52 protein-coding genes and 1 riboswitch are annotated in these 57,671 nt (G+C 56.6%); of the genes, 31 read left to right on the forward strand and 21 right to left on the reverse strand.

The window, feature by feature from the left end:
• Positions 1-103: 103 nt before the first annotated feature.
• Positions 104-889, reverse strand: a complete 786-nt coding sequence (locus AB3X55_11025) for an SDR family NAD(P)-dependent oxidoreductase (GenBank protein ID MEX0504117.1) — start codon at positions 887-889, stop codon at positions 104-106.
• Between the two features lie 14 nt (positions 890-903).
• Positions 904-2,085 carry a mannonate dehydratase gene (gene uxuA / locus AB3X55_11030; protein MEX0504118.1) on the reverse strand — a complete coding sequence of 394 codons (1,182 nt, stop codon included), beginning with the start codon at positions 2,083-2,085 and terminating at the stop codon, positions 904-906.
• 160 nt (positions 2,086-2,245) lie between these two features.
• Between uxuA and AB3X55_11035 the strand changes: the two genes are divergently transcribed.
• Positions 2,246-3,163: an SMP-30/gluconolactonase/LRE family protein gene (locus AB3X55_11035; GenBank protein ID MEX0504119.1), complete on the forward strand. Its 918-nt coding sequence runs from the start codon at positions 2,246-2,248 to the stop codon at positions 3,161-3,163.
• Between the two features lie 13 nt (positions 3,164-3,176).
• Here AB3X55_11035 and clpB read toward each other — a convergent pair whose 3' ends face one another.
• Positions 3,177-5,828 (reverse strand): ATP-dependent chaperone ClpB, encoded by a 2,652-nt coding sequence (gene clpB, locus AB3X55_11040; GenBank protein MEX0504120.1) that lies wholly within the window; start codon positions 5,826-5,828, stop codon positions 3,177-3,179.
• Between the two features lie 281 nt (positions 5,829-6,109).
• On the opposite strand from clpB, the gene AB3X55_11045 reads away from it, so the two are divergent.
• Genes AB3X55_11045 through AB3X55_11055 form a run of 3 tightly spaced genes read left to right on the forward strand, consistent with a single transcriptional unit; the run spans position 6,110 to position 8,798 of the window.
• The gene (locus tag AB3X55_11045) at positions 6,110-7,429 is read left to right on the forward strand and encodes an MFS transporter (GenBank protein MEX0504121.1); all 1,320 of its coding nucleotides are present in this window, start codon (positions 6,110-6,112) and stop codon (positions 7,427-7,429) included.
• Positions 7,396-7,899: a hypothetical protein gene (locus tag AB3X55_11050; protein MEX0504122.1), complete on the forward strand. Its 504-nt coding sequence runs from the start codon at positions 7,396-7,398 to the stop codon at positions 7,897-7,899. Before AB3X55_11045 ends, AB3X55_11050 begins: the two co-directional genes overlap by 34 nt.
• On the forward strand, positions 7,896-8,798 hold the full coding sequence (locus tag AB3X55_11055) for a folate-binding protein YgfZ (GenBank protein ID MEX0504123.1): 903 nt from the start codon (positions 7,896-7,898) through the stop codon (positions 8,796-8,798). Before AB3X55_11050 ends, AB3X55_11055 begins: the two co-directional genes overlap by 4 nt.
• Positions 8,799-8,804: 6 nt before the next feature.
• Here the strand turns inward: AB3X55_11055 and AB3X55_11060 are convergent, their stop codons facing one another.
• Positions 8,805-9,002 (reverse strand): DUF1192 domain-containing protein, encoded by a 198-nt coding sequence (locus tag AB3X55_11060; GenBank protein ID MEX0504124.1) that lies wholly within the window; start codon positions 9,000-9,002, stop codon positions 8,805-8,807.
• A gap of 179 nt (positions 9,003-9,181) precedes the next feature.
• On the opposite strand from AB3X55_11060, the gene AB3X55_11065 reads away from it, so the two are divergent.
• The 4 genes from AB3X55_11065 (at position 9,182) to AB3X55_11080 (ending at position 11,674) form a co-directional block, all read left to right on the forward strand.
• Positions 9,182-9,745 carry a DUF1013 domain-containing protein gene (locus AB3X55_11065; GenBank protein ID MEX0504125.1) on the forward strand — a complete coding sequence of 188 codons (564 nt, stop codon included), beginning with the start codon at positions 9,182-9,184 and terminating at the stop codon, positions 9,743-9,745.
• 134 nt (positions 9,746-9,879) lie between these two features.
• Positions 9,880-10,080, forward strand: coding sequence for a YdcH family protein (locus AB3X55_11070; GenBank protein MEX0504126.1), 201 nt, complete (start codon positions 9,880-9,882; stop codon positions 10,078-10,080).
• A 20-nt stretch (positions 10,081-10,100) separates the two neighbouring features.
• The gene (gene purE, locus AB3X55_11075; GenBank protein ID MEX0504127.1) at positions 10,101-10,595 is read left to right on the forward strand and encodes a 5-(carboxyamino)imidazole ribonucleotide mutase; all 495 of its coding nucleotides are present in this window, start codon (positions 10,101-10,103) and stop codon (positions 10,593-10,595) included.
• On the forward strand, positions 10,592-11,674 hold the full coding sequence (locus AB3X55_11080) for a 5-(carboxyamino)imidazole ribonucleotide synthase (GenBank protein MEX0504128.1): 1,083 nt from the start codon (positions 10,592-10,594) through the stop codon (positions 11,672-11,674). Before purE ends, AB3X55_11080 begins: the two co-directional genes overlap by 4 nt.
• Here AB3X55_11080 and metA read toward each other — a convergent pair.
• The gene (gene metA, locus AB3X55_11085) at positions 11,647-12,600 is read right to left on the reverse strand and encodes a homoserine O-succinyltransferase (protein MEX0504129.1); all 954 of its coding nucleotides are present in this window, start codon (positions 12,598-12,600) and stop codon (positions 11,647-11,649) included. The two genes, AB3X55_11080 and metA, sit on opposite strands and share 28 nt — an antisense overlap.
• Before the next feature lie 156 nt (positions 12,601-12,756).
• The gene (locus AB3X55_11090; GenBank protein MEX0504130.1) at positions 12,757-13,437 is read right to left on the reverse strand and encodes a COQ9 family protein; all 681 of its coding nucleotides are present in this window, start codon (positions 13,435-13,437) and stop codon (positions 12,757-12,759) included.
• A 244-nt stretch (positions 13,438-13,681) separates the two neighbouring features.
• Here AB3X55_11090 and rpsU point away from each other — a divergent pair, with 244 nt between their 5' ends.
• From rpsU to AB3X55_11105, 3 genes are all read left to right on the forward strand, one after another.
• On the forward strand, positions 13,682-13,885 hold the full coding sequence (gene rpsU / locus AB3X55_11095; protein ID MEX0504131.1) for a 30S ribosomal protein S21: 204 nt from the start codon (positions 13,682-13,684) through the stop codon (positions 13,883-13,885).
• 266 nt (positions 13,886-14,151) lie between these two features.
• Positions 14,152-15,717, forward strand: coding sequence for a Re/Si-specific NAD(P)(+) transhydrogenase subunit alpha (locus tag AB3X55_11100; protein MEX0504132.1), 1,566 nt, complete (start codon positions 14,152-14,154; stop codon positions 15,715-15,717).
• 21 nt (positions 15,718-15,738) lie between these two features.
• On the forward strand, positions 15,739-17,115 hold the full coding sequence (locus AB3X55_11105) for an NAD(P)(+) transhydrogenase (Re/Si-specific) subunit beta (protein MEX0504133.1): 1,377 nt from the start codon (positions 15,739-15,741) through the stop codon (positions 17,113-17,115).
• 61 nt (positions 17,116-17,176) lie between these two features.
• Here AB3X55_11105 and AB3X55_11110 read toward each other — a convergent pair whose 3' ends face one another.
• A complete protein-coding gene (locus AB3X55_11110) occupies positions 17,177-18,574 on the reverse strand; it encodes an ABC1 kinase family protein (protein MEX0504134.1) in 1,398 nt (465 codons plus the stop codon).
• Positions 18,574-20,352, reverse strand: coding sequence for a M3 family oligoendopeptidase (locus AB3X55_11115; GenBank protein MEX0504135.1), 1,779 nt, complete (start codon positions 20,350-20,352; stop codon positions 18,574-18,576). Before AB3X55_11115 ends, AB3X55_11110 begins: the two co-directional genes overlap by 1 nt.
• A 146-nt stretch (positions 20,353-20,498) precedes the next feature.
• A riboswitch (glycine riboswitch) is annotated at positions 20,499-20,598 on the forward strand.
• Between the two features lie 179 nt (positions 20,599-20,777).
• Here AB3X55_11115 and gcvT point away from each other — a divergent pair.
• The 4 genes from gcvT (at position 20,778) to ggt (ending at position 26,950) form a co-directional block, all read left to right on the forward strand.
• The gene (gene gcvT, locus AB3X55_11120) at positions 20,778-21,872 is read left to right on the forward strand and encodes a glycine cleavage system aminomethyltransferase GcvT (protein MEX0504136.1); all 1,095 of its coding nucleotides are present in this window, start codon (positions 20,778-20,780) and stop codon (positions 21,870-21,872) included.
• A 26-nt stretch (positions 21,873-21,898) separates the two neighbouring features.
• Complete coding sequence (gene gcvH / locus AB3X55_11125) at positions 21,899-22,261, forward strand: glycine cleavage system protein GcvH (GenBank protein MEX0504137.1); 363 nt, start codon at positions 21,899-21,901, stop codon at positions 22,259-22,261.
• A gap of 109 nt (positions 22,262-22,370) precedes the next feature.
• The gene (gene gcvP / locus AB3X55_11130; GenBank protein ID MEX0504138.1) at positions 22,371-25,238 is read left to right on the forward strand and encodes an aminomethyl-transferring glycine dehydrogenase; all 2,868 of its coding nucleotides are present in this window, start codon (positions 22,371-22,373) and stop codon (positions 25,236-25,238) included.
• A 110-nt stretch (positions 25,239-25,348) separates the two neighbouring features.
• Positions 25,349-26,950 (forward strand): gamma-glutamyltransferase, encoded by a 1,602-nt coding sequence (gene ggt / locus AB3X55_11135; GenBank protein ID MEX0504139.1) that lies wholly within the window; start codon positions 25,349-25,351, stop codon positions 26,948-26,950.
• A gap of 14 nt (positions 26,951-26,964) precedes the next feature.
• Here ggt and AB3X55_11140 read toward each other — a convergent pair whose 3' ends face one another.
• Together AB3X55_11140 and AB3X55_11145 are read right to left on the reverse strand one after the other, a co-directional pair.
• Complete coding sequence (locus AB3X55_11140) at positions 26,965-27,189, reverse strand: hypothetical protein (GenBank protein ID MEX0504140.1); 225 nt, start codon at positions 27,187-27,189, stop codon at positions 26,965-26,967.
• A 53-nt stretch (positions 27,190-27,242) separates the two neighbouring features.
• Positions 27,243-30,212 carry an FAD-binding and (Fe-S)-binding domain-containing protein gene (locus AB3X55_11145; GenBank protein ID MEX0504141.1) on the reverse strand — a complete coding sequence of 990 codons (2,970 nt, stop codon included), beginning with the start codon at positions 30,210-30,212 and terminating at the stop codon, positions 27,243-27,245.
• Positions 30,213-30,355: 143 nt separating this feature from the next.
• Here AB3X55_11145 and AB3X55_11150 point away from each other — a divergent pair, with 143 nt between their 5' ends.
• The 7 genes from AB3X55_11150 to AB3X55_11180 all read left to right on the forward strand — a co-directional run bounded on the left by AB3X55_11150 (position 30,356) and on the right by AB3X55_11180 (position 37,690).
• Positions 30,356-31,543, forward strand: coding sequence for an alanine--glyoxylate aminotransferase family protein (locus AB3X55_11150; GenBank protein MEX0504142.1), 1,188 nt, complete (start codon positions 30,356-30,358; stop codon positions 31,541-31,543).
• A gap of 23 nt (positions 31,544-31,566) precedes the next feature.
• Positions 31,567-32,373, forward strand: a complete 807-nt coding sequence (locus tag AB3X55_11155; protein MEX0504143.1) for an enoyl-CoA hydratase — start codon at positions 31,567-31,569, stop codon at positions 32,371-32,373.
• A 119-nt stretch (positions 32,374-32,492) separates the two neighbouring features.
• Complete coding sequence (locus AB3X55_11160; GenBank protein ID MEX0504144.1) at positions 32,493-33,917, forward strand: aldehyde dehydrogenase family protein; 1,425 nt, start codon at positions 32,493-32,495, stop codon at positions 33,915-33,917.
• Between the two features lie 15 nt (positions 33,918-33,932).
• Complete coding sequence (locus AB3X55_11165; GenBank protein ID MEX0504145.1) at positions 33,933-34,850, forward strand: dihydrodipicolinate synthase family protein; 918 nt, start codon at positions 33,933-33,935, stop codon at positions 34,848-34,850.
• Positions 34,851-34,854: 4 nt separating this feature from the next.
• A complete protein-coding gene (locus tag AB3X55_11170) occupies positions 34,855-35,565 on the forward strand; it encodes a GntR family transcriptional regulator (protein MEX0504146.1) in 711 nt (236 codons plus the stop codon).
• The gene (locus AB3X55_11175; protein ID MEX0504147.1) at positions 35,562-36,566 is read left to right on the forward strand and encodes a 4-hydroxythreonine-4-phosphate dehydrogenase PdxA; all 1,005 of its coding nucleotides are present in this window, start codon (positions 35,562-35,564) and stop codon (positions 36,564-36,566) included. Before AB3X55_11170 ends, AB3X55_11175 begins: the two co-directional genes overlap by 4 nt.
• Positions 36,566-37,690, forward strand: coding sequence for a mandelate racemase/muconate lactonizing enzyme family protein (locus tag AB3X55_11180; GenBank protein ID MEX0504148.1), 1,125 nt, complete (start codon positions 36,566-36,568; stop codon positions 37,688-37,690). Before AB3X55_11175 ends, AB3X55_11180 begins: the two co-directional genes overlap by 1 nt.
• Positions 37,691-37,702: 12 nt before the next feature.
• On the opposite strand, the gene AB3X55_11185 is transcribed toward AB3X55_11180, so the two are convergent.
• The 6 genes from AB3X55_11185 to AB3X55_11210 all read right to left on the reverse strand — a co-directional run bounded on the left by AB3X55_11185 (position 37,703) and on the right by AB3X55_11210 (position 43,873).
• Positions 37,703-39,193: a tripartite tricarboxylate transporter permease gene (locus AB3X55_11185; GenBank protein MEX0504149.1), complete on the reverse strand. Its 1,491-nt coding sequence runs from the start codon at positions 39,191-39,193 to the stop codon at positions 37,703-37,705.
• Between the two features lie 12 nt (positions 39,194-39,205).
• Positions 39,206-39,664: a tripartite tricarboxylate transporter TctB family protein gene (locus AB3X55_11190; GenBank protein ID MEX0504150.1), complete on the reverse strand. Its 459-nt coding sequence runs from the start codon at positions 39,662-39,664 to the stop codon at positions 39,206-39,208.
• A gap of 74 nt (positions 39,665-39,738) precedes the next feature.
• A complete protein-coding gene (locus AB3X55_11195) occupies positions 39,739-40,713 on the reverse strand; it encodes a Bug family tripartite tricarboxylate transporter substrate binding protein (protein ID MEX0504151.1) in 975 nt (324 codons plus the stop codon).
• Positions 40,714-40,989: 276 nt separating this feature from the next.
• The gene (locus AB3X55_11200; GenBank protein MEX0504152.1) at positions 40,990-41,832 is read right to left on the reverse strand and encodes a sugar phosphate isomerase/epimerase family protein; all 843 of its coding nucleotides are present in this window, start codon (positions 41,830-41,832) and stop codon (positions 40,990-40,992) included.
• Positions 41,833-41,879: 47 nt separating this feature from the next.
• The gene (locus AB3X55_11205) at positions 41,880-42,692 is read right to left on the reverse strand and encodes an enoyl-CoA hydratase (GenBank protein MEX0504153.1); all 813 of its coding nucleotides are present in this window, start codon (positions 42,690-42,692) and stop codon (positions 41,880-41,882) included.
• Entirely contained in the window at positions 42,689-43,873 is a 1,185-nt protein-coding gene (locus AB3X55_11210; protein ID MEX0504154.1) for a CaiB/BaiF CoA transferase family protein, read from the reverse strand. The genes AB3X55_11205 and AB3X55_11210 overlap by 4 nt, the downstream gene beginning before the upstream one ends.
• A gap of 177 nt (positions 43,874-44,050) precedes the next feature.
• Between AB3X55_11210 and AB3X55_11215 the strand changes: the two genes are divergently transcribed.
• Entirely contained in the window at positions 44,051-45,547 is a 1,497-nt protein-coding gene (locus AB3X55_11215) for a sulfatase (GenBank protein ID MEX0504155.1), read from the forward strand.
• Between the two features lie 53 nt (positions 45,548-45,600).
• A complete protein-coding gene (locus AB3X55_11220) occupies positions 45,601-47,106 on the forward strand; it encodes a malonyl-CoA synthase (GenBank protein ID MEX0504156.1) in 1,506 nt (501 codons plus the stop codon).
• Between the two features lie 25 nt (positions 47,107-47,131).
• Here the strand turns inward: AB3X55_11220 and AB3X55_11225 are convergent, their stop codons facing one another.
• Both AB3X55_11225 and AB3X55_11230 read right to left on the reverse strand, forming a co-directional pair.
• Positions 47,132-48,037, reverse strand: a complete 906-nt coding sequence (locus AB3X55_11225; protein ID MEX0504157.1) for a DMT family transporter — start codon at positions 48,035-48,037, stop codon at positions 47,132-47,134.
• A gap of 29 nt (positions 48,038-48,066) precedes the next feature.
• Positions 48,067-49,239 carry an L-rhamnonate dehydratase gene (locus AB3X55_11230; GenBank protein MEX0504158.1) on the reverse strand — a complete coding sequence of 391 codons (1,173 nt, stop codon included), beginning with the start codon at positions 49,237-49,239 and terminating at the stop codon, positions 48,067-48,069.
• Positions 49,240-49,329: 90 nt separating this feature from the next.
• Between AB3X55_11230 and AB3X55_11235 the strand changes: the two genes are divergently transcribed.
• The 3 genes from AB3X55_11235 (at position 49,330) to AB3X55_11245 (ending at position 51,419) form a co-directional block, all read left to right on the forward strand.
• A complete protein-coding gene (locus tag AB3X55_11235; protein MEX0504159.1) occupies positions 49,330-49,758 on the forward strand; it encodes a hypothetical protein in 429 nt (142 codons plus the stop codon).
• A gap of 470 nt (positions 49,759-50,228) precedes the next feature.
• A complete protein-coding gene (locus tag AB3X55_11240) occupies positions 50,229-50,846 on the forward strand; it encodes a tyrosine-type recombinase/integrase (protein ID MEX0504160.1) in 618 nt (205 codons plus the stop codon).
• Between the two features lie 201 nt (positions 50,847-51,047).
• Positions 51,048-51,419 carry a hypothetical protein gene (locus tag AB3X55_11245; protein MEX0504161.1) on the forward strand — a complete coding sequence of 124 codons (372 nt, stop codon included), beginning with the start codon at positions 51,048-51,050 and terminating at the stop codon, positions 51,417-51,419.
• A gap of 489 nt (positions 51,420-51,908) precedes the next feature.
• Here AB3X55_11245 and AB3X55_11250 read toward each other — a convergent pair whose 3' ends face one another.
• A complete protein-coding gene (locus tag AB3X55_11250) occupies positions 51,909-52,490 on the reverse strand; it encodes a hypothetical protein (GenBank protein ID MEX0504162.1) in 582 nt (193 codons plus the stop codon).
• 217 nt (positions 52,491-52,707) lie between these two features.
• Between AB3X55_11250 and AB3X55_11255 the strand changes: the two genes are divergently transcribed.
• The 3 genes from AB3X55_11255 (at position 52,708) to AB3X55_11265 (ending at position 53,946) form a co-directional block, all read left to right on the forward strand.
• The gene (locus AB3X55_11255; protein ID MEX0504163.1) at positions 52,708-52,983 is read left to right on the forward strand and encodes a hypothetical protein; all 276 of its coding nucleotides are present in this window, start codon (positions 52,708-52,710) and stop codon (positions 52,981-52,983) included.
• 4 nt (positions 52,984-52,987) lie between these two features.
• A complete protein-coding gene (locus tag AB3X55_11260) occupies positions 52,988-53,404 on the forward strand; it encodes a hypothetical protein (GenBank protein ID MEX0504164.1) in 417 nt (138 codons plus the stop codon).
• A gap of 83 nt (positions 53,405-53,487) precedes the next feature.
• Positions 53,488-53,946, forward strand: coding sequence for a hypothetical protein (locus AB3X55_11265; protein ID MEX0504165.1), 459 nt, complete (start codon positions 53,488-53,490; stop codon positions 53,944-53,946).
• Here AB3X55_11265 and AB3X55_11270 read toward each other — a convergent pair whose 3' ends face one another.
• Entirely contained in the window at positions 53,947-54,546 is a 600-nt protein-coding gene (locus AB3X55_11270) for a tyrosine-type recombinase/integrase (GenBank protein ID MEX0504166.1), read from the reverse strand.
• A 177-nt stretch (positions 54,547-54,723) separates the two neighbouring features.
• On the opposite strand from AB3X55_11270, the gene AB3X55_11275 reads away from it, so the two are divergent.
• A complete protein-coding gene (locus AB3X55_11275) occupies positions 54,724-55,830 on the forward strand; it encodes a toxin-antitoxin system YwqK family antitoxin (protein ID MEX0504167.1) in 1,107 nt (368 codons plus the stop codon).
• 1,088 nt (positions 55,831-56,918) lie between these two features.
• Here the strand turns inward: AB3X55_11275 and AB3X55_11280 are convergent.
• The gene (locus AB3X55_11280) at positions 56,919-57,311 is read right to left on the reverse strand and encodes a hypothetical protein (GenBank protein MEX0504168.1); all 393 of its coding nucleotides are present in this window, start codon (positions 57,309-57,311) and stop codon (positions 56,919-56,921) included.
• Between the last annotated feature and the right edge of the window lie 360 nt (positions 57,312-57,671).

Below are 57,671 nucleotides of genomic sequence, written 5' to 3' on the forward strand. Positions count from 1 at the left end.
GACACCAGCAGTGCTGCACATAAACTGTTGATATTGCTGATGTTCAGGTCAGTGATGGTGCATACAAGACGTAATCACGTTCTGCGACCACGTTGCCCTTGGATCAGACGCCGAGCTGCGCTGTCAGCCCCCCGTCAATCAGCATGTCACCCCCGGTGACAAACCCCGCCGCATCGGAACACAGATAGGCGATCAAGGCGCTGGTCTCGGCCGGTGTGCCAACGCGCCCCACCGGATGCGAGGCGCCAAACTCGGCGATCATGTCGTCAATCGACTTGCCGTCGGTGGCGAGTTCCCGCGCCGAGAATTCCAGCAGCGGCGTCCTGACCGATCCCGGGCTGATCGAATTCACCCGGATCCCGTCCTTTGCGCAATCCACCGCCATCGCGCGGGTCAGCGCATGTATGCCCCCCTTTGTGGTGGCATAGGCAAGAACATTGTTCTGGTTGGCATGTCCCTGCACCGAGGACACATGGACAATCGATGCCGCGCCAGCCGCCTTCATCAGCGGATACAGGAAATGGGATGTCAGATAACAGGATCGCAGATTGACCGCAATCGTGCGGTCCCATGCTTGCGGACTGGTGTCCTCCACCGACCCGTAGCTCTGGATTGCCGCCGCATTGACAAGCGCATGCAGCCTGTCTGTCTCGCCGGCGATATGCTGTGACCAGTCCCTGACCGACGCTTCATCGGCGACATCGACGTGATGCACCGTGACCGGCAATTCCTCTGCCGTGGCCATAGTGGCGGCGGCGGCGTTCAGGTCGGGGTCGATCCCGGCAAGAAAGACGCGCGCCCCGCAACGCGCCAGATGCAGCGCCGCATCAAGACCGATGCCACTGGTTCCGGTAACCGCCGCCACCTTGCCCGAAAAATCGATATGCATTACCTGGTCCCCCTCTAGAACGCCGACAGTGACGCCACCGCGCGGGCCACCCCCCGCAATTCGGCAAGCCCCTTCAGCCGGCCAATGGCGGAATAGCCGGGATTGGTCTGTTTCCCGATATCGTCAAGCAGCAGATGGCCGTGATCAGGGCGCATCGGGATCAGCGAATCCGCACGGCCCTCGGCCCGCCGGCGCGCCTCTTCACCAAGCAGAACCGAAATCAACGCCACCATATCAACACCGCCATCAAGATGGTCATCCTCGAGAAAGGCACCGGACGGCTCGATGGTGACATTGCGCAGATGCACGAAATGGATCCGCGCGGCAAAGTCGCGGGCCATCGCGATCACGTCATTGTCAGGGCGCGAGCCGAGCGACCCGGCACACAGCGTGATGCCATTGGCGGGCGACGGCACAGCGTCAAACACTGCGCTGTAGTCGGCCGCGGTCGATACCACGCGCGGCAGGCCGAAAATCGAAAAGGGCGGATCATCCGGATGCAGGCAGACCCGTGCGCCACATGCCTCGGCGGCTGGCGCAACCTGTTCCAGAAAGGCAATCAGATTGGCCTGGAGTTCGGCCGGACCAACACCGTCATATTCGGCAATCGCGGCGCGGATATCCTCGCGCCCATGCGACAGTTCGGATCCGGGAAGCCCGGCGATGATGGTGCTTTCAAGCCGCTGCCGGTCGGCCTCGTCCATCGCCGCGTAACGGGATTCGGCAGCCGCGACGATGGCGGCATCATAATCCGCCTCGGCGCCGGCACGGCGCAGAATGAACAGGTCATAGGCGGCGAATTCCACCGGATCGAAGCGAAGCGCCAGCCCCCCGCGACGCGTCGGGTGGCGCAGCTCGGTGCGCGTCCAGTCGACAACCGGCATGAAATTATAGCAGATGACATCCATGCCGGCGGCGGCGAGGTTCTGCATGCTCTCGATCCAGGCATCCATATGGCGCTGTGCATGTTCATTCCCGAGCTTGATCGCCGGATGTACGGGAATGCTCTCGACAACGGACCAGACAAGCCCGGCCTGTTCGATCAACGACTTTCGCGCCGCGATGTCGTGGGGCTGCCAGACCGCGCCGGGCGGCATGTCATGAAGCGCTGTTACCACACCGTCGGCGCCGGCCTGCCTGATATGCGAACATGTCACCGGATCATCCGGCCCGAACCACCGCCATGTCTCAAGCATGTGTCTGTCCCTTCCAAAAAGATCACAGTGCGACAGGACCGGACGCAGATCAATCCGCTTGTGGGGCTGTCGCCAGCGCATGGCGGGCCTTCACACAGTTTAAGGTGGAAAACAGGCCGGCAAACACCCATGCTGAAACTGTCCCCATGCTGAAACTGTCATGTCGAAAGGGTTGGATATGGAACCGGTCTGTGTTGCCCCGACAGGGGATATCTGCGGCGAGGCGGCGACCTGGGACGCGGCGCGGCACCGGCTGTACTGGTGCGACATCAACCGGTTTCTGCTGCATGTCCATGATCCGGCAACCACCACGACCCGCACCCATCAGTTCGACCAGCCCGTTGTCGCGCTGTCGCTGACCAACAGGCCGGACCGGCTTCTTGTGGCGCTTGGCGGGCAGTTGTGCCTGTTCGACCCGGACAGCGGCGCGCGCGAGGATGTGACACCGGTCCTGCCGGACTGGCCCGACCTGCGCTACAATGACGGGCGCAGCGACCCGAACGGCAATTTCTGGATTGGCACGATGGGCAACAATGTCGGCCCCGATGGCGAGGCGCTGCCAGTGCGTGACGGCATGGGGGCGCTGTATCGCTATGACGGGGGACCGGCACCAGAGGCCATCGAGACCGGAATCGGTATTCCAAATACCGTCTGCTGGTCCCCGGATCATCGGTATTTCTATTTCGGTGACACGCTGAAGAACGAGATCCGTGTCTATCCCTATGATGCCGACAGCGGCCGGATCGGCGACGGACAGCCCTTTTTCGCCGGTTTTGGGCGCGGCCTTCCCGACGGGTCGGCGATGGATTCCGAGGGCTGTCTGTGGAACTGCCGCTATGGCGGTGGCTGTATCGTGCGGGTGGCACCGGATGGCGGCATCGACCGGGTGATCGACATGCCGGTGAAGAACATCACCACCTGCACCTTCGGCGGGGCGGATCTGACAACACTCTATGTCACCACAGCGGCAGCCGACAAAGCGCCGACGGACCGGCTGGCCGGCAGCCTGTTCGCCATCGAAACAGGCGTGCGGGGCCTGCCGGAACACAGCTTTGCCACCGCAGGACTGATAGGGTGAGCGTTTCCGGTCTCTATGCCCGGCCGGCCGCATCGGCGGCATTGTCCGTCAGCGCGCCCTTGGCCTGACCAGCTTCATCCGGCGAGGCAAACCCGAAGATCAGCGCGTCGCCTGACGGGTCGACCCGCACCTCGACAAGGTCGCCATCACCGAACCGCCCTTCAAGAAGCGCCTCGGCAAGCGGGTTCTGCACCGCGCTCTGGATCACCCGCTGCAGCGGGCGGGCACCGAATTGCGAATCATAGCCGCGCGCCGCCAGCCACGCCGCCGCCTCATCATCAAGCCGCAGCGTCACCCCGCGGTCGGCAAGGCGGGCCTGAAGGCGGGCGAACTGGATAGTGACGATCGCCCCCATATGATGCGGTGACAGCCGGTGGAACAGCAGCACCTCGTCAAGCCGGTTCAGGAATTCCGGCCGGAAGGTGGAATGCACATCCGCCATCACCTGGTCGCGCGCGGCCTCGCTGTCCTCGTCATCACCAAGCGCCAGCAGATGATCGGCCCCGATATTCGAGGTCAGCAGGATGATGGTGTTGGCGAAATCGACACGCCGTCCCTGCCCGTCGGTCAGGTGGCCTTCGTCGAGAACCTGCAACAGGATGTTGAAGATTTCAGGATGCGCCTTTTCGATTTCGTCGAACAGCACCACCTGATAGGGGCGGCGACGAACCGCCTCGGTCAGGCTTCCACCTTCCTCATAGCCGACATAGCCCGGCGGCGCGCCGATCAGCCGTGCCACGGAATGTTTTTCCATATATTCCGACATGTCGATCCGCAGCACCGCATCATCCCTGTCGAACAGGAAGGCGGCGAGCGCCTTTGCCATCTCGGTCTTGCCGACGCCCGTCGGCCCCAGCATCAGGAAACTTCCCATCGGCTGGTTCGGGTCGGACAGGCCGGCACGTGACCGGCGGGTGGCGTTGGCGACCGCGCTGACAGCCTCTTCCTGGCCAATGATACGCCGGCCGATCTCGGCCTCCATTGCCAGCAGTTTCTCGCGCTCTCCCTCCAGCATCTTGTCGACCGGGATGCCGGTCCAGCTGCTGATGACAGCGGCGATCTGGGCGGCGGTCACCTCTTCATCGACGATGTCGGATTCCGACACCGCCGCCTTGGCGGCGGCAAGTTCCTGTTCAATGGCCGGGATGCGTGAATAGGCAAGCTCAGCCGCCTCTTCAAGCCGGCCTTCACGCTGCGCCACCTCCAAACTGTGCCGGGCGGCCTCCTGGTCCTGTTGCAGTCGGCCAACCTCGGCCATCTGGGCCTGCACATCATCCCATTCCGCCGTCAGGGTGGCCGATTTGGCTTCCAGCGTTTCCAGCTCCTCGGCGATGGCGTCCAGCCGCTTCTGCGCCGTGGCCTGGCTTTCCTTCTGCAACGCCGCCTGTTCGATCTTCAGCTGGATGATGGCACGGTCGGTGGCATCCAGCTCGGCAGGCTTGCTGTCGGACTGGATTCGCAGATGACTTGCCGCTTCATCCATCACATCGATGGCCTTGTCGGGAAGAAAGCGTTCGGAAATATAGCGGTGCGACAGCTTTGCCGCCACGATCAGCGCGTCGTCGGTGATCCGCACACCGTGGTGGAGTTCATATTTTTCCTTCAGACCACGAAGGACGAAAATCGTGTCTTCAACCGTCGGTTCATCGACAAATACAGGCTGGAAACGCCGCGTCAGCGCCGCGTCCTTTTCAACATATTGCCGGTATTCATCCAATGTTGTTGCCCCGATACACCGCAATTCGCCGCGCGCCAGTGCCGGTTTCAGCAGGTTCGAGGCATCCATCGCGCCGTCACTCTTGCCGGCACCGACAAGCTGGTGCATCTCGTCGATGAACAGGATCACCTCGCCATCGCGCGCCTGAACCTCCTTCAGCACGGCTTTCAGCCGTTCCTCGAATTCGCCGCGATATTTCGCCCCGGCGACAAGCGCGCCCATATCGAGTGACAGCAACGACTTGTCGGCAAGTGCCTGCGGCACGTCCCCATTGACGATCCGCTGGGCCAGCCCCTCGGCGATGGCGGTCTTGCCGACGCCGGGCTGGCCGATCAGCACCGGATTGTTCTTTGTGCGGCGGGCCAGGATCTGGATTGTCCGACGCACTTCGGCCTCGCGACCGATTACCGGGTCCAGCTTGCCGCGCCGCGCCGCGTCGGTGACATCGGTGGTGAATTTCGCCAACGCCTCGTAACTGTCCTCGGCGGCGTCGCTGTCGGCGGTGCGGCCCTTTCGCATGTCGGTGATGGCGGTCACCACACGACCGGCATCAATGCCGGCCTGGCCCAGGATGCGGCCAATGTCGCCCTTGCTCCGCGCCATTGCCAGCAACAGCGCATCAACCGCCAGAAAACTGTCGCCAAGTTTCTTTGATTCACCTTCCGCCTGCTGCAGGACACGCGCCAGATCCATATCAAGCTGCAGCTGGTCAGCGCCACTGCCGGTCACCGCCGGAATGGCACCTATCGCCTTGTCGAGGGCGGCCTGCAACGCGCCAAGGTCGCCGCCGGCACGACCAATCAGACTGCGAACAGTGACATTGTCATCCGCCAGCAGCGCACGCAGAAGATGCATCGCGGTGATTTTCTGATGATTGGCGGCCAGCGCGTCATTCTGCGCGGCCATCAACGCATTGCGGACAAGGGCGGTAAATTTATCGGTCTGCATGGCACTCTCCTTACCGGCCATTCTCACGCCCGGTCATCCCCACGGCAGCACGAGGCAGCCGCACCAGTCCAGACATAAATGGCCGTTTCACCCTCCCGGCAGCACTGTCTTTCGACATTTTTTATGGAAGGGACATCTTGTATGTGATTTAGTTATGATCAGGAGAGCGCCCGTTCAAGAGGGAACATGTCGATTGGACGGACGTCTGGAACCGGGTAAAGTCCGGCGAAACCTCAATCGCCGCTTGCCGTGCGCCCCGGCGGCATGGTGAAATCCTGCCCATGACCGATACCCCCGTCAATCCGCGCATTACAGCGCCTGAGGCCAGCGGCGTTTTACCCACCTCGACGCTGGATTTCATGCGGGTGGAATGGCGGCTGCTTCTGTTCGGCATGGCGATGGCGTTCTGTTCCTCGCTTGGCCAGACCTTCTTCATCTCGCTGTTCTCTGCCGAGATCCGGGGAGAACTTGGCCTGAGCCACGGTGCCTTTGGCACCTATTACGCCATTGGCACAACCGCCAGCGCGATCAGCCTTTTGTGGCTTGGCAAGCTTGCCGACACAATGCGGGTCGAAAAACTGGCACGGCTGGTGATCTGTTGCCTGTGCGCCAGCGCACTGCTGTTCAGCCAGATCAATTCTGTGGCAACCCTGATCATCGGGCTGTATCTGCTGCGGCTGTTTGGCCAGGGCATGACATCGCATGTCTACACAACAGCCATCGCGCGCCGCTATGTTGTGGCACGGGGGCGCGCCCTGTCGCTGGCCCAGCTTGGACTCAATGTCGCCGAATCCATCGGCCCGGCGTCAATTGTCGCGCTTCTCGTCATCCATGACTGGCGCACGCTCTGGCTATGCCTGCCGCTGGCGCCGCTGATCGCGCTCGTCCCCTTTGTCCGGCGGCTGACGCAGCGCACGCGCTATCAGGATGGTGCCGGTCTGGAAGGTATCAGGGCCGCCGCCGGGATTGATGACCGGCAGGATGCCGATATCGTGACCATTGACGGGGTGGCCCACTGGCGGCGGCGCGCCGTCATCCGGGACCGCCGGTTCTGGCTTGGCCTTGTCGGGTTGACGATGGTGCCGGCATTCAGTGTGACAGGGCTGCTGTTTCACCAGATCTACCTTGCCGAGCTGGCCGGCGTGTCGCTTGGCACATGGGCCGCCAACTATGTGATCTATGCGGCCTGTGTTGTTGCCGGAACATTGATCTCGGGCCAGCTTGTCGACCGGTTCACCGGTCGCCGGGTGGCGGCGCATCTGGTGTTTCCGACAGCATTGGCATGTCTGTCGCTATGGCTTGTCGATGGCGGGCTTGGCGTGCTGCTGTTCTTCATCTTCTTCGGCCTTGCCTCTGGCATGCCAACCACCGCCATTGCCGCCACCATGGCCGAGATGTACGGCACCCGATATCTTGGCGAGGTCAAGGCCATATTTCTGCCGCTTGGAGTGTTTAGTTCAGCTCTGTCGCCGATGGTCATGGGGATGCTGATTGATTCCGGTTACGGCATGGCCACCCTGATGATGCTGAATATCGGGCTGGCACTGCTGGCCCAGGCCGGCGCGACATGGATGCTGACGAAACCACCCACGGGACAATGATGATGCTTCGCCTTCTGGTCGCTCTTTCCATATTGTTGTCCGGCACTGCGACAGCTATGGCGGACATGTTCTGGGGCGGGACATGGTTTACCTGCGAGTTTGCGAAAAGCCAGGCACCACCTCATGATTCATGCGCCATGTTCGATGATGAGGGATTTCGCTTTTCGGATGGCCGCTTTACCTATGTCCGTATCACCGAGTCCGACGAGACAGCCTGCCGGGGTGAAAAGACGGGCCAGTGTTTCCGGCGCGACAGGCCGGCCATCACCATCCGCACAACGGATCGCGGACGGCTTGATCTGGGGCCGGACCGGATCAGGGTGAAATATCTGTTCTGTACCCAGACCTTCTATTTCAGGGACACCGAACATTATCGTGAAATCTGGCCAGACGAGAACCGTTGTTTTTGGGCCCGCAAGCGCCATTTCTACATTGCCCGCTACACAGGTGAGATTACGGAAACACCATGACAGTTTCAGCCCCCGTCCACGCCGCCGCCCTTGACGAGACGCGCCGCCTGATCCGTGTGGCCGGCGCAGAAGCCGAGGATTTCCTTCAATCGCTGGTCACGGCGAATGTCGAGACATTGCCGGTCGGTCAGTGCCGGCCCGGCGCGCTGTTGACGCCGCAGGGACGCATCCTTGCCGATATGATGATTCACCGGATGGCTGACGGCTTCATTCTGGAATGCGATTCCACACGTGCCGATGATCTATATACCAGACTGCGCCGCTATCGGCTGCGGCGGCCCATCGACCTTGCCAGCGAAGAGGGGCTGTGCCTGTGGGTTGGCTGGGGCACGGATCAGGCACCCGACGGCGCCCATATCGACCCCCGCCATGCCGATCTTGGCTGGCGCTGGATTGGACCGCAGAGCGAAATGCCACCATCCATTGACAGCAGCCTTGTTGCCCCGCTTGCAGAATGGCACGCCCGCCGGATCGCCGCCGGAGTGCCACAGGGGCCTGTTGATCTGGTGCCGGAACGGGCGCTGATGCTGGAAGCCGGGCTCGACAAGCTTGGTGCTGTCGATTTCGCAAAGGGGTGTTATGTCGGACAGGAAGTGACCGCCCGCACACATTACCGGGGGCTGGTCAAACGTCGGCTTGTGCCCCTGCGGATCGACGCGGCGGTTGGCGACAGCCTGTCAGGTGCCGCGATCACCCAAGGCCAGACAACCCTGGGCACGGTTCTCAGCCATGCTGACAGCGGCGACGGCACGGTCTGTCTTGCGGCACTGAAATTGTCCGACCTGCATCGTCTGACAGATGACGACAGTGATTTGCGCGTCACCGATGCGCCGGCGCATCTTGCCATCCCGGACTGGATGCTGCCCTTGCCACAGCCCGCGCGAACCGATGCCGGATAGCCTGCCCTAGCTTTTATCGCCAAAAAGTGCCGCAGCCGCCGCATTCACTGAACTCTTGCTGGCAAGAATCGCCTCTACCCTGGTGATTTCGGCCTTCATATTGTCGATATAGGCCTGCAGATCCTCGACATTCCAGCGTTCCATTTCAGGCCCGGCGCCAGCTGGTTTGCCGGCTGATCTAAGGGCCTCGAATTCATCTTCCATGGCATCCTCCCTGATGCGTGCCAAAATACCCGTGCTGCCAGCAGTATCGACTTTTTCACACCATGCCGCAAAGGCCTTTGCAAAACAGATGCTTCGGGCGTATAAGAAGGCTCTCCCGCTAGGTTAACGCGAACATGCGCCGGCCGGTCTTCCGGACGTGCAGCAGAAAGCAGGTAGTTATGACACAATTGCTCATGCCAAAGGCAACGGCCGTATGGCTGATTGACAATACAGGTCTGTCGTTCGACCAGATCGCCGATCTCTGCAGCCTTCACCCGCTGGAAGTGCAGTCGATCGCCGATGGCGAGACGGGCATCGGCATCCAGGGCTATGACCCGGTCCAGAATGGGCAGCTGACCAGTGACGAGATCGCGCGGTGCGAGGCGGACCCGTCGGCCAGACTTGTGCTTGCCGAATCCGACCTGCCAACACCGAGCCGTCGCACCAAGGGCCCACGCTATGTGCCGGTGGCGCGCCGCGGCGACAAGCCGGACGGCATTGCGTGGCTGGTCAAGCACCATCCAGAGTTGAAGGATTCGCAGATCGTCAAGCTGATTGGCACGACCAAGGAAACAATCACCAAGATCCGTGAACGCACACATTGGAACATCAGCAACATCTCGGCAAAGCATCCGGCGATGCTCGGTCTGTGCAAACAGACCGATCTTGACGCGGCCATCGAAAAGGCCGGCGGCACATCGCAGGTCGAGGAACAGGTTTCTGATATCAGCGAGCTGCCCTGACCCGATGCCCATACCGGCAGGGCGACTTGATCGCCCTGCCGGGTCGGGCATGATGGATGGCAGCTATCAGGATGCAAGGACCACTAACAGTTGGTCCGCGACAAGGGAAAGCAACTCCGGTGAGCAACGCCGAAATTGAAGAACAGCAGCAGCTTTATGCCCGCCTTCATGCGCTGGAAAGCGAACATCGCGACCTTGACGATGTGATCGAACAGCTGGCAGAAAAAAAGCCGTTTGATCAGCTGCAACTGCAGCGGCTGAAGAAACGCAAGCTGGTATTGAAAGACGAAATCACTCTGGTCCGCAGCCGGATTCTTCCTGACATCATTGCATAGTTCGAGACGAGGCTCCTCCCATGTCCACCACCAGTTCCCATCCCAAGGTCGTAGTCTGCATGGGAAGCCAGTCCGACTGGGACACGATGAAGGAAGCTGTGAACAGCCTCGACTCTCTTGGCGTGCCGCATGACGTGCGGATCATCTCGGCACACCGCACGCCTGACAGGCTTGCCGAATTCGCGCGTGGCGCGGCGGCGGCCGGAGTTGCCGTGATCATTGCCGGCGCCGGCGGCGCGGCGCATCTTCCCGGCATGCTGGCGGCCCATACGACACTTCCCGTTCTTGGCGTTCCGGTTGAATCAAAATCCCTGAAAGGCATGGATTCACTGTTGTCGATCGTACAGATGCCGGGCGGCATTCCGGTCGGAACTCTTGCCATCGGTGCGCCCGGAGCCCGCAATGCCGGCCTTCTGGCAGCACAGATCCTGGCACTTTCCGACCCTGATCTTGCGGCAAACCTTGCGGCTTTGCGACAGGCACAGACAGATTCGGTCGCCGAAACACCGTCATGACGGATCACAGCCGCAATTCCGGCACCGGCTGTATCGGCATTCTTGGTGGCGGCCAGCTTGGTCGCATGCTGGCCATCGCCGCCGCGCAGCTTGGTCTCCAGACACATGTTTTCGCACCGGATGCCGACACAAGCCCCGCCGGGCAGGTTGCCACGCTGACAACAAAGGCCGCCTATGATGATGTCGAGGCGTTGCGGCGGTTTGCAGACAGCGTCGACGCGGTCACCAGCGAATTTGAAAATGTGCCGGCCGCAACAATGGATGTGATCGGTGCCAGCTGTCTTGCCAGCCCGGGTGCAGCCGCGCTTCGCGCCGCCCAGCACAGGATTGCCGAAAAGACCCTTGCCACCGAACTTGGCATTCCCACTCCGCGATACTGGCAGATTCATACCCGGGAAGACCTGACGGCGGCGATGGAAACGCTGAATGGTCCGGCAATTCTGAAAACCTGTCGGCTTGGTTATGACGGCAAGGGACAGCGGCGGCTGAAGCCGGGAGATGATCTTGCAACGGCCCTTGCCGAGCTTGACAGCGATGATGCCATTCTCGAGGAGATGATTGCCTTTGACGGCGAGATCAGCGCCCTTCTGGCGCGCGACGCCACCGGCGCGATATGTCATTTTCCTGTCACCCAGAACCGGCACGAGAACGGCATTCTGGCCACATCCGTCGCCCCGGCCCCGATCATGCCGGCGCTGGCCACGGCAGCGCAGACATCCGCCGCAGCGCTGGCCAGCGCGGTTGATCTTGTCGGTCTGCTGGCAGTCGAATTCTTTGTCGACACCGATGGCAGGCTGTTATTCAACGAAATGGCACCGCGCCCGCACAATTCCTTTCACTGGACGATCGAAGGGTGTACAAGCAGCCAGTTCACACAGCTGGCGCGGGTTCTTGCCGGCATGGGGTTTGGCGCCACATCAGCCTATGGCCGGTGGCAGATGGAAAACATCCTTGGTCAGGATATGGGCCGCGTGCCAACATTGCTGAAAACCGAGGGCGCGCACCTTCATCTCTATGGCAAGCCCGAGGCCCGGACAGACCGCAAGATGGGTCACGTCACCAGACGCCTCGGCGACTGAGCCCCGTCATCTGATCCGGACAGTGATGACAGATCGAACGGCGTTGCCTGATACAGGTCATTGATCCAGTTATTCATCAGCAGAAACGCATAGGGCCGCCAGAAATTGACCGGCTCCGCCTCGGGATCGTCACCCGGGAAATAGCCATGCGGCAGGGCTGTCTGAAGCCCCTGTTCGCGGTCCCGCCAATATTCGGCACCAAGCGTGTCAGCGTCATATTCAAGATGGTTCAGAATGAACAGATCACCATTTGACGGGTCGCGCGCCAGCCCGATACCACAGGCCTTGCTCTCGCCAAGCACCTCGATGCCGGCGGCGTCCAGATCCGGCTTCCTGTTTTCGGTGTAGCGCGATACAGGCATCGGAAAGCTGTCGGTGAACCCGCGCATCAGCCGGCCCGGCACATGGTTGAGCTGATGTGTGAACACGCCGAACAGCTTGTCCCCGCAATCATGTTTCGGCACGCCGTGAAAATGGTAGAGAAGCGTCTGCGCGCCCCAGCAGATGCCAAGACGGCGGAAGCAATGTGTCTTTGACCAGTCGAGGATTTCTGTCAGCTCCGGCCAGTAGGCCACATCTTCAAACGGCAGCCGTTCGACAGGCGCGCCGGTAACAATCAGAGCGTCAAAATATTCATCGCGGACATCATCCAGCCGCCGATAGAAACGACGCAGATAGCCAGGCTCGGTATGACGCGGCGTATAGCTTGCCGTGGTCATCAGGGTCAGCTCGATCTGCAGCGGCGAATTGCCAAACAGCCGCGCAAACTGGATTTCCGTTTCCTGCTTTTTCGGCATCAGGTTCAGCAGCAACAGCCTCAGGGGCCGGATATCCTGCTGCAGCGCCTGTTTCTGCGCCATCACGTCGACCTGCTCGGCAAGCAGGTCTTCTAATGCTGGCAGATTGTCTGGTACCTTGATCGGCATTGGCGGGGTCCTGCTGGTTGCGGGTCCAGTTATCGGGGCGGGTCCGGTTGTTTGGGCAAATCCACCTGTCAGGGACGCGGTTATAGCTTAGCCACAGACCAAAAGGCCAGCCCCGAACTGCCGACACAGCTGGTCACGGGCACGAAAGACCGGATATCAGCGGCGCGCACGTCCGACAATCTGGAACATACCTTCGGCAAGTCGCTGGCCGGCGCTGAGCGCGCTGCGAAGCGGCGCACTGGCCTTGGGAAGGCGCGCCACATCCTGGAGCCGCCGATCAAGAAACCCTTCAATCGCCGTCCGATCACCGCTGGCATCCGCAATCCATGCAAGCAGGGTTGCGCTGTAGACAGCGGCGAGCGTGGCCCGCTTTGTGTAGAAGGAAATGTCGGTATCGCGTTGTCCGGCCGCACGCCACATGGCGTCGACAGTTGCATAGAGCGCGCGTGCCGAGGCCAGCGCATTGGCGGGCAAGGCCAGCAGTGTCAATCCACGACGCACCGCTTCCTTGTGGAGCGCCGCCTGGTCCAGGCGAATCAGGATCATCTCGCGAATCATCAGATGCACGCGGTCCGGTCGGTTCGGCATCACGGCAAAGGCCTCGACCATCGCGGCATCGGCGATCGCCGAATGCATCACCACCGCATCGACAGCGCCGCCGGGAAACAGGCGCGTCACGTCATCGGCGGGAAAACCGGCATCTGCGGCACCCGCCACCAGGGCCTCGTCGGTCCATCCGTCAAACGGCACATGCACCAGAGCCGCCGCGATAATCGCGGCAGCATCAGCGTTCACTGCGGTCATATGGTCGGTATTCCGGTCTTCTGCTTTGGTCATGGCTGTCCCCCGAAACATGGGCCAGAGCTGTCAATCATGTCCCCACAGGCAGAAATGATAGGCGATCTGGCGAATTTTTCCAGTAACAAACTGCCACAGACCGATTGCCGCACCTCGCTGTGAATGCTTGTTTATTCACGGTTCGGGCTTTACAGGCACGCCGAGTCTATGCTACGACCCCGCATCCAATGCAGGGACGACAGCTGTCCGTGCGTAAACCAACCTTTCGAAGGGTGTGATCGACGTGTACGTAACCGTACGAGACAACAATGTTGACCAGGCGCTCCGCGTGCTGAAGAAGAAGCTGCAGCGTGAAGGTGTGTTCCGCGAGATGAAGAATCGCCGGGCCTATGAAAAGCCATCCGAGCGCCGCGCCCGTGAAGCCGCCGAATCGACGCGCCGCGTCCGCAAGCTGATGCGCAAACGGATGGAGCGCGAAGGCTACTAGAGCCTGGCTGCATAGCCGACGCATGGCCGCCCTGAGATTCTCATGGCGGCTTTTTGCTTTTTTGGGGCTATGATGCGGATGTTGGCTTGGCAGACCCCGCAACCGTGGAGCCGTCGCAAGGTGCATTGGTGGGATTTGCATTATAGCGATTAGCGCAAAAATCCATTACCACCTTGGGCCTTGTTTTCAGACCAGATTTTCGGCCAAGCTGCAAAACAGACAGTCGGGTGCCAGACCCCCCGCACCCCAACAGATGGAAAGACATGATGAAGGTAGGATGCCCAAGGGAAATTCTTGATGGCGAAAAACGCGTCGCAATGACGCCTGACAGCGTTCGCCAGATCCAGAAACTCGGCTATGACTGCGCGATTGAATCAGGTGCCGGTGCTGCCGCTGGCTTTGCAGATGCAGCCTATGAAGAGGCTGGTGCCGAAGTGGTGAAAACCGCGGCAGCGCTGTGGAAGCAATCGGACATCGTGGTCAAGGTACGCGGCGTCGCTGCAAAAGAGGAAAGACATCTTCGTGCCGACCAGACGGTGATCAGCCTGCTGTGGCCGGCCCAGAACCCCGCTCTTCTCGATACCTTCAGCAAGGCTGGGGCCAACGCCGTCGCCATGGATATGGTGCCGCGGATCAGTCGCGCCCAGAAGATGGATGTATTGTCTTCGATGGCCAATATTGCCGGCTATCGTGCCGTTATCGAGGCCGGCAACCAGTTTGGTCGGTTCTTTACCGGCCAGATCACCGCCGCCGGCAAGGTGCCACCTGCCAAGGTTCTGGTTATCGGTGCCGGGGTTGCCGGGCTTGCCGCCATCGGCACCGCCGCCTCGCTTGGCGCCATCGTACGGGCCTTCGATGTTCGCCCGGAAGTTGCCGAGCAGATCGAATCGATGGGCGCTGAATTCCTGATGCTGGAATTCGAGGAGGACGGGTCGGGTGAAGGTGGATACGCCAAGCCTGCTTCGCCGGAATTCATTGAAAAGGAAATGGAGCTTTTCCGCGCGCAGGCGCCGGAGATCGACATCGTGATCACCACCGCGCTGATCCCGGGCCGCCCCGCCCCGAAATTATGGCCTGCCGAAATGGTCGCACTGATGAAACCGGGGTCGGTTGTTGTCGATCTGGCGGCGGAACAGGGCGGCAACTGCGATCTGACCGTGGCCGACGAGATTGTCACCTCACCGAATGGCGTGACAATCGTTGGCTATACCGATTTTCCAAGCCGGATGGCAGCGCAGAGTTCGACGCTCTATGCCACCAACATCCGCCATATGCTTGACGATCTGACCCCGGAAAAGGATGGCCAGATCACACTGAACATGGAGGATGATGTCATCCGCGGCGCGACCGCCGTGAAGGGTGGCGAGATCACCTATCCACCACCGGCCCCAAAGGTCCAGGCCATCGGCAAGGCCACGGCAGCCGAAAAGCCGGTTGAACTGACACCAGAGGAAAAAGCGGCGCGGGAAATGGCCGAGCATCGCCGCAAGGGGCGCAACCAGATCGGCATGCTGGCCATTGGCGGTGCGTTCATGATGCTTGTTGGGGCCTATGCGCCGGCCAGCTTCATGCAGCATTTCATTGTCTTTGCGCTGGCCTGTTTTGTCGGTTTTCAGGTGATCTGGAATGTCAGCCATGCGCTGCATACACCGCTGATGGCGGTAACCAACGCCATCTCGGGCATCATCATTCTTGGCGCGCTGTTGCAGATCGGGTCAAGCAACCAGATTGTGATGATCCTTGCCAGCATCTCGGTGCTGATCGCGACCATCAACATTGTTGGCGGTTTCATGGTGACACGTCGCATGCTGGCGATGTTCCAGAAAAGCTGACCGGCAGAAGGGTGAATTCAGATGAGTTTTAACATCGTTACGGCTGTCTATATTGCAGCCAGCGTTCTTTTCATCCTGTCGCTCGGTGGGCTGTCCAACCAGGAAAGCGCCAAGCGCGCCGTATGGTACGGGATCGTCGGGATGGGACTTGCTGTCGGTGCCACCATTTTTGGCCCACAGGTAACCCTGTCCGGGATGTTGCTGATGATGATTGCCGTTGGCTCGGTCATCGGCCTGGTTGTGGCGCAGCGGGTCGAGATGACCGGCATGCCCCAGCTTGTCGCCGCGCTGCACACCTTTGTCGGGCTGGCGGCTGTGTTCATCGGCATCAATTCCGACCTTGCGCCACCACAGGGGCTTGTCGGGGCCGAAAAGATCATTCACGAGGTCGAAATCTTCCTTGGCGTGTTCATTGGCGCGGTCACAACCACCGGTTCGGTTGTCGCCTTTGGCAAATTGTCGGGCTTTCTCGATGGCAAGCCGCTGACGCTTCCCGGACGAAACATCCTGAATCTGGTTGCGGTACTGGTCTGCGTCTGGCTTGGCGGCATGTATCTGAACCATGCCGGGCCGTGGACATTGTATCTGATGACCGCCATCGCGCTGGTCTTTGGCGCGCACCTGGTGCTGGCCATCGGCGGCGCTGACATGCCGGTCGTCGTTTCGATGCTGAATTCCTATTCCGGTTGGGCGGCGGCAGCGACAGGGTTCCTTCTTGGCAATGACCTGCTGATCGTTACCGGTGCGCTTGTCGGTGCCTCCGGAGCCATCCTGTCCTATATCATGTGCCGCGCCATGAACCGGAATTTCCTGTCGGTCATTCTTGGTGGCTGGGGAACAACCGTCAGCAGCAGCCAGGAAGTCGAGGGCGAGATGATTGCCACCGATGTGGCCAGCGTCGCAGCCGACCTTCAGGACGCCCAGGACATCATCATCGTGCCGGGTTACGGCATGGCGGTGGCACAGGCACAGGGTGCCGTATCCGAGATCACGCGGCGTCTGCGCGCACAGGGCAAGTCGGTGCGGTTTGCCATCCATCCCGTTGCCGGTCGCCTTCCCGGCCATATGAACGTGCTTCTTGCCGAGGCCAAGGTCCCCTATGACATCGTTCTGGAGATGGACGAGATCAATCCGGATTTCCCGAATGCCGACATGGTGATCATTCTTGGTGCCAACGATATCGTGAACCCGGCGGCCCAGGACGATCCGAACAGCCCGATTGCCGGCATGCCCGTTCTCGAGGTGTGGAAGGCACGGCAGGTGATCATTTCCAAACGCGGCCAGGGCCGTGGCTATTCGGGAATCGAAAACCCGCTGTTCTTCAAGGACAATTCGCGCATGCTCTATGGCGATGCCAAATCGTCGCTCGACCAGATCCTGACAAGTCTGGGAAGCTGACATCGTGCCCGGGCGCATGTCCGGGCCCTTTGCTCATTCCAGCTTGAACGGCAGGGCCGGATCAGGCGTCCTGATGCAACAAATTGTCGGGAATGCCGGCAACTGCCGCCGCCTCGCGTTGCCGCACGGCCAGCCTGTCACAATCGAAATCATCGATCAGGTCATGGAACAGATTGTGCCAGTTCACCTCGGCACCAAGATGCATGAATACCGACCCAAGCCCTACCGCCGCGCGGTCCATCAGCACAAACTCGCGTGGCGGACGGATGCCGCCGATGCGCTTCAGCTCGCCATGCACCTTGCCGGCAAGCTCTCGCCCGGCTGAACCGTTGCGAAGCGCCTGAATGGGTCGCACCTTGTCTTCCAGCAGTGGTGCGTAGATGAATTCAGCCCACATGTTGAGAACCTCGATGGCCTCCTTGTCCAGACCGTGGAAGCCCCAGCTTTCATAGGCATGAACCGCCAGTTCAGGGTCGGAATCGCGAAGTGCCCGATACAGGTCGATAACGCCGCCCACAAAGGCCGGGCGGAACAGCCTGATCGACCCGAAATCCATCAGATTGATCCTGTTGTCGGCATCAAGCGAGTAATTGCCAAGATGCGGATCACCATGGATCACACCATAGAAGTAGAATGGCACATACCAGACCCGGAACATGTTGCGGGCAATCTCGTTGCGCACCTCCTGCGACGGGTCGGTCTCCAGAAACGGCATGATCCGTGTGCCATCAAGCCAGCTCATCGCCATCAGGCGGTCGGTTGACAGCTCGGGCCGATAGACGGGAAGCCGCACCGTGTCCTCATTGGCAAGCATATGATGATACAGCGCCAGATTGGTCGCCTCGCGCCGGTAATCCAGCTCCTCGCGAAGACGTTCTGACAATTCGTCATAGATATCGGATGTGGAAATTGCGGAATCGTAACGCTCATACAGCTGGAACACCAGACGAAGCTGGCGCAGATCGGCGTCGATCGCCGATGCCATGTCAGGATATTGAAGCTTCATCGCCAGTTGATTGCCGTCAAGGTCGACAGCCCGGTGAACCTGGCCAAGTGATGCCGCCGACACCGCCTCGCGCGAGAATGACTGCAGCTTCTGCTGCCAGTCCGGACCAAGTTCGGCTGCCATGCGGCGGCGTGTGAACAGCCATCCCATCGCCGGCGCATCCGCCTGCAGGCTTGCCAGCTCTTCGGCATATTCCGGCGGCAGCGCATCAGGAATGGTTGATAGGATCTGCGCCACCTTCATGATCGGGCCTTTCAGCCCACCAAGCGCCTCGCGAAGATCAGCGGCATGTTTGGACCGGTCGATCTGCATGCCGAGATACCGTTCACCGGCCATCCGCGCGGCAAGTCCCGTCATCGTCGAGGTGACGCGGGCATAGCGCCGCAACCGGCCACCAACACGGCCCTGATCCCTGTTGTCGCGCCGTGGTGTCCGCTGGTCGGTATCGGCCATCAGGACAGCCCCTCCAGCTCGTCGATCATGCCGGAAATCATATCCAGCCCCATCGACCAGAAGGCCGGATCACGGGCATCCAGCCCGAACCGCCCCAGCGCCACATCGTAGCGTTCGGTTCCGCCAGCACATAAAAGATCACGGTAGCGGGTAACGAAATCAGCCGCCGTGCCGGCCTCGCGCTCGGACGTGTAGGTCTGCCACAGCGCGTTCACAAGACAGTCGCCGAACGCATAGGCATATACATAGAACGGCGTATGCACGAAATGTGGAACATATCCCCAGATCGGCCGGTAATCATCGCCTGTACGGACCGCCGGGCCAAGCGCCGCACGCTGTGTTTCCATCCAGATGTCGGATATCTCTTCGGCCGTCAACTCGGCGGTGCGCCGGGCCTCATGAAGCCTTGTCTCGAAATTGTGGAACGCCACCTGCCTGACAACGGTGTTCAGCATATCCTCGACCTTGCCAGCCAGCAGGCGACGCCGGACGCCGGTATCGCCGGCATTGTCGACAAGGCGCCGGAAGGTCAGCATCTCGGCAAATACGGATGCGGTTTCCGCAAGTGTCAGTGGCGTATCCGACATCAGATAGCCGCGATCGGCGGCAAGCCGCTGGTGAATGCCATGCCCCATTTCATGGGCCAGCGTCATCACATCGCGTGATTTGCCGGAAAAATTCATCAGGATATAGGGGTGTGCCGAGGGCGTTACCGGATGCGAAAAGGCACCGGAACTCTTGCCGGCGCGCGGCGCGGCGTCGATCCAGTTGCGTTCAAAGAACGGCGCGGCAAGGTCGGCCATATTGGGGTCGAAGCTGGCAAAGGAGTCCATGACCAGCCGCTCTGCCTCGTCCCAGGTGAAACTGCTGTCATCATCATCGGGAAGCGGCGCGTTGCGATCCCACCAGTCGATGGACTCGCCCCCCATCCATCCGGCCTTCAGCCGGTAATAGCGATGCGCCAGATCCGCGTTGCGCGAATCAACGGCGCTGACCAGCGCGTCAACCACTTCGTCATCGACATCATTGTCAAGGTTGCGCGATGCCACCGGACGTTTGAACCCCCGCCAGCGGTCCTCGATCTCCTTGTCCTTGGCGATGGTGTTGAGGACAAGCGACAACAATCGCTGATTTGCCTTCAATGTGGTCGACAACGAAGCGCCTGCCTCGCGCCGTTCATCGCCATCGGCACTTGCCAGTGAATTCAGGATCTCGGCCTCGGTCACCTCGGCGCCCTTGAATGGAAAGCGCAGCGAAGCGGCTGTTTCATCAAACAGCCTTACCCAGGCACCGCGACCTGTCGGCGCGCGTTCGGCAAGCATCCGTTCCATGTTGGCATCAAGCTGGTAGGGTGCCATCGCACGGACGCGGCGAAGCCACGGCATCCATGCCGCCACCGCCTCGGTCCTGCACAGCTCGTCGATATGCGCCTGTGGCAATGTCGCCAGTTCCAGTTCAACAAAAAGAAGTTCGGACCCGATTTCCGCACCGGCCTCGCGAATTGACTGGTGATGGCGTGCGATATCCGCGTCGGTGGTGTTGGCGGCGAATTGCAGCTGGGCATGGCTGGCCACCTTGCCGAGCGTCTCGAGGATGCGTTCATATTCGGCAATCAGCGCGGCAAGCTGGGGGCCATCCGCCTCACCAAGCCGCCCGCGCCAGTCGGCAGCAAGCGATTGTGCCGCCGCACGCGATTGTGCGATATCCGCGGCGATGGCGGCATCATCAATGTGGCTGTAGAGATCCGTAAGATCCCAGATTGGGCTGCTGTCGGGCATATGAAAACTCGCAGATCCTTGTCGCGTTACCCGATCTTCGTAACGCTCCACCGATATGGGGGTGGCAGCCGTCTGTCGCAAGCCAAAAAGGCGATGCGCTTTGGCCTTGCCTAAATTCACTATACGACATAGCATCCAAGGGCTCGATACAGGAGAGGGGAGAGTGTCGCAGCGGTTCGATCCGTTGTGGCCACCGAAGGAGCAAAAGCCCAGGAAACTCTCAGGTCCACGTACTCTCTATTCTGTGAGCACTCTGGAAAGCGGCACGGCAGTGCCCACCGACGGGGAAAGCCGCCACCGGTTCATTCAGGGCAGAATGCCCGCAAATGGAACGACAGGCGGGAAATCTCTCAGGTTCGACGACAGAGAGGGCGCATTCGACTTTGTCGACATGCGTTTTCTATGCGTCGCAACAGGAGTGCCCCGTGGAGACCCGCAGGACCCCACTTTATGATTTCCACCTCGCCAACGGTGCGCGGATGGTGCCGTTCGCCGGCTGGGACATGCCGGTGCAATATGCACAGGGCATCAAGACCGAGCATCTGGTGACGCGCAATGCGGCAGGCCTGTTCGATGTGTCGCACATGGCCCAGATATGGCTGTCCGGCACCGACACCGATGCCGCACTTGAAAGCCTGACCCCGACCGATGTCGGCGCCATCGCCGAGGGGCGCGTTCGCTATTCACTGTTCCTGAACGAGGCTGGCGGCGTTCTGGATGATCTGATGATTGCGCGCCTTGACGGTGGTTTGCAGCTGGTCGTCAATGCCGGTCGTGCCGACCATGATATCGCCCATCTTCGCGCCAATCTCGGGGACAATGTGACGATGAATGTGCGCGATGACCGGGCGCTGCTGGCACTGCAGGGGCCACAGGCCCCGCAGGTTCTGCGTCGGCTTGGCGTCGAGCTTGACGGTTTCTTCTTCATGCAGATCGGACATTTCACCATTGACGGCATCGACTGCATCATCACCAGGTCGGGCTATACCGGTGAGGATGGGTTCGAGATATCGCTGCCATCGGACAGGGCGGTCCAACTGGCCGAACGCCTGTGCGCCGACGAGGCCGTGAGCCTTGCCGGACTTGGTGCCCGCGACACGTTGAGGCTCGAGGCCGGCCTGCCGCTTTGGGGCCATGAACTTGACGAGACCATCACCCCCGTGGCTGCCGGGCTGCGGTTTGCCTTATCAAAGCGCCGCCGCGAGGCCGGCGATTTCCCAGGCGCCGCTCCCATCATGACAGACTGGCATGACGGCCCGAAACGACAGCTTGTCGGACTGCTGCCCCAGGGTGGTCGCCCGGTACGTGACGGGGCCGAGCTTGAGCTTGACGGGGCGATCATCGGCCATGTGACATCGGGCGGTTTTGCGCCGAGCCTCGATGCGCCGGCGGCGCTTGGCTTCATCGATACGGCACTGGCGACGCCAGGTACAGAGATCAACGCACTTGTTCGCGGACGCGAGGTGCCGGTAACCGTCGCGGCGCTGCCGCTGGTGCCACATCGCTATATCCGCGGATGACAGAACAGCCAACGAAGGAGAACACCATGTTGCGTTACACAGAAGACCATGAATGGATCAATCTTGACGGCGAGACCGGCGCGGTCGGCATTTCGCCCCACGCCATTGAACAGCTTGGCGACATCGTTTTTGTCGAACTGCCCGAGGCCGGCACGACGGTCAGCAAGGGCGACTCGGTCGCGGTATTCGAATCGGTAAAGGCTGCCTCGGACATCTATTGCCCGGCCAGTGGCGAGATCACCGAGGTCAACACCGCGCTTCTCGACGATCTTGCCAGCATCACTCCCGACCGGGCGCATGATTGCTGGCTGTTCAAGATCAAGGTGGCCGATTCAAGCGAGCTTGACGAGCTGATGGATGACGCTGCCTACAACGCGATGATCGCCTGAAGATGATCACCTGACGCGGATGCTGGCGGCCCCCACCTGCACAGCCCTGACCGGAAACAAACAATAAACCGGGTGCCACCGGGACAAAGACAAAGCAAAGGAAACAACCATGTCACCACTTGAGTCATCATGGAACAATGTGAATGGCGTTCCGCAAGACACGCCGCAGGCCGCCTTCGAAACCCGTCATATCGGGCTGAACCCGCAGGACGTCTCGACCATGCTTGCAACACTGAACGTCCCGTCGCTGGAAGCGCTTCTTGACGAAGTGATCCCGGCCGGCATCCGCCGACATGACGAGATGAATCTGCCGGAAGCCCTGTCCGAAGCCGATATTCTGGCGGAGATGCGGGACTTGGCATCGCGGAACAAGGTGGTCACATCGTTGATTGGCATGGGGTATTATGGCTGCTACACGCCGCCGGTGGTGCTTCGCAATATTCTGGAAAACCCTGCCTGGTACACCGCCTACACGCCGTACCAGCCCGAAATTTCGCAGGGGCGTCTGGAAGCCATCCTGAATTTCCAGACCATGATCACCGAACTGACCGGCATGGATATCGCAAATGGCTCGCTTCTGGACGAGGCGACAGCCGCCGCCGAAGGTATGGCGATGGCATTCCGCGCGCATCGCGACAAGGCAACAATCTTCCGGGTCGATCCCGACACCCATCCACAGACACTTGCCGTTCTGCGCACGCGTGCCAGACCGATCGGCATCGAGATCGAACTTGCCGCGCCTGACGCGCCCTATGGGGATGGCTGTTTCGGGACACTGATCAGCTATCCGGGAAGCAGCGGCCATGTGCGCGACATCCAGCCGGCCATCGACGCCATTCACGCAGCTGGCGGCCTTGCCATTGTTGCCTCGGATCTGCTGGCGCTGACGCTTCTCGAGGCTCCGGGCAATCTTGGCGCCGATATAGTTCTCGGATCGGCGCAGCGCTTTGGCGTTCCCTTTGGCTATGGCGGCCCGCATGCCGCTTTCTTTGCCTGCCGTACGGCCCATCAGCGCGCCATTCCGGGCCGTCTTGTCGGGGTCAGCCAGGACAGTGGCGGTCGCATGGCCTATCGGCTGGCGCTGCAGACCCGCGAACAGCATATCAGGCGGGAAAAGGCGACGTCGAACATCTGTACCGCCCAGGTGCTTCTGGCCGTCATGGCCGGGTTCTACGGGCTGTGGCACGGCCCGGAAGGGCTGACGCGGATTGCCGGCCATGCGCATGCGATGGCCTGTCGTTTCGCCGCCGCCATGAAGGCTGCCGGCAGAACGGTCAGACATGAGGCCTTCTTTGACACTGTCGTCATCGAGGCGGCTGAGGATCGTGATGATCTGATGGCGGCCGCGCTGGCCGCCGGGGTCAATCTGCGGGCGATGGAGGGGGCCGTTGCCGCCAGTTTCGACGAGACAGGCTCGGTCGATATACTGGGCCGGCTTCTCGACGCTCTTGGTGCCGGCGATGCCGGTGGCAGCAGCCAGGAGTCGGCCATTCCGCAATCACTGCGGCGGGCCGACGGCTTCATGCGCCAGCCGGTGTTCCATCGCTATCGGACCGAAACCGAAATGCTGCGCTACATGCGCAGCCTTGCCGATCGTGATCTGGCGCTCGACCGCTGCATGATCCCGCTTGGCTCCTGCACGATGAAGCTGAACGCCACCACCGAGATGATCCCTGTGACATGGCCTGAATTCGCCAACATCCACCCCTATGCGCCGGCAGATCAGGCCGAGGGCTATGCCGCGATGATCGCACGGCTTGAAACGATGCTGGCCGAATCAACCGGCTATGCAGGTGTGTCATTGCAGCCCAATGCCGGGTCGCAGGGCGAGTTTGCCGGTCTGCTTGCCATCGCGCGCTATCATGAATCGCGTGGCGAAGGGGCGCGCAATATCTGCCTGATCCCGCAATCGGCGCATGGCACCAACCCGGCCTCGGCGGCAATGGCCGGCATGAAGGTGGTGGTTGTAAAATGCGATGCGGACGGCAATGTCGATATCGAGGACCTGAAAGCCAAGACCGAGGCACATCGTGACTCGCTGGCTGCCATCATGGTGACCTATCCATCGACACATGGCGTATTCGAGGAATCCATCGTCGAGCTGTGTGACATTGTCCATGAGGCTGGTGGCCAGGTCTATGTCGACGGGGCCAATCTGAACGCTCTTGTCGGGCATTGCTCGCTGCCGGCATTCGGTGCCGATGTCAGCCATCTGAATCTCCACAAGACGTTCTGCATCCCGCATGGCGGCGGTGGCCCCGGCGTCGGGCCAATCGGTGTGGCGGCGCATCTTGTGCCTTTCCTTCCCGGCTCGCCCCTTGGCGGTGACGGTGCGGTCAGCGCCGCGCCGTTCGGGTCCGCCGGCATCCTGCCGATTACCTATGCCTATATCCGGATGATGGGAAGCAAGGGGCTGAAAGCGGCGACGGGAACCGCAATTCTGGCCGCCAATTACGTGGCGACGCGGCTGGCACCGCATTATCCGGTTCTGTATACCGGTGCGAACGGGCGGGTGGCGCATGAATGCATCATCGACATTCGCGACATTCAGGACCGCAGTGGCATCAGCAATGAAGATATCGCCAAACGACTTGTCGATTTCGGGTTTCATGCGCCAACCATGTCATTCCCGGTTGCCGGCACATTGATGATCGAGCCTACCGAATCGGAATCCATCGCCGAGATCGACCGCTTCTGCGATGCGATGCTGTCGATTGCCGTGGAAATCGGCAAGGTTGAATCCGGCATCTGGCCGCAGGATGACAATCCACTCGTCAACGCGCCCCACACAGCAGCCGATTTGATGACTGCAGAATGGACCCACCCCTATAGCCGCGAGGAGGCCGCCAATCCGGAGATGAACCGGCAGGCCAACAAATACTGGCCACCGGTGAGCCGCATCGACAATGCCTATGGCGACCGCAATCTGATCTGCTCATGTCCGAGCATTGATGAATGGGAAGCCGCAGCAGAATGAGTCTGCGGACTGATTGGCACGCATTATCGAAGGGCCACCATCCGGTGGCCCTTTTGATTTTGTGACCAATGTGATTTCATCAATATCCCACCACATCGGAAACCAGCATCATGCGTCATCTAGAATATCCTGGCAGATCACCAGTCGCCGCGCCGAATGGTATGGCAAGCACCTCGCATCCGCTTTCCACACAGGCCGCCATCACCATTCTCCAGGATGGGGGCAACGCCCTTGACGCGGCGATCGCCGCCTGCGCGGTACAATGTGTTGTCGAACCGGAATCAACAGGCATTGGCGGTGACTGCTTCTGTCTCTACGCCCCCTATGGACGTGACAGCATCATCGCCTTCAACGGATCCGGGCGGGCACCGGGCGGGCTCAGTTCGGACCGATTGCTGGAGCAGGGTATCTCGCGGATCGAGCGGCAGTCACCACATGCGGTGACGATTCCCGGCGCGGTGGATGCCTGGACCCAGCTGAACCGTGACCACGGCAGCTTGGAGCTTGCCAGAGTGCTGGCACCCGCCATCGCCTATGCCCGCGACGGCTATCCCATAACGCAACGGGTGGCGCACGACTTTGCCGGCGCGTTCGACTGGCTGGATGAGGACGCGCGCACCGTTTTCGCCCGCGACGGCGCACCCCTCCCGCTTGGCGCCAGACATACACAGCCGGCGCTGGCGGCAACGCTGGAGCGGATTGGACGGGACGGGCGCGACGGTTTCTATGACGGACCGGTTGCCAGCGAAATCATCGCCAAGCTGCGGCGCCTTGGCGGGCATCACACAGCTGAGGATTTTGCCGCCGCCATCGGCGAATATGTCGAGCCGATCAGCACATCCTTTCGTGATCATAAGGTCTGGCAATGCCCGCCAAATGGCCAGGGGGTCATCGCGCTGATGCTTTTGAACATCATGCAACACGCATCAGGCAGCGACGCCAACCGCGAGGCGGGGCCTCTCACGGCAGAACGGATACATCTTGAAATCGAGGCCGGCCGCCTTGCCTATCGTGACCGCGGTCTTGTTCTGGCGGATCCGGCACAGGCCGGCGTGCCCGTACCCGACATGCTTGACCCCGCCTATGCCGACAGGCTGTGGCACCAGATCACCCCGGACAGGCGACTTGACCCGCTGCCTCCAAGCCAGCTGCCACGCCACAGCAGCACCGTCTATATCACCGTTGTTGATCGCGACAGGAATTGCTGCAGTTTCATCAACTCGCTCTATGACAATTTCGGCTCGGGGCTCTTTGCGCCCGAAAGCGGCGTCATGCTGCACAATCGCGGCCAGGGGTTTGTTGTTGACCCCGATCATCCGAATGGCGTCGCGCCGGGCAAGCGGCCACTTCACACGCTGATTCCGGGCATGGTGACAAAGGACGGACAGGTGACCATCAGCTATGGCGTCATGGGCGGCGAATATCAGGCCTTTGGCCATATGCAATTCCTGACCCGCCATTTCGATTACGGGATGGACATGCAGATGGCCCAGGACACAGCGCGCTTCTTTCCGGACCCGTTCAGCGAATCGGTGGATATCGAAGCACCTGTTCCGGCCGACATTCGCGCGGCCCTGTCACGGCTTGGGCATAATCTGAGGCCGGCAGGCAAACCCATTGGCGGGTCACAGGCGATCAGCATTGACTGGAAAACGGGCCTTCTGACGGCCGGTTCCGACCCGCGCAAGGATGGTTGCGCGATGGGATACTGACCAGCATGTCCACATCACGGTGACAGGGTCTGGAAAGCCAGCCGCAGCCTGATCCCGGCCTCGACAACGGGTCCGGCCCGGGCGTGCGGTGCATTGTGCCGCCATTCGACAAACCCTTCGGTGGACAGAACATCACCCCAGCCGCGCCGCCGAAAGAACAGCCCTATATCGATCTCGCGTCGGGCCGGGCTGAGGCCGACAACAAAGCTTGCCATCAGGCCGCCGGCCTCTGCACCCATAAGGCGAACAGATACGTTAACCTTTTATTAACGCCAGAAATCACGCCTGAAAATCAGGCGCTGTGACGGTCAGTTGCAAGCCGGTCAAGATACAGCGCCAGATGCGTGGCCTCGCGTCCGGCACCATCGCCAATCTGGCACCGACAGGATGTGCCATCCGCCAGAATGGCCTGATCGGCATCAGCCTTCCGCACTGCCGGCAATAGCGACGCCTCGGCCATTTTCATCGAGACATCATAGGTATCTCTGCCATAGCCGAAGGCACCCGCCATCCCGCAACAGGATGTCTCGATGGTCTCGACCTCGACATTGGCAAGGTCGCGAAGCACCGTTTCGATCGGCTTGACGACGTCAAATGCCTTCTGGTGACAATGGCCGTGAAGTTTTGCCCGGCGGCTGCGGTCGGACTGCGCAAGGCCAAGATCGGGGCGGTCCTCGGCCAGCAGCTCGGCCAGTGTCAGCACCGAACCGGCAACTGTTTCAGCTTGTGATGATCCAAGCAAAGCCGGAATCTCGTCGCGAAGCGCCAGCGTGCAGGACGGCTCCAGACCGACAATCCGCACGCCGCTCCGCGCTACAGGATACAGCGCCCCTATCAGACGTTCGGCCTCGGCGCGGGCCGCCGCCACCATGCCGGAGGACAGATAGGTACGGCCACAGCAAAGTGGCCGTCCGGATGCCGGAAGCGGCGCGAAGACATCATAGCCGGCGCGCTGCAGGACACGAACCGCGGCCCGCAGGTTTTCCGGTTCGAAATAGCGGTTGAAGGTATCGGAGAACAACACCACCGGCGTGCCATTGCCGGTCGGTGTGGCGGCAAGCTCTGTATTGCTGAATGCATGCGCATGCCAGTGCGGCAGCGCGCGTCTGGCGGTGAAACCGGTGATCCGGGACACCAGTCCGGACAGACCGGGAATATGGCGCCACAGGCCCTGGACAAGGTTGCTGAAGCTGGCAAGACGAGACGCCATGGGCGCATAGGCAGGCAGATGGGCAATCAGCCTGTCGTGAAGTGAGATGCCGTGTAGGCTGGCGCGCGCCGCGGTGACCTCAAGCTTCATCCGCGCCATATCGACGCCAACCGGGCATTCCCGTTTGCATGCCTTGCAGGACACGCAGAGCTTCATGGTTTCGGCCATGGCATCGCCAGTCAGCGCGTCCGGTCCCAGCTGGCCCGACATCGCCAACCGCAGTGAATTCGCCCTGCCCCTGACCGCGTCGCGTTCGTTGCGGGTGGCCCGATAGGACGGGCACATCACCCCACCTTCAAGCTTGCGGCAGGCACCGTTATTGTTGCACATCTCGACCGCACCCTGAAACCCACCGGCACGGCCAGGCCAGTCGGCCCAATCGAGAATGGTGTCACGGTCCTCGACACTGTATCCGGGGGCAAAGCGGAACAGCGCGCGGTCATCCATCTTCGGCGCATCGGTGATCTTGCCTGGATTGAACATGCCGGCCGGATCGAACATCGCCTTGACCTGCCGGAACAGATCGGGAAGGACCGGGCCGAACATGGTGTCGTTGAATTCCGAACGGACAATGCCGTCGCCATGCTCACCGGAATGCGAGCCGCCAAATGACCGCACCAGCTCGAACGCCTCTTCAGCGATGGCACGCATGGTATCCGCCCCAGCCTGCTGTTTCATGTCCAACACGGGACGCACATGAAGACAACCGACAGACGCATGCGCATACCAGGTGCCCTTGGCACCATGCCGGTCAAATATACGGGTCAGCCTGTCGGTATATTCGGCAAGATCCTTCAGCTCAACAGCACAGTCCTCAAGAAAGGAGACAGGTTTTGCCTCACTTTTCATGCTCATCATGATGTTGAGGCCGGATTTCCGCATCTCGGCGACGCGCCCCTGCATGGCCGGGTCAATGGCATCGACGACACCGCCACACCATTCACCATCACGATCCCAGCCAAAGCCGAGATCGGCCATCATGCCATGAAGCCGCTTCAGCCGGCGGTGGTTCTCCGCCATGTCATCCTCGGCAAACTCGACAATCAGAAGTGCCGCCGGATCGCCGCGCACCGCTTCTTGCAACGTCTTCTGGAACATCGGAATCGAGCGGCCAAGCGCAATCATCGTATCGTCGACCAGCTCGACCGCAACGGGGTCGAGCGTGACCAGATGCTGCGCGGCATCCATCGCCTTGTAGAAAGTCGGGAAATGGCAGATCCCCATCAGCTTTTGCGCCGGCAGCGGCCATAGCTTCAGCTCGATCGCCGTACTGTAGGCAAGCGTGCCTTCCGATCCGACAAGAAGATGCGCCAGATTGATCCCGTCACCGGGCTGGCCGCCGGGACGAAGCGCCATCGCATCTGGCATCAGCGCATCAACATTATACCCGCCGACACGACGCAACACGGTGGGAAACCCATCAAGAATGTCCTGGCTGTGACGTGTACCCATCTCCAGCAATCGTGGCTGCAGATCGGCCAGCATCCCGGTTGGCGTCACCTTGTCGATATCGCCAAACCGCGCCTTTGACCCATCTGCCATGATGGCATCGATGGCGGTAACGTTGTCACGCATCATGCCATAGCGGATCGATCTGCCACCACAGCTGTTGTTGCCGGCCATGCCGCCGATGGTGGCGCGGCTGGAGGTCGAGACATCGACCGGAAACCACAATCCGTGCGGTTTCAGCTGGCGGTTCAGTTCATCAAGCACAATCCCGGGTTCGACCAGACAGCGTCGACGCGCGACATCAAGATCCAGGATCCGGTTCAGATGCCGACTTGTATCCATGACGATGGCGTTGTTCACCGTCTGCCCGCATTGCGAAGTGCCGCCCCCGCGCGGCAGCACGGCAAGCCCCTCGCGCCTGGCAAAATCCAGTGTCGCCTCGACATCGGCAAGGGTTTCCGGAACCACCACCGCATGTGGCATCATCTGATAGATCGAGGCATCGGTGGCATAGCGTCCACGCGCGAACACATCGTCGAACAGCGCCCCGCTGAGCGCAGCTTTCAACGGAGCAAAGGACGGGATGCGAATGTCGTTCGGCATGGATTCACCCGGAAATCGGAAGGTGGATACTGCGGTTCAACGCAGGTGGGCATAGCGTCGCGGCACCAACCGCAAGGTTGTACACCGACCGTTAAGAATCTAGGCTATTGTCCTTCTGCTTCCAACGCGAAAGATTACCGCATATGAGTTCCGATAAATATCAGGCCGGGCGCCATTTCCTGCAAATCCCCGGACCAACAAATGTGCCTGACCGCATCCTGCGGGCGATGGACCATCCGACAATCGACCATCGTGGCCCGGCCTTTGCCGAACTGGGCAAAACCTGTCTCGATGGCATGAAACGCATCTTCAAGACAGACTCCGCCGTCATCATCTATCCGGCTTCGGGCACCGGTGCGTGGGAGGCCGCGCTGGTCAACCTGATCAATGAAGGCGATCGCGTGCTGATGGTTGAAACCGGCCATTTCGCAACCTTGTGGAAGAAGATGGCCGACAGGCTGGGAATCGAGACAGAGTTCCTCGCGACGGACTGGCGCCGCGGTGTCGACCCACAGGCTATCGAGGACCGGCTCCGCGAAGACAGCGAAGGCCGTATTCGTGCCGTCTGTGTTGTCCATAATGAAACCTCGACCGGATCGACCTCGCGCATCGGCGAGGTCCGCGCCGCAATGGACGCTGCCGGCCATGGCGGATTGCTGATGGTCGATACCATTTCATCACTGGCCTCGATCGACTATCGACATGACGAGTGGGGCGTCGATGTGACCGTATCCGGATCGCAGAAGGGGCTGATGCTGCCGCCAGGCCTGTCTTTCAACGCCATTTCCGAACGCGCGATCGCCGAGTCAAGAACCGGTGGCCAGCAGCGGTCCTATTGGGACTGGCATGAGCAGCTTGCCGCCAATGCCAACGGCGCTTTTCCCTACACGCCGGCGACCAACCTTCTCTATGGTCTCACCGAGGCCATCGACATGCTCCATGAAGAAGGGCTCGACAACGTCTTTGCGCGTCATGACAGACATGCCGAGGCCACCCGTCGCGCGGTACAGGCCTGGGGTCTGGAGGTGCTATGTCAGGAACCACGCGATTTTTCCAGCTCGCTGACCGCTGTGTTGATGCCGGACGGCCACAATGCCGATGAATTCCGGGCCAGGGTGCTGGCACATTTCGACATGTCTCTTGGCAACGGGCTTGCGCGGCTAGCGGGCCGGGTCTTTCGGATTGGCCATCTTGGCGATTTCAACGATCTGATGCTGACAGGAACGCTGAGTGGTGTTGAAATGGGGCTGCGGGTGGCCGACATCCCCCACCAGTCCGGTGGCGTTCAGGCGGCGATGCAGTATCTTGCCGAAAGTGCCGCCGCGGCCTGATCGGCCCTGACAAGGAGGATCCCATGCCGGACCAAGCGATGCAGCAAGACGAGGAACTTCTCTACAATGTGACCGACGGTATCGGTCATATTGTCCTGAACAGACCCCATCGGCGCAACGCTCTGACCTTTGGCATGTATGACCGGATCAAGGAAATCTGCACACTGGCAGGCACAGATGCCGACCCGGACGATGTCCGGGTGCTGATTTTTTCGGGCGGCGGTGATGCCGCCTTTGCCGCGGGGACAGATATCTCGCAATTCCGGACCTTCACCGCCCAGGATGCGATCAATTACGAACAGATGATTGATCGCACGCTGACCACGATCGAAGAATGCCGTGTGCCGACCATCGGCGCGTTGAACGGGTTCTGTACCGGCGGCGGTGCCGCCATCGCGGCCACCTTGGATATCAGGATTGGCAGCCGCGATCTGAAGATTGGCGCGCCGATTGCCCGTACGCTCGGCAACTGTCTGGCCATTGGCAATCTCAGCCGGTTTATCCGGCTGGTCGGTGAGGCGCGGGTCAAATATATGCTGTTGACCGCCCAGCTTATCGACGCTGAAGAAGCGGCGTCGGCCGGCTTTATATCGGAATGCCTCGATGATCGCGAATCCGTGCTGCAACGCGCCAATGACATGGCACGGGGCATCACCGAGCTGGCACCGTTGACGCTTGACGCGACCATGCGTGGCATGCGCCGATTGCAGACCATGACACCGCTTCCCGATGATCATGATCTTGTCGAGCAATGTTTCGGAAGTGCCGATTTCAAAGAGGGGGTCGCCGCCTTTTTCGAAAAGCGCAAGCCCGACTGGAAAGGCGTCTGATCCACGCGGCAGCGGACATCCACCACTTTGCCTTTCCCATAATTTGGTATACCATGTTCCCATAGCGATGAACGGCGACCTCTGGCGCCGGTCATGCCATGGGGACACAGGAGAGATACGTGGATTTCGCACATTTCATCGACGGCCAGTGGGTTGCTGACAAGGACGTCACAACCAACCGCAATCCAGCCAATCAGGATGACATCATCGGCACCTATGCCCGGGGCGGGGCGGCACGCGTTGACGAGGCCGTGGCAGCCGCGAAGGCGGCGCTTGATGAATGGGCGCATGCCAGCCCACAGGTGCGGCACGATGTTCTGGAAAAGGCCGGTGCCCTGATTGTCGAGCGCAAGGATGAGCTTGGCAGGCTTCTGGCCCGTGAAGAAGGAAAGACAATTGCCGAGGCGGTTGGCGAAACCATCCGCGCCGCTCAGGTCTTCAAATTCTTTGCCGGTGAGGCACTTCGCAATACAGGGGACGCAATCGCATCGGTTCGTCCTGGCGTCGAGGTCACAATCGAACGTGAACCGGTCGGTGTGGTCGGGCTGATCACACCCTGGAATTTCCCGATCGCCATCCCGGCATGGAAACTGGCACCTGCACTTGCCTTTGGCAACACGGTGGTGATGAAACCAGCCGAACTCACGCCCGGCTGCGCCTGGGAACTGGCCAGAATTCTGGAACAGGCAGGCTGCCCGGCTGGCGTGTTCAACCTTGTCATGGGCCCCGGATCGCAGGTTGGCGCGCGGATTGTTGACCATCCCGACATTGCGGCTGTCAGCTTTACCGGATCGGTGGCGACGGGCCGGCAGGTGGCCATAGACTGCGCCGCAAACGGCAAGAAAGTGCAACTTGAAATGGGCGGCAAGAACCCGATGGTTGTTGTCGATGATGCCGATCTTGATATCGCTGTCGGCGCATCGCTGAACGGTGCTTTCTTCTCGACCGGTCAGCGGTGCACCGCGTCGTCTCGGCTGATTGTCACCAAGGGCATCCATGATGCGTTTCTCGACAAATTGACCGCCGCGGCAGCCGATCTGGTGGTTGGCGATCCGCTGGATCCGAAGACACAGATCGGCCCGGTCGTCGACCAGTCGCAGATGGATCAGAATATGCAGTATCTGGCGCTGGCTTCCGAGGAAGGCTGTGACGTGCGCGGGGGTGGCCTCGGCAATGGCAACGGGTTCTTCATGCATCCGGCGATCTTTGCCGGGGCGACCAATGCCATGCGGGTTTCGCGTGAGGAAATCTTTGGCCCGATGACGTCAATCATCAAGGTTGATGATTATGACGAAGCGCTCGCGGTTGCCAATGACACCGAATTCGGGCTGTCCTCGGGTATCTGCACAACCTCGCTGAAACTGTCATCGCATTTCCGGCGCCATTCCAAGGCAGGCATGGTGATGGTGAACCTGCCAACTGCCGGTGTCGATTATCATGTGCCGTTTGGTGGCAGAAAGAGATCAAGCTATGGCCCGCGCGAACAGGGAAGCTATGCCCGCGAATTCTATACAGTCGTCAAGACAAGCTACATAGCGCCCTGACGGAGACAGACCGGCATGACCACACGTTCCTATAGCGGCATCTGGCCTGTTGCACCGACGCCCTTCACCGAAACCGGTGCCATCGATGATGACGGCATGCGCCGGGTTCTGGACTGCATGATCGATCAGGGCTGCGACGGCATCTGCATTCTTGCCAACTTTTCCGAGCAGTTTCTGATTTCCGATTCCGAACGCGAGAATCTGACGAAACTCTGCCTTGCCCATATTGATGGCCGGGTGCCGGTCATCGTGACCATCAGCCATTTCGCCACGGATATCGTGGTCGCACGGGCAAGACAGGCAAAGCAGCTTGGCGCCGCAATTGTCATGATGATGGCGCCGTATCATGGCGCGCTGTTGAAGGGCAACGCCCAGCAGACCTTTGACCAGTTCAGAATGGTCGGCGATGTCGGCATCCCGATCATGATCCAGGACGCACCGCTTTCAGGTGTCGATTTGCCAGTGCCTTTGCTGGCCAGAATGGCGCGTGAGATCGAGATGGTGAAGCTGTTCAAGATCGAATCGGCGGGGGTCGCAACAAAGATGCGGGCGCTTCTTGACGCGGCCGGCGATGCCATCGAAGGACCGTTCGATGGCGAGGAGGGCATCACCCTTCTGGCCGATCTTGATGCCGGCGCGACTGGATCCATGACATCGGGGCTGATTCCGGACTTGATCCGGCCGATCATCACATCGCATGCCGCCGGCGACCGCGATGCTGCGGTGGCCGGCTATACAAGCGTGCTTCCCGTGATCAATCACGAGAATCGTCAGTGCGGGTTCCGCGCGGCAAAGGCGGCGATGGTCGAGGGCAAGGTCATCGCCTCGGATTTCTGTCGCCATCCGATTGACCCCCTCCCCGCAGAAACGCGGGCCGAGCTTCTGGGACTGATGCGGCCACTGGACCCGATTGTGCTTCGATGGGGACAGTGAGACGATGGCCAAGGACAACGCACTGACATCCCTGCTGAATGAGGGTGAAATCAAACCAACCCAGTGTCGCTCGCTGAGCGAGGAAACGGCGGACAAGCTTCGTGAGCTGATCCTTCTGGAAAAGCTGCCACCCGGCATGCATATCCCTGAACGCGATCTTGCCGACGTTCTGGGGATCAGCCGCACCCCGATGCGCGAAGCCCTGCGGATACTCGAAAGCGAGGGGCTGGTCGATCATACGCCAACACGCCGGTCACGTGTCGCCAACCCGTCGGTTGATGAGCTGGCGCAAAGCATGAAGGTGCTGGCCGCATTGGAGGCCCTGGCCGGGGAGCTGGCCTGTGTTCATGCCACTGACCAGGAAATTGCGGCCATCGCCGCGCTGAACCGGCGTATGGTTCAAAAAAGCGACGACTTGAGTTCGATCGATTTCTTCAAGACCGACATGGCGTTCCATACCGGCATTGTTGCTGCAAGTGGCAATGCGGCGCTTGTCGATACGCATGCCAAATACAATGCCAGACTATGGCGTGCCAGGTTCCTGTCATCGCGCCGCAAACTTGGTCGCGCGACCACCCTGCAACAGCATCAGGACATCACCTCGGCGCTGCAGGACCGGAACAGGACCGCCGCCGCGCTGGCCATGCGTGACCATATCGAGACAGCTATCAAGAATCTTATCACGTCCCGGGACGAACAGGAGAGCTTTGAATGAAACCCCGTATTGGCATCATCCCGGGCGACCCCGGCGGCATCGGTCCCGAACTTATCGCCAAACTGCTGGCCGAAGATGGGGTGCGCGATCAGGCCGATATCCTGCTGATCGGTGACCGCCATCTGTTTGAAATGGGGCAGGCGCAGGCTGGCCTCGACATTGAAATGACCGAGTGTGACGCCGTGGGTGGCGACTGGACCTGCCTTGACGGGGTGGCACTTCACAACCGCGAGACGATTGCGCCGGAGGATGTCCGTCTTGCCGAGGTCACGCTTGCCAATGGCAGCTCGGCGCTTGGCAATCTGAACTGCGCTCTGGAAATGGCCCGCGACGGCATCATTGATGCCATCACCTTTGGACCTTTCAACAAGGCCGCCCTGATTGAGGCTGGGCTTGGCCATGAGGATGAGCTTCACTACATGGCCGAGTTTCTCGGGGTCGATACATATATCTCCGAACTCAATACCCTGAATGGCATCTGGACCAGCCGGGTTTCCAGTCACATTCCGCTGAAGGATGTTCCCGACTACATCAATAGTCACCGGATCACCGAGGCGGTGCATCTGATCGACCGGACGCTGAAACGGTCCGGCCTGACACGCCCACGATTGTCGGTCGCGGCGCTGAACCCGCATGCCGGCGATAATGGAAATTTTGGGATGGAAGAGATCGAGGTGATCACGCCGACGGTCGAGGCTCTCCGTCAGCAGCAGCTGAATGTCGACGGTCCATGGCCGTCTGACACTGTGTTCCTGAAAGCCAAGGCAGGTGACGTCGACGGCATCATCACCATGTATCACGACCAGGGACAGATTGCGTTGAAGCTGATGGGCTTTGATCGCGGTGTGACCGTTCAGGGGGGCATCCCCTTTCCGGTCACGACGCCGGCCCATGGCACCGCATTCGACATAGCCGGGACAGGCACGGCTGATGTCGGCGCCACGCGTGCCGCCTTTGACATTGCATGCGACATGGTCGGCCATTGGGACGGTGCGGCCTGATGAAAATAACCGCCATCCGCGCCTACGCGCTGAATCTCGAAATGTCGCTGGACATCACCACGCCGGCAAAGAGCGCGCGCCATCAGGCTTGTGTTGTTGAGATCGAGACCGATACTGGTATCACCGGTCACGGCATTACGTCCATCGGACCGGCAAAGCCCATTCAGACAGCTGTCGAGAGTATCGCTGCCCCCGCGATCATGGGCATGGACCCGCTCAATAACGACCGGATATGGGACAGGCTCTACTGGTCGCTGGTGCCGCGTGGCCAGAGTGGCATTGGCATGCACGCCATCGCCGCCCTGGATATTGCCCTCTGGGATATCAAGGGAAAGGCGCTAGGCCAGCCAATCTGGCGACTTCTTGGCGGCGCCCGCGACCTGTGTCCCGTCTACGCCACTTTCGGATTCGGGTTTTATGAAACCGACGAGCTGCCACATGCCGCCGAGGCATGGATGAAGCGCGACTTTTCCCGATTGAAGATGACAGTTGGCAACAGCGCGCTGCAACGGCGGGACGAACCGCGGCTGCTGAGTGATGTCATCATCGAAGACAAGCGCCGCGTCGCCGCCGTTCGTGATGCCGCCGGACCCGATGCCGAACTGTTCATCGACGCCAATTGCAGCCTTGATTATTTCCATGCGGTCGAACTTGCGACAGCGCTGACACCCTATCACATCACCTTCTTTGAAGAGCCGATCACCCAGAATGACGTTCGCCAGATGGCCGATTTGCGCCGTCAGACAGGGATGCGGGTTGCCTGTGGCCAGAACGAGGCACATTCCTATCGCTTTCGCGACATGCTGATCGCCGGCGCGGTCGATATCATCCAGCCGAATGTAGTCATCACCGGCGGCTTTACGCAATGTCAGAAAATCGCCGCACTGGCATCCGGGTTCAATGTCGGGGTCGATAATGGGGGCGCGTGGCCCTTTTTCAATGCGCATCTGCAGGCCGGCGTCGCGAATGGCGGCCTTGTCGAATATCACTATTCTTCAGTGGAGGCCTGCCGCCTGATTTATGACGGCCTGCCTGAACCGGCAGATGGCTGGCTGAAAATGGGTGAGGAACCCGGTCTTGGATTCGAGCTGAACACCGAACGTCTGCAGAGCTACGTTATCTGACCGAAGAGCCGCCTAGTTAGCAGCCTTTTTTCCACCAGTAATCAGCTTGAAAATCTGCGAGCCGAACAGCCCGAGGAAGGCCAGTACAAGGAAGAATACTGCCAGAGGTTGAGTGAAAATCTGCCACCATTCCCCATTGAAGATCTTTAGTGAATTTTGCAGATTGACCTCAACCATTTTGCCCAGGATGAGACCAACAGCAATCGGTGCAACAGCAAACCCAAAACGGCGAGCTAAAAACCCGATTACGCCAAAAATCAATACAATCCAGATATCGAGCATCGAATTGTTCAGCGCATAGGCTCCAATGACAGACAAGGCAAACACAATCGGCCATAAGATTGCAGATGGGACAAGCGAAATGCGGGCAAAGATTTTTGCAGCGTAAAGACCCATTAATAGGAACACTATATTAGCAACAAACATTGACCCAAAAATCTGATAGACGGCTGTCACTTGTTCATTAAACAAATAAGGTCCTGGGCGTAGACCATGCACCATTAAGCCGACTAGGATAATCGCTGTTGTTCCACTTCCGGGAATACCTAAAACCATAGTTGGTACCATCGCCCCGCCCGTGGCTGCATTATTGGCAGATTCAGCACCTGCGATACCTTCAATAGACCCTTTGCCGAATTCCTCTTTATTCTTGGACCATCTTTTTGCTTCAGAATAGCCGATCATTGATGCAACTGTTGCCCCTTCCGCAGGCAGAATACCAATAAAGGTGCCAATGCCTGATGAACGCACAACCGTCTTCCAAACTTTTTTGTAATCCGCTCGGCTAGGCAGCTGAACAGCCTTCATCTTTATATACTCAGCAGCCTGATTAGCCGTTTTTGACTGGACCAGTAATTCTGACATTGCAAAAAGACCAATCATCACCGGCACAAAGGACAATCCCTCATACAATTCATAATTGCCAAACATGAACCGCTCAATCGCTGTCACACGTTCAGCTCCGATGGTTGATAGCCAGACACCGAACACGCCACCTATAAGATTTTTAACAGCACCGCCAGAACTGATGCTTGCCAGCATTGAAAGGCCAAAAATTGTTAGGGCAAAATATTCAGGCGGGCGGAACTCATAAGCCACACGCGCCAGCAAGGGGGCGGCAAAACACAGCACAATGACAGAGACAACGCCACCAAAGGTCGAGGAAATGACAGCAATACCCAATGCTCGTCCAGCTTCACCACGCTGGGCCAATGGAAAACCATCAAAAGTAGTTGCGGCAGCCGCGGAAGTTCCCGGCGTGTTGATGAGAATAGCTGTGATTGAGCCTGCAAAGGTAGCTGAAACATAAATCGTAGCCAATACAGCAATCGCATGCACAGGCTCCATTGTTAGTGTGAAAGGCAGCAGCAACGCTGCCCCGGTGGTAGCTCCGAGCCCAGGCAATACCCCAATAACAATGCCAATAACAGTCGTCGCAAAAATAAGAAACAGCAAGTAGGGATCTAAGACCACTGAGCCTAGAGCAGACAACGCTTCATACATCAGTTCGTCTCCTTATCCGTAATACCAGTTCATCAGAATCCCACGTGGAAACCGAATGCGCAGAACATTGTCAAATAAAAGAAATATAAGAAATGGTGTAAGAAACGCATTTGCTGCAGCAATGAACAAACGTCGTTCGCCCCAAGCCAATGACAGCAAAAACATCACTACAGCAATGGCGATAAACATATCAGTGGATACAGTCAGCCCATAAAATAGGACCATTAGAATCATGGATAACCAGGTTACCCGATTCATGGGCTCAGGAACTTTTGGCGGGGCCTTGTTAATCTGATAAGCAAGAATGGCTGTTAGGATCAGATTAAGAACCATTAAAAATATAGGGAATGAGCGGGGTTGCATACTGTCACCGACAATCATCGGCGGCGACAAATCTAACTGCAGTGCCAGATAAATGATCACAACGGAAATAATCGTCAGCACAACTGGCACGATTTGTTGTTTAATCATGGCCTGTCCATTTTCCCCGAAAAAGGCGCCCCCGCAAATCTATGCGGGAGCGCATATAGTTGCCTGAATGATGATTATTGCACCAAGCCCATTTCTTTTAGGGCGGGCCCAAATTCATTCACCATCATCTTCATCTGCTTACCCCATTCCTCTGCACCCATCGGCGAAGTTGAATCAAGACCTGAGTTAGTCAGGTAAGCCTGATAGAGCGAATGGTTCATTGCCTTCATCATGCCAGCTTCCAACTCATCACGGCGTGCCTTATCAACACCAGAGTGAGTGGCGTAACCGCGAACAGTGGCCAGTTCAAGATCAATGCCCATTTCAATGGATGTCTTAGCCTGTGGAATTGGCGCCATTGGGTTTCTATCAAGGATGACCATCGGGCAAATATCGCCTGATTCAACTTGAGATGAAGCTTCAGAAAGGTTTAGCGTACCAACGTCTACTGCACCAGCAACTAGCTGTGTGGCCAGTTCAGCGCCTCCACCAAATGGAACATAATTTGGCATTGGCTGACCCATAGCCTTGGCCCACAAATACACAGTGATATGGTCAATTGTGCCTGACTGTGTTCCGCCATAAGTCAGCTTATCACCTGCTTTTACGCCAGCAACAAACTCTTCAGGTGTCTTATATTTTGTAGTCTTACAATTCACCATCAAGATCTGCGGGTCGTTAGTACCACGTCCAAGTGGAGCCATCTCATCAAGAGTTAAGTTGGTTTTGCCTGCGGCCATAGTAATCGCGTGGCCAACCGTAAACATCAGGATGGAGTTGCCATCAGCCGGACGTGTTTTGAAATAATTCATCGCCGCAGCGCCACCGCCGCCACGCTTATTTACAACAACCATGTCCTGCTCTAGAGCACGGCGAGTGCGAATCATCATCATTCTGGCGTTCACGTCTGTGCCACCACCCGCACCAGCATGGGTCACGACTTCAATCGTGCCTTCGGCGGCTACGACAGGAGCCGAGGACATCGCCATAACGCCGGCCATCGACGCAATGCCGATGCCGACCGAAAGAATTTTCTTTTTGCTGAGCATTGTTTCCTCCCAGAAGTTTGCTTCATATCGCTTCTTTTCGTGCCTCGCCGGGTTGATCCAGCTTCGGCTGTTAGGACACCGTGGTCGCCACCAACAGGCTGGCCATACCGGGAACCCATCTCGCGGCGTTTTTCTGCGCCTAATTAGAATACGGTATACCAAAAAAATTTGCGTAACAATGAGTAAAATGTCCCATCTTCAACCTGCGATCGCCTTTATGTTGCGAAAATCGGACCCGGGCCGTCACGGGAGCCGATTTCCTTCGCCAATCCCGGTCTAGTCGACCTTCACTCCAGCCTCTTTGGCCCGCTCGACCATGTATTCACGGCCGGCCAGCATGTCGTCGATCGACCCAAACCCGTTTGTGTAGTGGCCGGTATAGCCCATGCCTTCGATCTTCTTGAACATGGCACCAAAATCGATCGTGCCATCACCAGGTTGCTGATGAATCTCGTAGGATCCGTTATTGTCGGCAAGCCGCACCTCGTGACAGAGGCTGAAATCCATCGCGTCGATGAAATTGGCAATCCCCACTCCGGGAAGGAAATGCGCATGGTTCGCCGTGAAGGACCACCGCACCGACGGGCTGTCGATCTCGCGGAAGAAATGCATGCATTCAGCCGGTGTCACGGGCATGTAATTGACCTCGGCCAGCACCGGTTCCCAGTTCAGGTTCTCCAGCAGCAGCAGAACATCACGCTCGGCGGCGTAATCGGCGATGCGGCGCAATCTGTCGATCGCGGCCTGCATCCTGATCTTGCGGCAGGCGGTGAAATGATATCCGCCATGAACGACGATCCACTTCGCGCCAAGCTTCGGTGCGAGGTCGATATAGGCCTTCATGTAGCTGTCGACAGCGTCACGACAGAAGGGGGATATTTCGGCAACATTGACGCCTGACAGCGTGTGGAGGCCAAAACTGATCCCCGTCTCGGCAAGCAGGTCGCAGACCGTTCCGCATCTCGCGTCATCAAATGTTTCGAGCGCATTCGGTGCAATATCGGTCTGCGCGTCAATGATACGGACATCATTCTCGGCGGCCCAGCGGATCCCGTCCTCCAGTGGCAACCGCCGACCAAGATCGATGCCTATCCTGTCTTTCAATGTCATGCCGGTCATAAGTTCCCCCTAAAATTGCTTTGCCAGCCACATATGGACAGCGCCTGTCAGCTGCCGGTGAATTTTGGCTTTCGCTTCTCCATAAAGGCCCGCCGCCCCTCGATATAGTCGTCGCTGTCAAAACATCCCTTCACCAGCGCAGCGAGCGCATCGAGATCACGATCCGCCTCGTCACCCTGCAGCGACTGTGTGATGGCTTTCACCGATTCGATTGTCAGCGGGGCATTCTCGCTGATCCGCCTGGCATAGTCATCGGCATAGGCTGTCAGCATCTGTGGTGCCAGTACCCTGTTGACCAAACCCATCTCATAGGCTTCGGCAGCACTGAACTGGCGGGCGGTAAAGAAAATTTCCTTCACCATCGACGGGCCGACAAGTTGGGCCAGCCGCCTGATGCCTTCATAACCATAGCCGACACCAAGCTTGGCGGCCGGCACGGCAAACCGGCTTTTATCCTCGCACAGCCGCAGGTCACAGGCGACAGCCAGCCCCATACCGCCACCGATACAATAACCCTGGATCACCGCGACGGTCGGTTTGGGAAAGGTGAAGACAGCATCATAGAATGCCTTGCTGGCCTGGGCGTAGATCTCGACATCCTCGGCACTTGAACGTTCATTTTCGAATTTCGAAATATCCGCGCCAGAGGCAAAAGCCTTGCCGCCAGCCCCCCGAATGACCAGAAGCCTTGCTTCCGGATCGGCAGCCATACGGGCCACTTCCTCGGCACCGGCCCGGTACATCGCCAGCGAGATGGCGTTATGGCGTTCCGGATTGTTGATCACAACATGGCCGACACGCGCGACAATGCCTGTCAGCAGCTTGCCGTCGGCATGGGCTGTAAACTGGTCGAATTTCATGTGATTCCCCGTGACGCAAAGCTGCCGATTTCATCTTCAGAATATCCAAACTCCGCCAGAATTTCGGCAGTATGCTGACCCTTTGTCGGTGGTGGACGGCGGATCTCGGCCCGGGACCGGCTCATCTTGATTGGCTGGCCGACAATCTGCGAGGGGCCGCGTTCCTGGCTGACAACATCACGCGCCATGCCAAGATGCTGGACCTGCGGATTTTCGAAGACCTGCTGGATATTGTTGATTTCACCACAGGGAACGCCGATCTCGGCAAGCCGTTCCACCCAGTAATCGCTGCTCTTCCGGGATGTATTCTCGTTGATGATGGCATTCAGTGAGGCGCGGTTTTTGCTGCGTGACGGTTGATCGGCATAATCCTCGTGATCCATCCGTGGGTCCGCCAGCTCGTCCTTCAGCCGCAACCAGATATGCTGGCCGGCACAGGCAATATTGATATAGCCATCCGAGGTTGTGAACACCCCGGTCGGGATCGATGTCGGATGATCGTTTCCGGCCTGCTTTGGCACATCACCGTCCATCAGCCAGCGTGCCGCCTGGAAATCAAGCATCGCAATCTGCGCCTGAAGCAGCGAGGTCTGTACCCATTGACCTTCACCTGTCTTCTCGCGACCGAGAAGCGCCAGCAGGACACCCTGCGCGGCAAAGCCGCCAGCTGTGAGATCCGCGATGGGAATGCCGACGCGCATCGGGCCTTCTCCGGGGGCGCCGGTGATGGACATCAGCCCGCCCATACCCTGGGCGATCTGGTCAAAGCCCGGTCTGCCAGCCAGCGGGCCATCCTGACCAAAACCCGAGATCGACGCATAGACAAGCCGCGGATTGTCGATGCGCAGCGTTTCATAATCGATGCCAAGGCGGAATTTCACATCCGGGCGATAATTCTCCACCACCACATCGGCGGTGGCAGCCATCTTCTTGAAGATCGCCACCCCATCGGGATCCTTCAGATTCAGGATCATCGAGCGTTTGTTGCGATGCAGGTTCTGGAAGTCCGATCCCTGACGCGAACCGCCCATATCTGAACCGGCGGTATCGGGGTTTTCAATCTTGATCACATTGGCGCCCCAGTCGGCAAGCTGGCGAACGCAGGTCGGGCCAGACCGCACCCGGGTCAGATCAAGAACGGTGTAGTCGGACAGGATATCACTGGCAGGTTCAAACGGCATGATCAACTCGTCTCGGGGATCGCTGGTACGGCATAACAGCCCGCCAGCGTTCAAAAAATATTGTATACCAAATTAGAAGACGATAGCTTTTTTGAAGTCAATTCAAATCTTGCCACCACATGCAGGCCGTGATGTTCGGTCGCGCCCCAATGCGCCGGAAAGGCGGTTTCCAAGGTCATGAAGACACTGTTTCTGCTTTTCGACAGCCTCAACAGATCGGCGCTCGGAGCCTATGGTGGCAGCATTCCGACGCCTAATTTCGACAGGCTTGCCGCCCGTTCGACGATCTTCGACTCGCATTACGCCGGCTCGCTTCCCTGTATGCCGGCGCGGCGTGACATGCAGACAGGCAGGCTGAATTTCCTGCACCGCAGCTGGGGGCCGCTGGAGCCATTCGACGACAGCTTTGCGGCACAGCTGGATGGTGGCGGCACCTACTGTCATCTTGTGTCGGACCATTATCACTATTTCGAGGATGGCGGGGCCACCTACCATACGCGCTATTCCAGCTGGGATTTTATCCGCGGCCAGGAATCGGATCCCTGGGCGGCGATGGTGGCACCGCCGATCGAGCGGTTTCGCGCGCAGTACCACCCGCTGCAATTCGAGGACCATCGCGACGGGCACCGGCTCCAGGGCATGATCAACCGGACGCGGATCTCGTGTGAACGTGACTTTCCGGTCGTTCGCTGTGTCGATTCCGCGCTGACCTTCCTTGAGGAGAATGGTGACGAGGATCGATGGCTCCTGCAGATGGAAACCTTTGATCCACACGAGCCGTTCCATGCGCCACCCGGCTATCGCGACGGGCATACCGGCTATGATGGGCCGACCCTTGATTGGCCGCGCTACCGGAATGTTGAGGAAACACCGCAGGAAGTCGCCGAGCTGCGCGCCAACTATGCCGCGCTGGTGCGGCTGTGCGACGCGCAGCTGGGACGAATCCTTGACCATCTTGACGCCACGGATGGCTGGCGCGACACGGCGGTCATCCTGACCACCGACCACGGGTTCCTGCTGGCCGAACATGACTGGTGGGCGAAGAACCGGATGCCTTTCTATAACGAGGTCGCGCGCATACCGTTGATGATCAGCCTTCCCGGCACACCCGGCGGACGCCGCGTTTCGGCCTTGACGCAGACCATCGACCTGATGCCGACTCTGCTCGATCTCCACGGTGAAGAGGCGGGCCCGCATGTTCGGGGCCGGTCGCTGCTGCCGCTATGTGAGGGCAGCGCCGCGCCTATACGCAAGATCGCGCTCTACGGCATTTTCGGCGGCGCCATCAACGCCACCGACGGACGCTACACATATTTCCGGTATCCGGACGACATGGAAAGCCACGAGCTGTTCGAATACACGCTGATGCCGGCGCACAACCGCAGCCTTTTCACCATCGAGGAGCTGACGCCGGCGACCCTTCACCGCGGATTCGATTTCACCCGCGGGGCACCGGTGCTTCGTCTTCCGGCGCGTGCCGATGCCAAGCGTTCGCCGCGCCAGGGCGGATTTGCCGACGCCCATACGGTGCTTTACGATCTCGACAGCGACCCCGGCCAGCGTTCGCCACTTGCCGACAGGTCGGTCCAGGACAGGCTGTGTTCCCTGATGAAAGCGGAAATGGCGGCGCATGACGCGCCAGCCGAACTCTACGCCCGTTTTGACTTGACCTGATACCCGCTTCCGGCGTAACGCCGGACCACACAAGACAGGACCCGTAGGCAGCCATGACCAATCATCTTTATGACGGTGTGTTCGGACAGCATGCCAGCAGCAGCAAAACATTTCTCTACACGGATACCGGCGAGGTGAGTTTTGCCGATTTCACCGCGCTCACCAACAGGCTTGCCAGACTTCTGACTGCCGCGGGGCTGGCCCCTGGTGACCGGGTTGCCGTTCAGGCCGACAAATCGGTGATGCTGCTGGCGCTCTACGCGGCCACGGTCAAGGCAGGCGGTGTCTATCTGCCACTGAATACCGGCTATACCGCCGCCGAGCTTGATTATTTCCTTGGTGACGCGAAGCCGCGCATCGTCATCGCCGGCTCTGCCGCTGCCGACGCCGTGGCACCGCTTGCCGCACGCGGCGGGGCCACGCTGTTCACCCTTGACGCCGATGAAGGCGGCAGCCTTGCCGAGGCCGCCGCCACTCAGGATCCGGACTTTGTCGCGGTGCCGCGCGGCGCGGAGGATCTTGCCGCCATTCTCTATACTTCGGGGACCACGGGCAGGTCCAAGGGTGCCAAGCTGTGCCACCGCAATTTGCTGTCAAATGCCGAGGTGCTGCGCGATTACTGGCACTTCACGGCGGATGATGTGCTTCTCCACATGCTGCCGATCTATCACACGCATGGCCTGTTCGTGGCCAGCAACCTGCTGGCGATGGTCGGTGGGTCGATGATCTTCCTGCCAAAATTCTCGGCCGAGACGGCGCTTCGCTGGATGCCACAGGCAACCACGATGATGGGTGTGCCGACCTTCTATACACGGCTTCTGGACAGTGACGGTTTCAACGGCGAGGCAACAGCGCATATGCGGCTGTTCATTTCCGGGTCGGCCCCGCTTCTGGCCGAGACGCATCGGCAGTTCCAGGACCGCACCGGCAAGGCCATTCTCGAGCGCTATGGCATGACGGAAACCAATATGTGTACCTCGAACCCCTATGACCGTGACAGGCGGGCCGGCACGGTCGGCTTTCCGCTGCCGGGCGTCGAGCTGCGGATTGCCGACGCGACAACAGGCGCCGAGCTTGCCGATGGCGAGATCGGAATCATCGAGCTGCGCGGTGACAATGTCTTTCTGGGCTATTGGGAAATGGAACAGAAAACAGCCGAATCCTTTCGTGAAGACGGGTTTTTCATCACCGGCGACATGGCTGTGCGCGACGCCGACGGCTATATCAGCATTGTAGGGCGCGACAAGGATTTGATCATTTCCGGCGGGCTGAACGTCTATCCAAAGGAGGTCGAGGGGATGATCGACGCCATTGACGGCGTTCTGGAAAGTGCGGTTATCGGCGTGCCGCACCGCGATTTTGGCGAGGCCGTTGTCGCCGTTGTTGTCCGTGAGGATCCGGCACTCGAGGCCAGCGCGATTGAGACGACATTATCGACCCAGCTGGCGAAATTCAAACAGCCGAAATCAGTCATATTTGTCGACGCGCTGCCGCGCAACAGCATGGGCAAGGTCCAGAAGGCGGAACTTCGCAAGCTTCATGACGGGCTGTTTTCCTGACAGCTGCCGTCAGCATCCGTCACATTCAGCCTGCGCGGGCCGAGTCCCGGCGCACGCGTTCACGGCGCAGAATGAATATGGATGAGGCGACAACGACCCCGCTGCCGACCAGAACGGCCACGCTCAGCACCTCGTCAAAGAACAGGATGCCGGCAACGATGCCGAATGGTATCGACAGGTAGCGAAGCGGGGCCAGCAGGCTGGCGGGGGCCAGCTTGTGGCTGAAAGCAATGAAGAATTGCTGAAAGCTCGACAGCACACCAATCAGCACCAGGATCATGATATCACGCGGCGTTGCCGGCAGCGATGCATCCCAGACCAGCACCAGCGCAAGAAACAGCGCCGCACCGGTGCCATTATACCAAACGGCCGTCGTTGCCGGGCTGTCATGCTGACCAAGCCGGCGAAGCATGATCATCATGATGGCCCCGAAAAAGGGTGACCCAAGCCCGACCAGCACGCCGGCAAGGCTCCACCCCGCAGCGCCCGGCTCCAGCAGGATCAGCGTCCCGCCAAATCCCACAATGACAGCTGACCAACGGCGCCATCCGACAGGTTCCTGCAGCATGAAAGGAGCCAGAAAGGTCACGCACAGGGTGATCGTCTGGAACAGCACCGTCACCTTGGCAAGCGACATCAGATCGAGCGCCGCATAGAAGCAGGTCAGGCTGGCAAGCCCGGCTGCAACCCGCACCGCAAGAATACGCGGCGCGGCAACGCTGAAGGCCTGCCGGCGACGCTGCCAAAGCGCCATCACGACAAGCAGCGGCAGACAAAGCGCATAGCGGAACAGCAGCACCGTGACAGTGTCGATTTCCGGCGCGACAAGCTTGACCAGCGCCGAGATACCAACTGTCAGCAAAATCTCGGCAATCGCGATGGTGACGCCAAGGCTCAGAAGCCGATGTGACTCCGACGGGTCATCTGCCACCCAACACCTCCCGCCGGTCCGGCGCGCCTCTATTCCTCAATATCAAAATGCTCGAGATGCCTGTCTGTAATGGTGATCCCGAGACCCGGCAGATTGTCATCAAGCTGCAGATGACCATCAACGGCATCCGGATCACCTTCAAAGATATAGTAGAACAGCTCGTTGCCAACCTCGACATCGAAGACCGGGAAATATTCTGCGATCGGACAATTCATGTTGGCCATCGTCAGATGGTAGTTATGCATCTGGCCGGCATGCGGGATGACCGGTATCTGATGCGCCTCGGCAACGGCGTTGATCTTCTGCGCCGCGGTGATGCCACCGACCCGGTTGGTGTCATATTGCAGTACCGATACCGCCTTTTCCTGCAGCAGCTGCGCGCAGCCGAGAAGCGAATATTCATGTTCGCCACCCGAAATCGGAATCGGTCCGCGGTTCAAATCGGCATAGCCGCGCAGATCATCAGCGATCACCGGCTCCTCGAGCCAGCGCGGCTCGAACTTTTCAAGCTTCGGGATCATCCGGCGGGTATAGTCGAGGTTCCAGCCCATATAGGCCTCGAGCATCAGGTCGCGCTCCCATCCGATGACCTCGCGGACAGCCTCGACGCGCTTGATATTCTCGCGCATGCCGGCCATACCGTCGCGCGGCCCATAGCCGAACCGCGTCTTGAAACCGGTATAGCCGTTCTTCATCGCCGCTTCGGCCTCAGCCTGCATGTCCTTGATTGGCCCGGCATAGAGTTTCGAGTAGTAGCAGGGGATGCTGTCCTTGGTGCGCCCACCGAGAAGTTTGAAAACAGGCTTGCCAACAAGCTTGCCCATCAGATCCCAGATGCCGATGTCGATTGCCGAGATCGCCACCATGCCGACACCCTTGCGGCCCCAGGCATGCGTGCGGCGATACATCTTCTCCCACAGATAGGCATAATCGAAGGGGTCCTGGCCAATCACCATCGGTGCATAGAATTCGTCGATTGCCTTCTTTGCAAGGCTCGGCGCCAGTGCCGCATTGCCAATGCCGACAGTGCCGTCGCTGGCTTCAACCTCACAGGTCAGCCACTGGTGAAAACGGAAGGACTGCATGGCATCGCCGCGGTCACCCAGAATATCGGAAGCGTTGGTACAGAAATTTCCCTGTGGCGGTACGGTCGGCCCCTTCCAGTTCCAGACCCGGGCGCGAATCGATTTTATCGTAACCATGTGACGTCCCCCTTATCCCCTGAAGCCACTGTTTCTGTATTTGGTATACCAGTTTTTACGGTTCTGAGACAAGACAATGCAGGACGGCACATGCCAGCCGGTTTTAGAGGCGGGATGATGGCGGGCAGGGTGATGGCGCGCCGGGGGCCAGGGTGCCGGGGTGCCGGGGCTGGCCGCGCTGACAGGAAAGATGGTGATCCCGGAGGGACTCGAACCCCCTACCTACAGATTAGGAATATATTGCTTTATGTCTATATCTATTCTAATACTATATTAAATCAATTAGTTAAGAAAATTATTGATCTTCCCTATACGAAATATGCGATTAACAAATCATTAACAAATTTTACTTTCACCATCACTCAAATTACTATCATTTTATGGACACCAAATCGAAGAACTACGATGACTACACCGACCTCAGAAATGACGGTCGGATCGTTATGTTTCGTCGTCCCCATCTTAAGAACCCAAAATGGAATGTTCGTCTCAAAATCCCCAACACTAAAGGATATGTAATCCGATCAACTAAGACCTCCGACTTCAATGAAGGAAAGAGGTTTTCAGAGGATTTGTATTATGAGTTGGAAGGTAAAGTTCGTAGAGGTGAAGTCCTAAGATCACCTCCATTTGATAAAGTCGTCTCAGAGTTCATCAACGATTGTGATCTCATCTACAAAGACAAATCCCAACAATACATCGACAACAATATCCAAATCTGTAGGAACCATTTGATCCCTTTTTACGGTAAGACACCTATCGATGAGATCACCGAAGATAAGATGACCAACTTTGTTTCCCATCAGTTTAGGGAACACAATCATTCGAATGTGACTGTCAGACATCACCAAACGGTGATGGGAAAGATTCTCCAATTTGGACGGAGGAAGGGTTACCTTTCGGACGTTCCACCAATTCCAAAACCACAAATGAAAATCAACAGTAGGTCCGATTTCTCAAAGGAGGAGTGGAGACTACTTTACGAACATATGAGGGGTTGGATAAATCACCCCAATAGTCGGATTAGTAGACAAAGGTTTTACACCCAACACTTCATCCTAATTTTGGGAAACAGTGGAATTCGATGTGGAACAGAATGTCGGAGTTTGAAGTGGTCTGACATCTCCACCACCAAAGATATGTTGGGTGACGAAAGAGTCGTTATTTCGGTCAAAGGAAAGACGGATAGAAGAGACGTAATTTGTAATGTTGGTATCGAAAGGTACTTCCAAAGGTTATGGAACTTCAGATCAAACGAATTAGGTCATCCACCAAACAAATCGGAATCTGTATTGGTCAATCCTAATGGACGTCCAATCAAATCCTATAAGGGATCATTCAACTCACTCTTAGATGAAGTGGGACTTTCTTTAGATGAAGATGGAAAAAGACGAACTCCTTACTCACTCCGTCACACCTACATAACAATGAGGTTGATGGAAGGGGTAAACGTCTACCAACTGTCATCCAATGTCGGAACATCTGTGGAGATGATCGAACAATATTATGGTCATCTACGAAACAGAGATCCAAATGTGGTTTCGGAGATCACCAAAAACTCATTCTCAAAAGACCAAAAATCAAAAATAGATTTTTTGTTTGAATAACACCCTCTGATCCACCCTCTTCAATTCTATGTGGTTGCCTACACCCAACGTCTTAGGGGTGTTCTACGACGTTCTGAGAGTCGTTGAGAGGATGTTTATTCAGAATCCAGGGACACCTCTTTAGACAGTCTGTTGTCCTAAGTTCGGACCCCCAAATTTCATATAATAGATGTATCAAAAGACAGAAATAGGAGTGAACAAATGTCTACAGATTACATCGTTAAAGGTGACCCAATTCGGATCGGTGAGATTGTGCAACTACCAATGAAGATCGAAGGTTTGGATTTTCAAATTGAAGATCCTAACAACAGAAACACTTTCTTAGACGATGGAAAGATACCCATTGGAGAACATTACAGATTTCGTATTTCCTACAAAGGAAACTACCTTTGGGGACACATCAATGGAGGTGAGACTGATCATTTCGTTCGATATGGAATGAACGACGTCTCAAAAATCATCTCCATCATTCAGCACCAAACTGAAAGATGTTTGGTGGATGAATACACATATTATGAAACGTCGGATGTGTTCGGAGACTTAGAAGAGGGATCATATGGTTCTTACAGATAATGATGTCCTTACCCATCATTGAGATAGTCTCCGACCACCAAACCACCTCAACGATCCGCATCGTTGAGGTGGTTTTTTTGTTGTCCACCAACGGTTAGGACACCTCTTTAGACAGTCTGTTGTCCTAAGTTCGGACCCCCAAATTTCATATAATAGATGTATCAAATGAACAGAAACGAAAGAAACAAACGATGTTTGAAGCACCCTTCACCACCGTCGAAATATCACCTTCACCATCATCTCATATGAAAGACATTAGACGTTTAATGTCCCAATCAATTGGTGATGTCAGAAGAGCAAAAAGATACAGAAACTCTTACGAAGATATGACCCACACATACCTCCGTCACAAACAGAAACAAATGTCTCTATCAGAGAGAATTGAAAGAAACAAAAGACGGAAACATCAACTCTCTCAACTTACGAAATCAGAAATTGAGATTGTGAGACGGTACTCAGACCCATCAATTCTACCCCACTTAGAAAAATCTATGGGAACCGTCCCAAACTGACGTTGTTCAGTATCTTCTCAACTTCCTTAAAACCCCTCCGAATTGTCCGAATTGAGTTGTCCAAATCGACATTCTTCAATTCGTACAATTCCTCATTCAACAGATAGAGGGTGTTAAGGATGACCGTCTTAGGACGTCTGTTGAAGTCCTCATACATCGTTATGAGGAAGTCCCTATTGATCGGTGGTTTGTTGTGTTTGAGATAGATTTTGTACATCTCAATATTCTGATGAATGAACCGACCTTTAATCTCCTTTTTGGAGAAGGTGTACTTTCCAAAATTCAGATTGGTTGATTTTTGTGTGGTTGGATCAATCCCTAACTCAACCAACTTTTCGGTCTGTCGATTTTCAACGATCTCCTTCACCTCTTTCATAATGGTGGAGATCTTTTGGTTGAGTGGAATGTTGAGATTGATGGTGTTGGGGTTCTTCGAAACCTTATCGACCTCTTTCACATAGAGATCATCGAATAGGTACTTCTTACCTTTCCACCAATCACCGAATTCGATGTCTGTAACATCACCCCACTCATCATAGAACGACTTCGATTTACTCAAATTGTCTGAGTACTGAGGTTGAGTGAGACAGATTTTGTAACACTCAAACCACAACCGAATGTGTTGTCGTTTTGATTTGATTTGGAGGTATTTGGTCACTTAGGGACACCTCTTTTCAACGTCTACTGTCCTAATTTCATTACACAATATCAGATATAATAGAAGAACAATAGAGATAGGGAATTGGTCCTTATCCATTCTTAAAAGGAATTAAATTATGACCGACCAAATCACCGAACGAACCAAAGAAATGATCGAAATGGTCCAAATCTTTTTGAAGGAGATTGAAGAGAAAGGTGGAGTTGAGAACCTCAGAGGTATCGATTTCGAACGTCTTCTAAGTGGAGTTCAATGTTTTGTTAGGGATCTCCTAATTTCGATCAATCCAACATCCGTAGACATTGACGAATTGACGGAAATTATCTTTTTGAGGGAAGTCTCCAAATATGATGTCGATCATCTCACCCCCTTCATCAATATGGGTGAGGAATAAACCGATGTATCAGACCCACCCACAAAACAACTTTGATGCAGTTGGTGACTTCGTAAGTACTGACGGAATGACTGTCAGAGAGAAGGTCGATCACAAACTCAAAACTATCGAAGACCAATTAAGTGAGATTGAGGAGAAGTTTGGATTTCCTCTCCTCTCAGAAGAAGGTTTGAAGAGATATTCAGAAGTTTGTCGTTATTGGGATGACCGAATAAATGACGGTGAAATGACAGATGACGAAAAGGTCTCTCTATTCATCGATCGATCCAAAGATATTGATAAGGTGTTTTATGAAGACCCCATTAGTCAAAAATGGAAACCCATCAAAGACGATTTAGAATTCAGTAAAATCTTTTGGGAATCATTTAAGGAAGGTCGGAGATACAAATACGATATCGAAAGAGTTGTAGACCTAAATTAGGTCCACAACCTTCCTCTGACTTTTGCTTTCACTTCAGACGATGGGTGTTGACGACTTTTCGTTCTTACGATCTGTTTTATGAGATGATGAAGAACTTCTTATCCGCAATTGCCATATCTGTCATTTTGCTCAACCCCTCTGTGAGTTGGAGCAATGGGGTTAATGGAAAGGGAATTGTTTGTAAGGATGAACCGTACTCAGTCGGATTTTATTTTTTAGAATCTATGGGAAAACCATATGTGTGGAGCATTTACATTAATCGTTCGAATGACCGTTTTGGTTCGTCAACTTTCGGACATAAGTATCAAACGGATGCTGAGTACATCTATTGGGGGGGCAATGTTTATAAGTTAGACCGAAAAACTCTTAGGTTGACTATAACCGACACTTCGGTGGGTTTTTGGGGGAAACTTTTGAGAAAACACCGAAGGCATACTGATTGTGAATTATTCACTGCAGATGAGACGAAACAGCGAATGGAAGATTTATTAGATGAGTACAAATCTCAATATGAAGATTCATTGAGCGATAACAAACTCTGATCAGATCAGATCGACAACCTTCCTCTGACTTTCACTATCACTTTCAATGTACCGTTGGGTTGTTTGAAGGGATGAATGACCTACCATCATTTGGACATCTCTTAGTGAACCACCTACCAATGATATCTTCTTTGAGGTTTCGGTGATGAAGGTCCTACGACCACTGTGAGATGAACAACCAACCAAACCCAACCTCCGATACCAACTTTGAAACATATTTACGATGGTCTGTGAGGTGGTGAATGGTGATCTTTCAGTACGGACAATAAAAGATGTGTCCATATTGAAACCACTGAACCGTTTATGGTCATCCAACAGTTCAATCAAATTTTGTCGAACGTCCTTATGGAGTGGGATCACCCTTCCACTCTTACCCTTTGAACTCCGATTAGTGAGGTTGATGTATTCGTCGACCTCACCGTTGGAGTTACAAACCTCTTTCCAACTCAATTGAGAGATCTCTTTCGATCTAAGACCACTCTTCACTGACAACAGAAAGATGGTTTGATTTCTTAAACCGTTCCTTTTTGATCGAAGGTATGAGGACACCATCTCAATTTGAGATTTGTTGAGTACCTTTGACTGTTTTCCCAAACCCATAATTTCACTCCAAACTGATTACCTAACTGACTGAATCAATCTTAAAATAATCAGTTCTAAAGTACACCGTAAAATAGGATTCAAATTACTGTTTTAACTCAATAATATAGAGAAAGTCATTATAGATTGTATATTCTATAATCGGTTTAATAAGATGGGAGATATGAGGAAAAATTGATGAAATTTTTGATCGTCCCCCTTCTTCTGTTGCTTCTTCCACTGAGTGCATTGGGATCCTCTGATCGAATCCCACACACCGAACTCTATGAGTTGAATGGGGTGACGTTTAAGAAGTTCACTTCAGACCCTTTTGAAGGAACGGCATTCAAAGAGGGGAAAGGTGGGTTTTTGGAAGTGCTCCATTATTCCGAAGGCAAATGGAATGGGGTGACTGAATGGCTGTATCCAAATGGAGATTTAGCAGAAAAGACCATTCATAAAGATGGAATGTTGATCTTTGAAGAGATCTTCCACCCCAATGGAAGCCTTCAATTGAAAGAAGAATATGAGGTCTATCCTCAACCGATTGATGGAGTTCGGACCCACTACTATCCTAATGGGAATTTGGACTCAGAGGTTACATACGCAAACGGTCAGATAGATGGGCAGTGGACCGAATACTTTCGAAACGGCTCAATTAAATCCATATTCCGATATAAGAAAAATAAGAGGATTTACGAAAAGTGGTTCTTTGAAAACGGCAACATTCGCATCGAAGAAAATTATAAGAACGGTGAGTACGACGGACAACAAAAGGCTTACTCAGAGTATGGAGAGTTGAAGTCCTTAGAAGAGTACAAAGAAGGTCAATATCTCTACTCCCACCTTATTCCCTCTATCATCAGATACAGATTTCCAATCTGTCAGATTCAGTCTTCGTTGGGACAATTCTGTAAGTATTTGAGCACCTACAAACACTCTCTCCTTCCATCTAAAAAAGAGTTGATTGATTTAGGTCGACTATTCTTTTTCAAAAATGAAATTTCATCTGAAAGTAAGTTTGAAACCATTGTCGGTGACACATTCTTAGAGTTCGTATCAGATGATTGGACTTATCGTTTTGAAATTTTTGAAGTCGATGATCAGTTGAAAATTCGTTTCATTGATGACGCTAAATTTGCATCCTATGAAGTGATAGAGGTCTTTGATGTCGAACGACTGCCAAATGGCTCCCAATGGGAATTAGTAGGTTCGACAGTCGAATACATAAGTGGATCAGCAGAAGACAGAGAAATTGAAGGAAAGAAAAACACCTTTGATCCATCGCTTCTATTTTTGAGGTGAGATAGGGTATGGATAGAAATATTTTATAAATAAAAACCCTTAATTAATACATTAAGATATAAATAGTACTTCCTATGATTGTTATGATGGTTATTATGAAGATGATTTTAAAAATAAAAAATAGTGCTTTATTAAATAAATTTCCAAAAATTATAAATGGAATAGACGCTGCCATTAAAACAATACCCAAACCAATTCCATAAGGATTGATAAACGGAAAATATACTTCCATAAAGTTAAAATACTTATCTATCAAATTCATATAGTCCTATTAAAATTTGAGAACAACTATCATTGTAATACATATGATAGTCACAATGACGATTAAACTTAGCATTTTAAAAATGCCAAATATGCACCCATATGTTTGTTCGTCAGACTTTTCTAAATATCGCATAAAAAAGATATAAAAGACGATAAATGCAGAAATCGTTAAAACAATAACAAAGGTTTCATTTTCAATCATACAAAGAGTGTTATTTTAATTTGTAACATTTTCAATATTAAAGAAGTGATACTTTTACCCATTCCGTTACCGTCGTTCGCACAATAAGAGGGTGCGCACTGTGAACACAAACGATCGAAAGCCGCAAAGTGCTAACTTCAGCGACTTCTGAAGAATGTGACACAATCTTTATTTGGAGCCAACTGTTACAAACCCCTTCTTCAATCGATTGAGTAGAACTCTATCTGTCGAACTGACCCCTACACCCAATCCACTGATGTATGACAGAAGGGTGTTCTGTTGAGAGATCAGATCGTTTTGTTTTTTAGGATCAGTTTCGGTTTGTATCTTTTGGGATAGTCCTCTGACTTTGAGGACCAACCCTCCAACAGTGAACCGAACCCATAAGGGATATTTCCCTTCATTGAGTTCAATGAAGTTCTTAAATCTAATCATCAGTCACCACCCTCAATGAACATCACTGAGAAGTGACCCTTCCTCATATATCGGTCATAGAACTGATTGATCGTTGGTTTGTCCTTCATTGAGAACACCTCAACGACTTCAAACTTCACATTGGATGGAAGTTTGTTGATGGACTGTACCAACTGAGTTTTGGTTTTAGGTGTATTGGTCGATGAGATCATCGACCTAACCTATTCAACCAACCGACACCACTAATGTCGTTTTGGTCTTCTTCAAAGTGGTCATCCCAACTTCTATTGTCATTGGTGTAGGGGATCATCGGTGGTTCTAATTCCTCATCGATATCCCTCTTCAATCCAATCAGTTCATTTTTGATGACTTTCTTATTCCTCTCACTGAGATCAGACATCATTTCGTTGAGGGTGTTATCCCTTTCCATCATCTGATGTTCGTTACGGATATAATTCTCCATTAGATGGATCAACATTGAGGTCCTACTGACCCTTTTGAACTTCACCAATTTGTCGAAGTTATTGATGAGGTATTTCGGTACGTTGAAATTGATAAGTCTGTGATCAGTGGAGAAATTGAGTGAGGTCGTTGTGCTCATATGGATTAATCCTTTTCTTTGTTGGTTCAATTAATGGTTCGAAGAATTGTTGGATTTCATCTCTATCTAAATTGACGAATTCCTTTTCCCTTTCGATGAATTTGATGAGTGAGCTGAACTGACGAATAGTTATCGGTCTGTTGGTCTCAACTCTTTGTTTGATATTGATCAAAACATTCTTCATTCGAAGGTCCTTCTTTAATAAATATTGATTGAGATATCTGATCAGTAATCCTCTTTTGTAGTTATGTTTTGGGTACATTTGATGTCCTTTGAATTTAGGTACTATTAGTCATTAAAGAGAATTTGGGATTCTCCTTTTGACGGTTTAGGCGATTGGGTAATCAAAGGACTTTGTAG

The sequence above is a fragment of the Alphaproteobacteria bacterium LSUCC0719 genome (assembly GCA_040839025.1).
In the GTDB taxonomy this organism is placed as follows: Bacteria; Pseudomonadota; Alphaproteobacteria; order Puniceispirillales; family Puniceispirillaceae; genus UBA8309.

Excerpts from the sequence above, each read along its gene's own strand:
- AB3X55_11025 (MEX0504117.1), bottom strand. The coding sequence starts at position 889 with ATGCATATCGATTTTTCGGGCAAGGTGGCGGCGGTTACCGGAACCAGT.
- uxuA (MEX0504118.1), bottom strand. The coding sequence starts at position 2,085 with ATGCTTGAGACATGGCGGTGGTTCGGGCCGGATGATCCGGTGACATGT.
- AB3X55_11035 (MEX0504119.1), top strand. The coding sequence starts at position 2,246 with ATGTCGAAAGGGTTGGATATGGAACCGGTCTGTGTTGCCCCGACAGGG.
- clpB (MEX0504120.1), bottom strand. The coding sequence starts at position 5,828 with ATGCAGACCGATAAATTTACCGCCCTTGTCCGCAATGCGTTGATGGCC.
- AB3X55_11045 (MEX0504121.1), top strand. The coding sequence starts at position 6,110 with ATGACCGATACCCCCGTCAATCCGCGCATTACAGCGCCTGAGGCCAGC.
- AB3X55_11050 (MEX0504122.1), top strand. The coding sequence starts at position 7,396 with ATGGATGCTGACGAAACCACCCACGGGACAATGATGATGCTTCGCCTT.
- AB3X55_11055 (MEX0504123.1), top strand. The coding sequence starts at position 7,896 with ATGACAGTTTCAGCCCCCGTCCACGCCGCCGCCCTTGACGAGACGCGC.
- AB3X55_11060 (MEX0504124.1), bottom strand. The coding sequence starts at position 9,002 with ATGGAAGATGAATTCGAGGCCCTTAGATCAGCCGGCAAACCAGCTGGC.
- AB3X55_11065 (MEX0504125.1), top strand. The coding sequence starts at position 9,182 with ATGACACAATTGCTCATGCCAAAGGCAACGGCCGTATGGCTGATTGAC.
- purE (MEX0504127.1), top strand. The coding sequence starts at position 10,101 with ATGTCCACCACCAGTTCCCATCCCAAGGTCGTAGTCTGCATGGGAAGC.
- AB3X55_11080 (MEX0504128.1), top strand. The coding sequence starts at position 10,592 with ATGACGGATCACAGCCGCAATTCCGGCACCGGCTGTATCGGCATTCTT.
- metA (MEX0504129.1), bottom strand. The coding sequence starts at position 12,600 with ATGCCGATCAAGGTACCAGACAATCTGCCAGCATTAGAAGACCTGCTT.
- AB3X55_11090 (MEX0504130.1), bottom strand. The coding sequence starts at position 13,437 with ATGACCAAAGCAGAAGACCGGAATACCGACCATATGACCGCAGTGAAC.
- AB3X55_11100 (MEX0504132.1), top strand. The coding sequence starts at position 14,152 with ATGAAGGTAGGATGCCCAAGGGAAATTCTTGATGGCGAAAAACGCGTC.
- AB3X55_11105 (MEX0504133.1), top strand. The coding sequence starts at position 15,739 with ATGAGTTTTAACATCGTTACGGCTGTCTATATTGCAGCCAGCGTTCTT.
- AB3X55_11110 (MEX0504134.1), bottom strand. The coding sequence starts at position 18,574 with ATGGCCGATACCGACCAGCGGACACCACGGCGCGACAACAGGGATCAG.
- AB3X55_11115 (MEX0504135.1), bottom strand. The coding sequence starts at position 20,352 with ATGCCCGACAGCAGCCCAATCTGGGATCTTACGGATCTCTACAGCCAC.
- gcvH (MEX0504137.1), top strand. The coding sequence starts at position 21,899 with ATGTTGCGTTACACAGAAGACCATGAATGGATCAATCTTGACGGCGAG.
- gcvP (MEX0504138.1), top strand. The coding sequence starts at position 22,371 with ATGTCACCACTTGAGTCATCATGGAACAATGTGAATGGCGTTCCGCAA.
- ggt (MEX0504139.1), top strand. The coding sequence starts at position 25,349 with ATGCGTCATCTAGAATATCCTGGCAGATCACCAGTCGCCGCGCCGAAT.
- AB3X55_11140 (MEX0504140.1), bottom strand. The coding sequence starts at position 27,189 with ATGGGTGCAGAGGCCGGCGGCCTGATGGCAAGCTTTGTTGTCGGCCTC.
- AB3X55_11145 (MEX0504141.1), bottom strand. The coding sequence starts at position 30,212 with ATGCCGAACGACATTCGCATCCCGTCCTTTGCTCCGTTGAAAGCTGCG.
- AB3X55_11150 (MEX0504142.1), top strand. The coding sequence starts at position 30,356 with ATGAGTTCCGATAAATATCAGGCCGGGCGCCATTTCCTGCAAATCCCC.
- AB3X55_11155 (MEX0504143.1), top strand. The coding sequence starts at position 31,567 with ATGCCGGACCAAGCGATGCAGCAAGACGAGGAACTTCTCTACAATGTG.
- AB3X55_11165 (MEX0504145.1), top strand. The coding sequence starts at position 33,933 with ATGACCACACGTTCCTATAGCGGCATCTGGCCTGTTGCACCGACGCCC.
- AB3X55_11170 (MEX0504146.1), top strand. The coding sequence starts at position 34,855 with ATGGCCAAGGACAACGCACTGACATCCCTGCTGAATGAGGGTGAAATC.
- AB3X55_11175 (MEX0504147.1), top strand. The coding sequence starts at position 35,562 with ATGAAACCCCGTATTGGCATCATCCCGGGCGACCCCGGCGGCATCGGT.
- AB3X55_11180 (MEX0504148.1), top strand. The coding sequence starts at position 36,566 with ATGAAAATAACCGCCATCCGCGCCTACGCGCTGAATCTCGAAATGTCG.
- AB3X55_11185 (MEX0504149.1), bottom strand. The coding sequence starts at position 39,193 with ATGTATGAAGCGTTGTCTGCTCTAGGCTCAGTGGTCTTAGATCCCTAC.
- AB3X55_11190 (MEX0504150.1), bottom strand. The coding sequence starts at position 39,664 with ATGATTAAACAACAAATCGTGCCAGTTGTGCTGACGATTATTTCCGTT.
- AB3X55_11195 (MEX0504151.1), bottom strand. The coding sequence starts at position 40,713 with ATGCTCAGCAAAAAGAAAATTCTTTCGGTCGGCATCGGCATTGCGTCG.
- AB3X55_11200 (MEX0504152.1), bottom strand. The coding sequence starts at position 41,832 with ATGACCGGCATGACATTGAAAGACAGGATAGGCATCGATCTTGGTCGG.
- AB3X55_11205 (MEX0504153.1), bottom strand. The coding sequence starts at position 42,692 with ATGAAATTCGACCAGTTTACAGCCCATGCCGACGGCAAGCTGCTGACA.
- AB3X55_11210 (MEX0504154.1), bottom strand. The coding sequence starts at position 43,873 with ATGCCGTTTGAACCTGCCAGTGATATCCTGTCCGACTACACCGTTCTT.
- AB3X55_11215 (MEX0504155.1), top strand. The coding sequence starts at position 44,051 with ATGAAGACACTGTTTCTGCTTTTCGACAGCCTCAACAGATCGGCGCTC.
- AB3X55_11220 (MEX0504156.1), top strand. The coding sequence starts at position 45,601 with ATGACCAATCATCTTTATGACGGTGTGTTCGGACAGCATGCCAGCAGC.
- AB3X55_11230 (MEX0504158.1), bottom strand. The coding sequence starts at position 49,239 with ATGGTTACGATAAAATCGATTCGCGCCCGGGTCTGGAACTGGAAGGGG.
- AB3X55_11235 (MEX0504159.1), top strand. The coding sequence starts at position 49,330 with ATGCCAGCCGGTTTTAGAGGCGGGATGATGGCGGGCAGGGTGATGGCG.
- AB3X55_11240 (MEX0504160.1), top strand. The coding sequence starts at position 50,229 with ATGAGGGGTTGGATAAATCACCCCAATAGTCGGATTAGTAGACAAAGG.
- AB3X55_11245 (MEX0504161.1), top strand. The coding sequence starts at position 51,048 with ATGTCTACAGATTACATCGTTAAAGGTGACCCAATTCGGATCGGTGAG.
- AB3X55_11255 (MEX0504163.1), top strand. The coding sequence starts at position 52,708 with ATGACCGACCAAATCACCGAACGAACCAAAGAAATGATCGAAATGGTC.
- AB3X55_11260 (MEX0504164.1), top strand. The coding sequence starts at position 52,988 with ATGTATCAGACCCACCCACAAAACAACTTTGATGCAGTTGGTGACTTC.
- AB3X55_11265 (MEX0504165.1), top strand. The coding sequence starts at position 53,488 with ATGATGAAGAACTTCTTATCCGCAATTGCCATATCTGTCATTTTGCTC.
- AB3X55_11270 (MEX0504166.1), bottom strand. The coding sequence starts at position 54,546 with ATGGGTTTGGGAAAACAGTCAAAGGTACTCAACAAATCTCAAATTGAG.
- AB3X55_11275 (MEX0504167.1), top strand. The coding sequence starts at position 54,724 with ATGAAATTTTTGATCGTCCCCCTTCTTCTGTTGCTTCTTCCACTGAGT.
- AB3X55_11280 (MEX0504168.1), bottom strand. The coding sequence starts at position 57,311 with ATGAGCACAACGACCTCACTCAATTTCTCCACTGATCACAGACTTATC.